This window comes from [Clostridium] ammoniilyticum, assembly GCF_025566905.1.
GTDB lineage: Bacteria > Bacillota_I > Bacilli_A > Erysipelotrichales > Coprobacillaceae > Faecalibacillus > Faecalibacillus intestinalis.
The window spans coordinates 1-57,579 of record NZ_JAOQJR010000003.1 but is presented as its reverse complement, the minus strand read 5'-3'; the positions used below and the strand labels follow the sequence as shown (position 1 = coordinate 57,579).

The window sequence follows — 57,579 nt, the reverse complement described above, 5'->3', positions numbered from 1 at the left end:
ATCTGTTGATAACACTACTAAAAAGGGTTGCTGTTCAGTAGCAACTCCTTGTTTGTGTTCTTCTTTACTTTTTGAGCCTATATAAGCAACGTCTGCTTCATAAAAAAAGCTATCCAGAATTTTTTCACTGTTACTTTGGGACATAAGAATCCTACATTTTCTACAAAGTAATAGCGCTGTTTTATAATTTATTTCTAATTCATTAGCTAATTCAATCGCAGAAAGACCTTTATTGGTCGTAAAAAAGAGATACATTCCTAAAATTAATTTATAAAGATCTAGCTTATTATCTTGAAATATAGTATTAGAAAGTAGGTAATGTTGATGACCACATTCTTTACATTGAAAGACATCACCTCTTTTAATAGAATAGTAATGTGTACATCCACATTTTTCACAGTAAAAGCCAACAGGCCATTTCATTTTGAAAAAGTATTTTACACATTCATCATGATTATTTGCATATTTTCTAGTTAAAGTAATTAAAGAATCTTTCTTTTGTTTTTGATTTCTAGCCATAGTATCCACCTCTTTAAGACAAGTATATAATATTTTAAAGAAGTGATAGATTATACTCCTTGGTTTAAAGTGAGAATAACGGTGTTATATCAAAAGATGTGTCAGATGGTTAATTAAGTTAATTTTTAAAATATTATTTTTTATATTTTCAATAAAATCATCTCTTGAACGGATACTACTAAAATATTTTGCACTTTCTTGAGTATGATTATTATCAAGAATTTCTATCAGTATTTTGATTGTTCTATTCTATAGATCCTTTGTGGATAATTGTTAGGATCTAGATTTCTGATAATTTGTATATAAAATCCTCTAATATTTGATAGTTAATAATATTAGAGGATAAATAATTTTATTTTTTTATTAAAATTCTAATTGATTTTTTGAAAAGAATTTACAATGAACATTATATTTAAATTGTAACCAAAATTTTTTTTCAATATGATTACATATTTTTTGTTGTTCTAATGATAAAATTATTTTTAATAAATCTTCTTTTATTATATTTTTTTGATTATTTGACATTTTTTCAATATTAAGATTTTCTACTAATTTTATAAAATTAAAAATGTTATTTATATTATTTTCTATATTACCTAGACAAAAGCTATTCTTTAATTTATCCATATATTTTTTTATTGATAGAAAGTTATCATAATTTGGAATTTCAAAGTAAATTTTCTTTTCATCTAAATAATCTATTATATCTCTCCATGTTTTTAATATATCTAACATATTATCAATTAGGTGAATGGTGTCTAAAAAATCATCTTTTACAATTAATTTTTTATCATCAGTATTGTTTATTGTTATTTTTGCAGAGTTAAAATAATTTTTTAAGTAGATAATTGTTTCTGTTTTATTTAATATTTCGTCTTGAGCATCAAGTATATCTGAAATACAATAAAAATTAAAATTTTTAGAAGTGATTTTTTCTTGGTTAAGAAATATAACAATTTGATTTAGTTTATCAATTGTTCGTTTAAAATATTGCTTATAAATTTCATTTGCACATTTGTTGATTGATTCGACATCAACATGGCAACCGATTTCATTTAAATTTATTATTGTGTTTTTTAATAGGAGAGTTATTTGTTTTCCATATGGATAATAAATAAAATTATAAAAAATACACCTGTTAGAATAGTGCTCTACGAAATATTTTAGATAGTGATTACTTTTTGACTTTAAATACATTGTATATTTTTCTTCTCTTTCAATAGCTAGTAATACTTTTTTTGCATAATCAACATTATTAACTACATTCAAGCATTCATATATGTATGAATAATAGTTATATAGTTTTAACGAATTACTTTCTAGTTCTCTTAGTATTTGTTGATGGTATTTTTCTTCAATGGAAAAATCTTTATTATATATTTCATATATAATTAATTGGTATAGATCTTGAATTTCGTACTCATCAATATCATGTAATATACAGTTATATAGGTTATTATATTTAATAATTTTTTTATAGTCTTTTATATTATTTAATAAATATAATGAATTAAAAGAATCATTAAAAAAAACCTTGAGCAGAGCAATTCTAAATAAAATTTCAATCCAATTTACCGATGAATACTTTCCTTCAAAATATGTATTAGTGATAAATAATGTTTTATTTACTGTATTAAGTAAATTCTCCATTGTTTTCAATAGTTTCTTAATTTTTCTAGGATTATTAGAATAATATTGAAATTTATTTATTGAGTTTCTTACTTCGCTTTTTTCATTATCATCTAAATTATATTCCAATGAGTATAAAATATTACTATTTGTTTTTTTTATCGTGTTAATGATCTCATCTCTTGTTGTATTGATATTTAAAGTATTGATTAGATCTGAACTAAAGAAAATCGAAGAATATTCATCAACAATTTCTTCAAATAGGACATTGGATAAGTTTATACTATAATCAATATATTTATCAAAAAAATCATCATTTTTATCGAATGAATTTAATTGGCCGAAATTCATAGTAAATATGGTCAAACATTTTTCTAAATTTATGCTTTCATATATTATTTTTAAAATATTAATCTTACTTTTTTCATCTATTATTCTGTCGAGGTCATCAATAAATATAAAAATTTTTTTATTTTCAAGTTTTTTTAATTCCGCGTTCATTTTCATTTTTGCAGTAGCAAAATCAGTATCATTTTTTTCAATAATATTTAAAAGATTGGAAATAAATTTATAATCGGTATTTTCAACCATTAGACTTATAGTTTTAAAATATTTATGAATAACACCATTATTTTTGGTATATATTTTATTTTTCTTCATTATTTCTTCTATTTGATTAGACATATTTCTAAGCATTTGGTTTAAATCACATTCTACACCACATTGTATATTCACTATTTCATTGCCTTCAATGGATAGTTGTTTTTTTAAAGCATTAACAAAACTTGTTTTCCCAGATCCCCATAATCCTGATATTACAATAGAATTATTTTCGTCATAATTATCTAGTAATTCTTTTTTTACTATATTTAATTGTTTTTTTCTTGTTTTAAATAAATTTTCTTTGCAGTCTATAGGACTATCATTTTTTAATGATACTTCATCTTCTGTTTTATTGGATATGTGGTTTATTAAATCTTTTATAATAGTCAAAAAGATAGTTAATTCATAAATACTAATGAATTTTAAAAAAGTAATTTTTCGTAAAAGACATATAAAAACTAATTCTGCCTTAATGACATAAATAAATAGGGTTAATATATGAACAAAAACTTCTTTTTTGGTTTTTGAATATATAAATAATTCAATTAGTAAATAAGTAATCAAAAGAGATATTACTAATAAACAAATAATCGTTGGAGCAAAATTATTAGTAAATTTAATTGTGTATTTAAAAAGACTTACTATATATCCAAATATAAATAGAGAGAATATTTGACATGTTTCGTTTAAAATATATGATATCAATTTTTGATTTATTTTTTTTTTAATTATCAAAAAGATTAAAAAAGCGAAAAAACATGTTGAAAGTAGATAAAAAATATTTTGTAATATAAACTTAATAAGTTCTTTTTTCATGACGTATACCATCCTTAAAAAAATAAATTGTTGTTATTATTATATGATATTATTTTCTATTTTCTATAGTTGATATTGAAGAAAACATATTTAAAAATTTTATATTTGTTAGTTAAAGATTGAGGCGGAATTATTTTAACAATTTTAATTGATCTAAATCACCCGGATCAAGATAAGTGACGAAATAGTCGCAAAAATTTCCAATTTTTCATTATTAATTATTAAAATATGATTTTTAATTTCAAAAATAAAATCATCTCTTAAGTATGAATTTGTAAAATAGTAAGGATACTCGCAAATATTTATATTTTTTAAAATTTCAATGAATATTCTTGCTTGAATTCTTAACTTTATATATTTTTTGAAAATTACTATAATCATGATTTCTTCATCTTTAAAGTATATGATTGTTTTTCATGTAAAAATTTCATCTTATATATATTATAGCAAGTTCAAAATAACAATTTTTGTTTATTTAGCTATGAATTTTTTTAAATAAAGTACTGTTTAATAGTGTATTTTGTGATGTGAAAATGTGTTTTATGCTATAAAAATTTATATTTGGTAAAGGTATATATATTATATAGGTAGAAAAGCAAATAATGATAACAATAAGGAGGTATGAAAAATGAAAAAGATAATACTATTTGCTAATATTTTGATTTTTTTATTATTCATAAGTGCCTGTAATAACAAAAAAGAATGTGTTGATAAGTGTTCTTTATATTATATTTCCTTGATTAATAAAAATTAATTGGTGGTGTATATTATGTTTGAGAGTTTGATACATGTTTCTCAAGTAACTAAAAATGATTGTGGAATAGCATGTATTGATATGATATTGAAATATTATGGATATGACGAAAATTATACCGATATAAGAAAATCATTATATATTACAGATAAAGGCTTATCTATTCAAAATATGGTTAATTATTTTCATAAGAGAAATATAAAAACAAAGTTATATAAAGTTAATACTAATAAGATAAAAATATATAATTTTATAAATATTAATGCACCTATAATAGGATTATTAAATGATAAAGATAGCTATCATTATGTTGTTATTTATAAAGTAAGACATGGCAAAATAAAATATTCTGATCCATGTGAAAAAAATATAAAAAACGAAAAAAATATAGATTTTTTTAACAAATTAGATTTGTTAATATTTCCAGTTATAAAAAAAAGAAAACATATGACTCTTAAAAATAATTTTATTTTTTCTAATATATATAATGAACGTAAAAATATTGTAAGAATATCTTTAGTTATTTTTTTAGCTTCGGCGATAGGAATTTTGTTGTCTTCACAGTTCGGATTATTTATAGATGCATTAACAAATGCCAAACAAAATATTTTTTTTAATCAAATGGTTATCTTGTTAATATTATTTATAATTTTGAACGTATTTAATTGCTATTTAAATGGAATTGAAAATATGATGTGTTTGAGAACTATTAAGAGAATTGAAAATAATATTTCAAAAAAGTTAGTTGAACAGATATTATATCAAGAAGTATATGATTTGAATCAATATAGTGTAGGTGAAATTACAAGCAGAGTGAATGATTGTGTCACAGTTTCAATGACAATAGCTCAGTTTTTTCTAACAATTTTGCCAGATATTTGTATCTGTGCTTTGGGAATTGTAATTTTATTTTATATAAATTGTAAATTGTCAATATTATTTATTGTTTCATTGTTTTTTTGTGGTTTGTTGATGATTATTACTTATAAAAAAGTATATGAATTAGAACATAATAATGCAATGTTATATTCTGATTATTATAGTCAGTTAATTGATATTATACGGGGGTTTTTAACCATAAAATCATTACGATCTGAGGAATATTTTAAATGCAAAACATTTAAGTTATTTGATGATTATACAAATGGAAGTTTACGCAAAGAAACATATATTACAAAAATATCCATTCTTCAAACATTGTTTGTAACTTATGCAAATTTATTTATATTATTTTTGGGAATTATAATGGTAGAAAAAAATATATTATCTTTAGGCAATTTAGTAATATTTTCGTCAATAACAGGGTTAATTGAAAATATTTTCACAAGAAGTATTAATTTTCAGTTTGATTTAGAAAATTTTATAGTATCGTACAATAGATTGACGCAATTATTTATTCAAAGAAAAAAAGATAAGACAAATAACGATAGAAATGAAATTGAAAATATAACACTAAAAAATGTGAATATTTCATATGGTGAAAGAAAAGTATTAGAAAATATTAGTTTGAAAATAGAAGATAAATATACCATTATTAATGGTAAAAGTGGAACAGGAAAAACCAGTTTTGCAAAAGTTTTAAGTGGATTAGAAAATCATTATGTTGGAAAAATAGCAGTAAATAACAGTAATCCAGATAAATATTTTAATTCGATAGTATATATATCTAATAATAGCGATATCTTTGAAGGAACAATTAGAGATAATTTGTGTAATGGGAAAATAATATTGGATAGTTACCTTAAGAAAGTGTGTAAAGACTTCTGTGTCGATAAAATTATTAAACAAAAAAACATTGGGTTAGATTATAAAATTGTTTCTAATCAAACTAATTTGTCTACAGGAGAAAAACAGCGAATTGCTTTGGCTAGAGCAGTTTTATCTAATCCAGCTGTATTAATATTAGATGAGGCTCTTTCAAATATTGATATAGAAAATAAAAGAATAATTTTAAATAATATAAAAAATTATGATTTTAAATTAATAATTATATCTCATGAAAAATACACATTTCCTGATTGTAAATATTTATTATTCGAGAATAATACTGTCAAGGAGGTGAAAAAATCAAATGAAAGTAGAATCGTTAAACAGTAGTTTTTTGAAATGTTTGGAATATATATTAAAGAAATATAGATATAAATGTAGTATTCAAAATAATAGATACATTTTTAATAAATTAGTTCAGATGGAAAGTCCTTATTCTATTTTAGATGAGCTTAATATTAAATACCAAAAGGTAAATTGTTTAAGTTCGGGATATAACATCAAAATTGAAAATAATATTGCAAAGGTGATTTGTATAGATAATGATGATTTAATTGATGGGACAAATGGTTGTAGCGATGAAGTAATAAAAGATAAAAGTGATACTTTTATAATAATTGAAAGTATACCAAATGATTGTATAAAATTACTTTCAAAAAAAAACTACATAATATATTCTATAAAGCAATTTCAATATGATCTAATTAATTTGCTAAAAATTTTTATAATTGCTCTCATTAATGATATATCTATATTTATTATTGGTGCTATGTTTGAAAATATAATCGATAATTTAATTCCTTATCGTAATATAAGAATGATATTTATATCTATATTAATTGCTTTTTCTTTTTGTATATTATTTTTAATAAATACAGATATAAAAAAGCGTTTATTTAATAAAAGGGCAAAACGCAGCAATGAGAGTTGTTATAAGATTATAAATCTTATAACAACTGTATTGATAATAATTCCAATATATTTTTATAACTTAGAAATGTTTAAATATATGCTTTTTTCAGTAAGTGTAATATTAATTTGTGATTATGTTTTATTTCTATTAAATTGTAATATAAAAAGTAATTTTTACAAATTTTTCTATATTTTGTTAGTTACTTTTTCTATATTGATGATGGTTTTTACGAATATAGCAATTTATATAAACAATGGTATTAATAGAGGAAGTATTCTTTCAAATTTATTGATCTATTCTTATATAATATATACTGCTGTTGACGCATATGATTTATTTGAAATAGTTATTATTAATTTAAAAAAATTATATAAAGATTTTTATATTAAACAATTAAATGAATTAAAAGAATCATCAATTATTAATGAAATCAATGACATATTTATACAGGACAATAATAAGAAAAAAATTTATTTAAAAAAAGGAGCTTTGAACGTAATACATAGCTTTCAAACATCAAATAAGAAGAATGCATTTGAACTTTTTAGATACTTAAAAAGATACTCTAATTTAGAAATATTTTTTAATAAAATAAATTGTTTGAATATAAAAAAAGTATCTATAAATGAAAAATGTGTAGTAATAGGAAATAATTATTTTGATAAATCCTTAGAAGTTTATGACTATTTAATCGAACAAAATAATATTGATGAAAAAAGTCTAGAAATTATTTTAAAAGAAATAAATTTATACGAGTGTTCAAAAAAAAATCTAATTAAAGGAAAAGAATATTTCACAGATTTTGAAGCGCTACTTTTGTTAATTTCTTATTATATAATTACAAATAAAAAAGTGATTATTTTTGATAATATTTTGTCAAAATTCGATTCACATACACTATATTTAATAGATAAGGTTTTAAAAAATCAAGAAATATATGGAATTTCTTTTGAGTGTAATTGTTTAAATGATTATTTTCCTAGTACATTGTTATAATTAGAAGGAGAATATATCTATGAAATTATTTAAGAAGATAAAATATGGAAAAAAATTGATTTTTTCAATGTTGTTATTAGCAGGAAGTATATGCTTATGTATTAATGTTGTTATAAATACTGTGAGTAATGAAAATTTATATATTCATATAAATGAAAATGAGTTTTTTGAATTAATAAACTATAAACAACAACGTATAGTATATTTTTATAAAAATGAATGTTCACCATGTAATAAATTTAAAGATACTTTAAATGAGGTAATAAAAGAAGAAAATTATGAGATATATGCATTTAACATAGATGTCAGTAAAAAGAATATTCTAGATTTTTTAGAAGAATATAAAATAGTATCAACACCAACGATTGTAGTTTATAAAAATGGTGTTGAAGAAAGAAGAATTGAAAATTTGGTCGGTATTTCAAAGTTAAAAGCTTTTTTGAATAAACAATAATAATTATTTTACTTCAGTGTGGGAGGTAACTATTATGGAAAAATATCTATTACTTATATTGAAGCAAGAAAAAGATAGTGCAAAAAACATCATTGCATCAATTTCAATAGTATTGGTAGTATGTATGATTTTTCTTAATATATTGTATAATCCATTTTTAACGATCAAGCCTAAAAACTTTTTTGATATCTTTATTATTCCTTCAATAGTCTTACTTATATTAGTTATTTCTACCATGATAATAACGTATTCTTTTAATTTTTATCTTAAACAAAATTCTAAGGAATTAGGGCTAATACGCTTAATGGGATATGATTTAAAAAAAACTATAAAATATTATAGCATAAAGATAGGAATATTGTATTTTATAGCATTTGCTTTTTCAATTTTACTTTTAGTAATATTTATACCTATCATTCAATTTATTTTATATAGATTATGTTCTATAAAAGGAGATGTATTTTATTATTCTTGGCAAGCGTTTATTGAAACGGTAATTATTATTATATTAATTTTGTATATAGTTATATTTTATCAAATAATGTATATTAATCAAACTAGTGTGGCAGGGCTTCTAAAAAAGGATAATATTATATCATCAAGAAAAATAAGTAAATTTTTAGGTTTTTCTCTACCGAATATTATATATGTAGATTTGTTTTTTATAGGAATTATTATTATTGCAATGTTAGATTTTTCAGGAGGGCTTTCTATTATATCATTTTTTGGGGTTACGGGTACATATGGTTTATCAAAAAGATGTATACCTATGTATTTAAAAAATATTGCAAAAAAAAATAATAATAAAGATTATTATATAATAAATAGCGAAGTTTCATTATTCATGCAACAAACTAGTACATTGCTGGTATTTTCTATTTTAATACACATTGTTTTACCAATTTTAATAGGTGTGATGAATGGAGAAAACATTCTAGTATTTTATATTTATAATATGGCATACGTTTTATTAAATAGTATTATTTGTCTTTGTATTTATAAACTGTTTTCTTCATCTTTAATAGAGAAAAAATATTATTATAAAAAATTATATAGGTTAGGATGGACCAGAGAAAAAATTAAACAAGTAATATATAAATCTATAGTATTATATTATTTAATATTATTTATCATTAGTATTTTATACATTGGAGCTGTAGCATTTTCTATGAGGCGAATAGATGATGTACTGCTTATAATTTTTTTGATTATTTTTGAATGCTGCATACCATTCGTAATTCTAATAGATAAAAGTTTTAAATTAGTAAGTAAAATTGAGGTATAGAAAATGGATAGAATAGTAATTGCAAATGATCTTACAAAAATATTTAACAAATATAAAACAAATCAATTAATTGCTATTAATAAAATAAGCATAGAAATTAAGGAAGGGGATTTTATATGTATAATGGGAAAATCAGGATCTGGGAAAACAACATTACTAAATATATTATCTACCATTGATGATTATGATTCTGGAAATTTGAAAATTTTAGGTTATGACATTAATAATATTTCAGAAAAAGAAAAAGCAAAATTGAGAGAAACGATAATAGGATATATATTTCAAGATTATAATTTATTGGATTCTCTCACTATAGAAGATAATATTTGTTTTTCTAGTATTGTTAACAAGGACGTAGCGGATAGAAAGAGTTTATATGATATATTAAAAAAATTGCACATAATGGATATAAGGGACAAATATCCATATGAGTGTTCTGGTGGTCAACGACAAAGAGCTGCAATAGCAAGGGCTTTGTTACAAAAACCGAAAATATTATTTGCTGATGAACCAACAGGTAATTTAGATAGCAAAAATACAATACAACTCATGAAACAATTAATTAGTTTGAATAAAAAAGGAATCACAATCGTGATGGTGACACATGATTGCAAAATAGCATCGTATTCAAATAATGTATATTTTATTAACGATGGGAAAATAGTAAAAAAATTAGAAAAAAATAATAATGTTAATAATGAATTTTATAAGAATATAGTAGATTATAATTTTAGATATATGGAGGCTAATTATGAAAAATAAAAAAGGAATTATATTATCAGTATTGTTATTACTTTTATTAGTTTGTGGTATTGATTTCTATAAAAATAAAACTGATTCATTTTCAAATTTTGATCATATTACACCAAGGCAAATATTGATGCAAAATAAACAAAATTATTTTGTCTATTTTTACAAAAAAGATTGTCCTTATTGTAAAAAAATTGAAAAAGATATTATTAAGTTTTCTAGCAATAAAAAAAATAAAGTTTACTTTGTAGATGTATCACAACATAAAAAGGATATAATTCAGTATGATTGGGTTGATTTCCATACAAATAACGATATTGAAATAGGAAAATTGACGAAATCTGGAAAAGTAAAGTATTACAAAGAATTTTCAAAGAATTATTTTAAAAATAATAAAATAAAGAATAAATTTGATAAAACAGTAAAGGTTAAAATAATAACTGCTGATAAGGAATATAAAAAACAAAATAAAAATGCTAAAAGTGGTTATGTTTATGCAAGTATTCAAACACCTGAAATAGACTATTCTTCTCTACAAATTGGTAGACAACCGGTTATTGCAGGGGTACCAACGTTATTAGAAATTAGAAATAAAGAGTTTTATAATTATTATTTTGATTCTCCTGAAATTAAAGCATTTTTGAAAAATAGCGTTAATTAAAATATAATTAATCTTATTACATTATTAATAAGATTAATTATTCCCTTAAATCTTCCATAGACATAAAAGAGATGAGGAGGATAAAAATATGAAAGATACAGAAATTTTATTGAATAGTGTTTTTGAAGAAGTAGAACTAGATAATATTGATGAAATTGAAGCGGGGAAACTTGCTTCTTGGCAATGTTCATGGCTATCTTATTGTTGTATACATGGATTGATAATTGGATCATCTGCATCAGGATGGTGGCCTGGTATGAATCCAGATACATCTGGTTGTGATGCATATAATAAGTGTTGTAAATGAAAATTGTTTGAAAATAAAATTTTCTTCTTAAAACAGTATCATTGCTTATTACTATTTATAATATAAATTCTTTTATTGTTTATGGAAGATCTAAAGGAGATAAAATTATGATTGATAAATATTATAGTGTTGATTATTTGCATCGTCTATATAATATGTATGATGATAAGTGTGTAAAAGAATATATAGACCAAAGAATAGAATGTATTTATAACATAACAAATAATGATGTTTTTCTCAAAAGTAACTATATAGATGATGAACATGTTGATTTAAATAAACTTAATAATGATGGATTAATAAGTTGTGTAATATTAACTTATAACGAAGAAAGGTGTATAAGGCGCTGTTTAGTATCAGTAATTGATATATTTGATGAAATTATTGTAATGGATACAGGTTCTATAGATAATACAATAGACATTATAGAAAGTTTTAAAAATTCAAAAATAAAACTTTATAAAGAAACATGGCATGATGACTTTTCTAGTATAAGAAATTTGGCTGCTAGCAAGGCAAAGTTTCAATGGGTATTCTTTTTAGATGCAGATGAGTTTATTATGGATATTTCATATAAAAAATTACATACATATATATGTGGATTAAATAATTTTGATGAAAGAGATAATATTGTTCTTTGTCCAACGATTATAGATGATGGCATAAATTATGTCCACAGAGATATTCCCAGAATTTTCTATAATAGCCAAAATTGTTATTATTATGGATTAATTCATGAAGAAATTAGGACTCGAAAAGGCACACCTTTATTTTTCCATACGAATATAAATATTCTTCATGATGGTTATAGAGCTGATATTTTAATAAAAAAAGATAAAAAGAATAGAAATCTAAATTTATTAAAAAAAATGATAAGTTTAGAGCCATCTAATATTAGATGGAGATATTTTTACTTAAAGGAGGGATTTAATAATCTATCTTTAAAAGAAATAGAAGAGGTTGTTAATACTTTTTTAGTAAAAAATGAAATATGTGATTTGATATATGAAAATGTAGATATAAATAATTATACATTTTTTATAATTGAACTACTTTGTAGAAAGTATATACAAAATAATAAATATTTGGAGGCTAAGAAATGTACAAAAATTATGGAATCAATAATTCCACAAAATAGTGATAGCATTTACTTTGATGTTTTATGTAGTTATTTAGAATCTAAAGAAAAAATTATCAATTTATTAAATGAATTAGTCTATTATAGAAAAAGTCACTTTTCTACACAAGATAATATGTTTACAACGGAAGGTTATCACATAGATTTATTAATAGGAATTTTGTTGTTTGAAAAAGGTGAATTTAAAAAAGCATATCAATACTTTCAATTTCTATTAGAAAAATTCAATGATAAGGAAACAGTATTTTTAATAAACAAGTTCTTAAGTGCCAAAGAAAAATAAAAAAATATTAAGTTTTTTATGAAGTGACGAATATATTAAAATTAAAGGAAAGGATAAGTATATTGTTTGTTTTTTAAGCAATATATATTTAAAAATATGAATAGTATATTGATAATTGGAGCACATCCAGATGATATTGAATTAGGATGTGTTGGAACGGCTTTAAAACTAAAAAGTATGGGTAAGAAAGTATATTGTTTAATTTTAACAAAAGGTGAAAATTGGGAGAAGAAAACTTACAAAGAAAGAATTTTTGAACAAAATAAATCATTTGAAATAGAATCTTTTGATGGTGTCTATATTGGAAAATATAGAGATGAATGCATAAAATGGGAAACGGAAGCGATAGATTATGTTTCTAACATCATAAAAGAAAATAGTATCGATACCATTTTTTCTCAATACTATCTAGATTCGCATCAAGATCATATAGCAGTATCTCATATTGCTAGATCAGCAAGTATGTATTGTAAAAATTTGATTTATTATGAATCATTGACAAGTTTACAATTTTATCCTAATTTTTATGTGGATATTTCTTTATATGAAAGACAAAAAGAAAAAATGCTAAAATCATTTACTTCTCAATTAGAAAAATATGAGAAAAGAAATCAAAATTTAATAGAATATATACATTCTAAAGATAAATTAAATGGTATAAAACAACATTTGGATTTTGCAGAGGGATTTATAGTAGAAAAATATTTATTAGAAGAATTATAAATTTGATAAATTATAGGAGAGAAAATTATGAAAAAAATATATAAAACAAATTATAAATCAAATATTAATAATAGAAGTTTAAAACAAGATGCTTTTTTTCATCCAATACCTGTATTTGATTTGAATATAGATGAATTTAATAGATGCATAATTTTAAAGTTAAATACAAAGCAGGATATTATTTTTTTTAAAGATATTAAAAATACTTATATAGGTTTATCCTATGGACTTCAGCCATTAGGAGTAACTCAAAATATAGAATATTATATAGATTTACATATTGTCACTATTGACAACGAGGAATACGTATTAGAATTTTTAAGTTACTCTTGTTTAAAAAAGTTAGTCTTAGATTTGACTAAATATAACATTAATATTAATGATCCAATGAATATAGTCCCTGTAATAAATGACAGTATTGATCCTATAAAAAGAAAACAAATAATAGAGCTATTAAAAAATAGAATTAGTGAATTTGAAAATGATGAAAAATTAGTTGAAAAAAATAGAAGAAAAAATAAATATGAAAGACGATTCTAAAATAATAATATCTTTGAAATTAAAAAATATAGTTTAATGTTTAATTGTTTAGGAGATGTACGCATATGACCAGATTGAAAAATTACGATAAAAAAAGGCATTTGAAAATGTGTTTGTTTGGATGTTTAGCAGGAATATTTATTGTGTTTATAACTATTATTAATTCAACACCTATGTTACAAAAGTATTCAAAAATAGGAATATTTACATTAGAAAATAGATCATATTTTGAAATATATTTTATATATATAATCGAAATATTGTTATTTTTTAGTGGACTAGCCAATGGATTATTTTGGATTATAGAAATTACAAAAGAAATACCAGTACAATATAAAATAGTATGTTATTTCCTTACTGCATTTTTTTCTATAATTGTATCAATAATAGGAATATTGACATTGCTACCATTCATAGTATACGATATATATAGCATAAATGTAAAATAATAAATATAGAATTATTAAACATAATATTTTTAGGTACTCAAGAGGCTATGCTATGGTTCTTTGAGTACCTAATTTTATTATAAGAAAATATTAATCGTAAGGTAAATGCCAGATAAAAAGTAAGCGCCAAATAAAGTAGAGGATGGAAATATAATAAATCTTCATTGATAATTATAGTAGTTTTAGAAAATTAAAATTACTATATTATTATTAAGTATCTTTAGATACTCAAAAGACTGCATATAGTAATTTGAGTATCTAATTTCAGCAAATAAAGAAAAATGGTGGATTAGATTATTTTATAGTTATAAATAAAACAAATAATATGACAAACATAAATGACGTTACTTTTGTTACATTTGATACAAATCTGTATAATTTTTCACAGGAATGTGATGTGTTATATCCTAAAAAAATATGATAATTTAATGTGTAGATAGAGATAGGTATATTAATTTTAAGAAATGAATATTAAAATAAATAGTATATATTTGTAATAAGCATAGAAAAGAAATAAAATTTTTAGGATTAAGATTTCAATAGTAGCATTTGTGTTGTAAAATAAAAAATAATTACTTACTTTTTTGCAAAGTAAGAAAAGAGGTATAGAAAACTAATGAGTTTAGTTTAATCTATAACCTCTTTTTTTATTTTCCAATAATTTTGTATTTTTTTTAGTTCATCATTACTAATTTTTAAAATATCATTTTTAATACTTTCAATAAATTTATCCCTTGAACGAATACTGCTAAAATATTGAGCACTACCTTGAATGTGCTGATCATCTAAAATTTCTATTAGCATTTTTGAATGTTCAACCCTATAAATCTTATTTGGGTAGTTATTATGGTCGCAATTTCTCATATCTTTAAAGTACATAGTTGATTCCATGATAAAATTTCACCTCATGAGATATATTATAGCAAGATTCAAATATAAAACTAGACTTGACATATTAATTATTTTATTTTGAAAAAAATTTAAAGAGTATGATAAATGTTTTATAAAAAATGAGACATGATAATATAGCAATTAAATGTTATATATTTCTATATTTAAAGCAAATAATGGAATATTTGTATCTTATGATAAATTATTGCATTTTATGTAATAAATATAGCTATTATTTATAAAATTTAATATTCTATAATTGGAGAAGGGAATGATAATATGCAAGGTATTTTTTTAAACTGGTTATATTCAATTTATCAAATAATTATTCCATTGTTTTTTAGTATTATTTTACAATATCTAATTTGTAAAAGTTCTTTAAAATATGGATGGATTATACCAACTTTATCTGTTTTATTTTTTGTTTATAAAGTTTTTAAGATATTATATCCTTCTATGGCTATGAATTTGTATAAACTTAATCCTAATATCATTGTTCTACATATTGGAATATTGATTATTTATAGTACATTTTTCTTAACAACATTTTGTATTTATCTTATGAGCAAGAAAGAAGGGAAAAATCATGAAAAGAATTACTAAAATTATTGCAATTATTTTAACCGTATTATCAATAAACTGTACATCTGTATTTGCTATTGAAACATCTGTTTCAAGGTATGAAATAAAACAAAAACTTTTAGAAGTAGGTGTAAATGAAAATAAAATAGATTCGTTGGTTACAAAAATACAAGATGGTGAAAAACTCGATTGTATGAAAGAAAAGTATAATAATATAAAACCAACAGTTAAATCATGGACTGATACGGGAGGATATGAAAAATATGTATATCCTGATGGATCGGTAAAGACATTGAGCGTTACACCAGCAATTGTTACTGGAAGTATAATTGATGGAACTCGTACAAGTGGGTCAAATTGGTATGAATGGAAAAATGCTAGAGTAATTGCATCTTGGGGAGTAGTTACAGCTAGTTTTTACGCAAATATATTTGGAGCTACTGGACAAGGTAAAATTAATAAAGTTTGGGGTAAAGGTGTAACTGTTGTTGGCGGAACATTTAGTGGTCTTGATTTAAAAACAGTAAGAGCAGAGACTACTAATAGTACACCGGCACAAGCAAGATTATATTTTATTGGAAAATGTACAGGTGATTTTGGACAATCAACATTCTATTTAAGACTTTATGTTCCGTATAATTCTGCCCCATATGCTAAATTTTCAATGCCTAATTAGTGATGGGAAAGACGTATTATTACTTATTTAGTGAGGACAATAGGAAGTAATTATTAGTTAAAATATTCTTATAGTAGAACAAGAAGGACTATATTATTTAAATTATTAGTTTTTGTCTTTAAAATTACTAAAAATAGCGGGTATAGTTATCTCGCTATTTTTTATAAAAATTTGACGTAGGTTCTATAAAATATATTTCGATTTACATAGGTTTTAAATATTATAGAAAAAAACATTAATTTAATAAGTTGTATTTTATAGAAAACAAGGATAAGATATAAGAAAATTGTTATTAATACATAAAAATGATAATATTAAGCATAGATAATTGAATATTATCATTAATACAGGAGGGCGAAGAATATGGATTTTTATACACTAACACCAGCTACTTTTGAAGAAATGTGTTTTGAATATGCAAAACAAATCTATAATAAAGATGATTATATTTTATTCCATACTCGTTATACACATGATGGCGGAAAAGATATTGAAACGAAGTTTTTTGATGAAATACATGAATATAAAATTTGGGCAGAATGTAAGCATCATAGAAGAAATATTGGTTTAGAAGAAATAGGTAAAAATGTTGTACTTGTTATAGCGCATAATATTAATAAAATAATATTTTTTTCTTCAAGTCTGATTCGAGATTCGGCAAAAAAAGAAATTATCCATATTAGTAGAAGACTAAATTTTGAGGTTCAATTTCTTGATGATACACTTTTAAAAAATGAATTAATAAAATATCCTGAATTAGTAAATAAATATTTTCCAAGTTATAAAATAAATCAGAAAGAAATACAAGATAAACTATCGATAAAAATAAAATTAAATGAAATAGGTATTTGTGATCCTGAATATAAAAATACTTTTTATTTGAGAGATTCAGATATGTTTTATACAAATGTTTTTATAAGTAATACAACCAATCATTATTTTTCAAACATTAAGATTGATTGGTTGGATGATGACGATAATATAGAAATTTTAAATACATACAAAGATGAATGGATATCTGAAGAAATAAAACCATTTTCTGATTATTTAATAACTTTTTTATGTCATGTAAAGAAACTGCATGGTAAAGAAATCGAAATGCCAAATATTATTTTAAGCTATGATTACGATGATAAAACATATTACAATGATAATCAATTACCAATATTAAGTCTAAAAAGATATAATTGGCATCCACTGCAGGGAAGTAAATACATAGAATTTATATGTAACGATTTTGCTAATGCTATTGTGAAAAATAAAACAGGGTTATTTCAATATATTGAAATAGAAGGAAAAACAGGATGTGGGAAATCGCGAATTATCAATGAAATGAAACCTAGAGCTCTAGAAAATGATTATCTTTTTTTATCGTATGATAGTTATAACTATCAAGATTTAGACATAATTCGAAGAATCATTTGTGATATAGCGGGTATTTCATATAAACAAAGAAATATATTTTATACGCAAGAGCAATTAGAAAAATTAATAATTTCTCCAAAAATTACAGAAAATGCAGCAAAAATAATATCTAATTTTATCTTCAAAAATGATAAGAGTAATGATTTTATTAATATTATTAATTATATTAGTCAATATACTGCTATTTTAATTAAAGAAAGATCGAAAAACAAACCAATTATTATTTCAATAGATAACATTCAAAATAGTAATTCAGTATTTTTAAATTTGCTTATAAATCTAATTGAAGATTTTGAAAGTAATAATATTCATGTTATATTAATAACTTCTCTTAATACCGAAAAAATATCAAATGAAAACATAGAAATAATAGATAACTATAAAAAAGTAATTAATCATAATCGAAATTCAAAACCTAATCAATATTTGTTTTTTAATCCTAAATGGTTTGAAAAAGATGTTATAACATTTTGGATGGAATCTTTAAAAAGATTTGATGCAAATGATTTATTGGTAAAACAATTAGTACATAAATTTGGAGATAATCCTTTAGAAGTCACAATGGTGTCTGATTATTTAAAACAAAACTTAATTTTAGCACAACATAGTAATGAAGAGTGGTATGTATACAACAAGGATAAATTTTCTAATATATTAAATGAATTCTTCTCAGGATTTAGATTAATATTTAAAAACAAAATTAATGCAATCTTCGAGCAACATAAAGAATTTTTATCTTCTTTAAAAGAAATAATATCAACATTAGTTTTATTTAATAATTCCATTGATACATATTCATTATTTAGAATAGTTGATTCAAGCGAAGCAATTGATATTTTGAAAGAAAATTCGATTATAAAAATTGAGGATAATATATATTCATTTTATCACGATTCAATATATTTATTTTTTAAAAAAGAAGGTATATATACATATAAAGTAATAGATAGAATAATTGATTTTATGAAAAATAATGAATTTGAACAAAAAAAATTAGTAAGTTACAATATTTACTATTGTCAAAATAAGATTTATGAATACTCAAAACTTGCAAAAGAAATACTAATTGATTATATAAATGATTTTAGTTACATACAAGCGATTGAATTTGGAAAAAATTTGTATAATAACAAATCTTTAAAAACAAAGAATATCAAATTGTATTTACAATGTGCACACTTATATGCGTTTGCATGTTCATCTTTAGGAAAAAAAGATGAAAGTTGTAATATATTCTATGAATTGTCTAAATTATATATAACTAATCAAGCAATTATTGATATTGAAGAGATATGTGATTTTTTCAGGGACGCTATTAATTCTCAATTACAATCTAATAGATTTGATGAAGCTTTGGAAATTATAAAGATTTATAAAACAATAAACCCTAAATCAAAAATTCACGATTTTCTACTTTATAATAGAGAAGCAGTAACTTATTTATCAATAAATAAGATTGATAAGGCAAAAGATATATTTGAAAAATCATTACGTGTAGCAGAAACGATAGAAAATAATTCAAAATTTTGGACAAGTACAACATATAGTGATATAGCATTAATGTACTTTTATAGTAAATTTAAAGAAGAAAATAAAAAAAAGACAATAGAATATTTAAAAATGGCAATTTCAGATTATTATCAAAGTATTGATGAAACTGTCTATCGTAAACACGAAATAACATGGCATGAAGCATTTGTAGATATTTTAGAAGAACAGTATGATAAAGCAATTAAAAGGCTATCAAGAGAATTTGAAGAAAACCATAGTTGTCTTTCGATATATGAAAAATTTCGCATTAAGAATCTTATAGCTTTATGTCAAATGTATAAAGGTGACTACAAGAAAGCTATTAATGAACTAAAAAATATACAAGCAGAATGTGAAGTTAATCAACATTCTGCAGCAGTTGCTAAGTTAAATAATAATATAGGAGTAGCATATATGTTATTAAATGAAAATGTGATGGCATACGAATACATTAAAACTGCTTATTTACAGATACAAAGTGCAAACATATATTTAAAAATGTATCCTATAGTATCTAATTATTTGATTATAATAAAAATGTTAGGTAAATCAACAGAGGATGTTTTAACTAATTTGAGTATGATACACGATCCTTTTTTTATTAAATATTGTAAGAAAGTGTGTAAAAAAAATACGGATATTGGACAATCATGGACAATGTGGAACTTTAAGGGAATGGATTATATCTATTAAATTTCATTAATAGGTATAATATTTCCATTCCAGTCAATGATTAAATCTCTTTTAAATGGTCGTTCATTAAACCAAAGTTTATTATTAATTATTAAATTAAAATTATCTACAAAGTAAATTATAGGCATTGAAGTTTCAACAATGGAATAATCTAATAAATTATATAATTGTATTGGAGATTGAGATGTGTTACGCAAATCAATTTTAGAAACAATATGTATATTTAATGCTTTTTCCAAAACTTTTAAATAAACCTCATCGTATCTTGTATTTGAAAAATTAAATACTTTGTAATATCGAGAAGAAATGTTTTCTTTATATTCTGAATACATTTCTTCTAATTCTTTTAGAGCTATATCATTCATATTAAATGAAGCCCATTTTTTAAAAAATAGTGATCGTGCTTTGATATAAGAAACATATCTTATATCACCTGATGTTCCACCACCATGATAAGCAATAGATTTATTTGAAACGTAATTATTTTTTGAGGAAATTTTTAATGATAAATCTAAATCACAATGCGAATTATAGAGTGTTTCATCAAAACCACCAATAGAATTGAACAGTTTTTTAGAAATAAGCATTGATCCTGAGGTAACAATATTAAATTTTCTATCTTTTGATATATATTTACTAGGACGATTATTTTGATATTTTGGTTTGATAGAATCAACTTCATATAGTAGCATACCAAAATACTCAATACCATTGTTTGATTGTTTTAATATTTTTGAAGATATTGCGCCAAAATCAGGGTGTTTTTTTGCAGTTAATTCCATTTCTATTAACCACATGCTATCCACAATAATGTCTGAATCTATAAAAATTAGGTATTCTCCGTTTGAATTGCTTGAACCGATGTTACAGGCTGCAGAATATCCAACATTTTTGTCATTGTTAATAATATTTAAATTGTCTATATTTTTAATATTATTAAAATGATTTCTATTTAGTTTTTGAAATTCATTGTCGTTGACAATTATGATTTCATAGTCTTTTCTATTCTTTAAGGCTATACTAAGTGCATTAAGACAAGCTTGTAATTGATTTAAGTTTTTATAAAATGTAATTATTATTGAATATTTTAAAAAATTTGATGAACTGTTCTTAAATATTAATTGCTTTTCTTTAGCCTCCTCTCTACCGAGTAGTCTTTTATTTTTGAAATAGATTTTTTGATTTTTATCAAGCCATGTTCCAGAAAAAGAATGGATACCCATGCTTTTTTTAGTTATATTAATACTTCCAGAATTAAAATCAATAGGACAAAAATATTCAGTGGGGTAAATTTCTATATTATTAAACTTTTGATAAACATTTTTATTTTTTAAACCAAGTTTTAAAAGATAATTTGATATTATTTCTACATTTGTTATTTGAGAATAGCTCTTATCACTTTGAATAAAGTGTTGTGTATTATAATAATTTATTAAATGTAATAAATTAGGATTGCTTTTTTTTGAAAACATCATAGCAGTTTGAACTTTTCCAATACTTTCAAACCCTAAAGTAAGATCTGCAGTTAATAAATTTTCAAAATTTTTAAAAACTTCATAATCTGTATCAAAATAGATACCTCCATAGTTATATAATGCATATAGTCTTACATAATCAGATACAAATGCATATTGTTTAGCTTCATAGGCTTCTTTTGTATAGTCACATATATTCACATCAAAATTATTTTCATTCCATACTATTATTTGATAATTTGGAAAATGTTCTTGCCAACTTTTAATACAAGCTATTGTATAATCTTCCATTTTTTTATTACCAAACCAACAATAATGAATTATTTTTTTCATATTCAATTCCTCCTACTATTGATAATATTCAATTATCATTACTAGAATAGAGGAGCTTGTTTATAAAAAATAACAGTGATAGAATTATAAGATGAAATATAGAAGGTGATAAAAATGGATAGAAATAATAATGTAATAAGAACTAAACCTATAGGTATAACATCAGATGATAAATTTCCTGTTTCCTATCAAAGTGCAAATACTTTCTTTCATTTTGTAAATAAGTTTAATTATTTAAATGAAATGATAAGTGATAAAAAGATTTATCCTAGATATTGTAAAGAAAGTCTAGAATACTTAGATTTAGATATAAAAAATATTAGTGTTGCGATGAAATGTTTTTGTAATATTCCTTTACATATGGTTCAAGCGCACAAGAAAGAATATGGTACATATTGCATAGGTTTAACAAAAGAATGGGGAATAAGAAACAACCTACAACCCGTGATTTATTATAATCAAGAGTCTTCTTTTTATAATTCAATAAGAAAGTCATATAATGCTGCTATGCAATATTCATCTGATGATGATGTATTAGCAGATATAGGCGAAATGACAAATTATGTTTTTAAATATATGAAACCTGTAATTGGAAGGGATTTGAAAACAAAAAGAATAAAAGATTTTACAGACGAAAAAGAATGGCGATATGTACCTGAAATCAATGGATTAGATTTTGGAGAAATTATTGTAGAAGAAAACGTAATTAATCACCAAAATATCATAGAATCATATAATAAAATAATTAAAGATAAAGGATATTATTTACAGTTTGATTATGAAGATATTAAATATATTTTTGTAAATAATGATAGTCAAAGAAAAAATATGATAAAGAGAATAAAAAAATTAGATTGTACACAAGAGGAAAAGGATTTATTAATAACAAAAATATGTATTTGGAAAGAAATGGAGGGTGATTTTTGATGGCAAATTTTATTAAAAATTTTAAAAATCAAAATTATAATGATGGTTTTCTACCACAATCTGTATTGGAAGAGTTATCTAAAAAATGGAATGGGAATTTGGAATATGTTTATAAAGAAAATGGGACATATATGTTAGAAGCAACAAATGGAAAGATTGAATTAGGATTTAAAAATTTTGAAATTGAGAATCTAGATGAAATTAAAGATAAATGTCAAAAAGAAAAATTAACAATGGAGGATTTGATAGATTATTCTTATAACTCTCAAAAGCCATTAACTTTAAAACCTCTAAAAAATTTTCAACAGTTTATCAATAATGAAAGAATCGATAATAATGAATTTATAATTTCTAAAGATATTATAGCAGATCCTATACCTGAAAAATTGGTGATTTTTCCAGAAAAAATGAATAAAAGTATTAAATTAAAAATAGGTAATGGAGAAGAATCATACGTTTATACATTTATTCAAAAACCTATTGATAGTTTAACAAAAAAAAGATTTGTAACTTCACCCAATTCAAAGCTCCTCATTGATTACGAAATAGATAATGAACGTATTAAATTCAATATAGAAATAAATAAACTACAAAATACTACAATTAAGGAATATCTTGAAACATTAATTTTTATGCAATCGATATTTAATAATGGAATGTATATTAATGATACATATATTAAAGGCTCGAAAGGTAAAGACGAAAAATATGAAAAGCGAGAAAAATTAATCGATTTATGGAATAAGGTTTATCAAATAGAAAAAATACTGGGCTTAAGATTTACAATTACTAATGACTTATTGGATAAGAAAGATTTAGATAATATACTTTTGTTATATAAATCGTTTATAGAAAATAAAGCATTAAGGATTAATAAAAAAATAAATACATTATCTTTTTCGTATGAGAACATACCAGAATGGTTTATCAAAGATGTAAAAGAAAATAAAGAAAGAAATTTATGTTTAGAATATTCTGAAAAATACAGTTTTAATTTATTAGGGGAAAAAATAGATGTACTAAAATTAAAAAGTTATTTTAATTTGTTTGTTGATGAAGTTGAAAACTCTGAAGAAACAAAAAAAATTCATTTGATTTTAAAAGAAAACGATGAAAATAAAACATATGAAAGTGTACAATTATTTAAAAATGAACATGATCTTGAAAAATTTTTTAGCAATAAGGATCATCTAACTGAGTTACAAAACGCTAAATGTTCAATTCCTATCTATTATTAATTTATAGAGAAGTTTGACACACCAAATTATTAAATTATAAAAATATCTTTATTTTGTGTATTTTCCTTCAATATAATTTTAGTTATATTGAAGGGAGAAACAAATATGAAAAAAGAAGAATTGGAAAAATATTTAGAAACTTATTATGAAGACTGTTTATTGCGAAAAAGATTAAGTGATAAAACGCTAAGGGCATATAAAATTGATTTAAAACAATATATTAATTTTATAGATGATTCAACAGAAGATACAAAAACAATAAAGGATTATATTCACTTTTTAAATAAAAAATATACTAAATGTAAAACTATAAAAAGAAAGATAGCAAGTGTTAAAGCGTTTTATTCTTACTTAGAATATATAGAAATAGTAGAATATTCACCATTTCAAAAAATAAGGACAAAAATAAAAGAACCAAAAGTGTTGCCTAAAACAATACATAAGGAGTATATTAGTAAAATTATCCAGTATTTGCTAGATGAGGTAGACAATTCAAAAACAAATTTTCAAAAGAAAATATCTTTTAGAAATATTACTATTATATGTTTATTATTTTCAACAGGAGTAAGAATATCTGAATTATGCAATATAAAATTAAAAGATATTAATTTACAAGAAAAATCATTAAAAATAGTTGGTAAAGGATCAAAAGAAAGAATTTTGTATGTAGGAAATACAGATGTTGTTGAACTTTGTAAAACTTATATACAACTTTATAGAGAAAATATAGATTGTGAATATCTTTTTTTGAATAAGTTTGACCAACCCTTGTCCGAACAGACCGTGAGAATATTATTAAATAAGTTAGAGAAAGAATTATCTTTACAAACTCATGTAACACCACACATGTTTAGACACACTTTTGCTACAACATTATTAGAAAAAGGAGTTGATATTAGATATATACAAAGTATTTTAGGACATAGCTCAATTTCAACAACACAAATTTATACACATGTTACATATTTCAAGCAAAAAGAAATAATGACAGAAAAAAATCCTATAAATGGTTTTATAATAAAAAATAAAACTAATTAGATAGATATTAATTTTTATGTATGGAAAAGTAGATATATTTATAAAATAAATTTAAGTACAAAAAGAGTTGAAAAAATTTTTAATTGTACTGAATTAATAAATTATTGTAAAAAAATAAATAGAAATATTAACGAATTAAATGGTATAGCACATATAAAAGATAATCTTTTTTTAATATTAGGAAAAAAATTGCCAAGAATTTTTTTAGTTCGACTAACGTAATTTTTTAGTATAAAGGACTATTTTAAATATAGAAATTTAAAATAGATAAATTGAAATGAATTTTGTTATTTGGAAAATGTAAGCAAATGACAAGATTCATTTTTTTATAAATATATTCTATAAAATTATTTAAAGATATAGTGGCATTACATACTTATAACTTATTTAATTATGTTTTCTATGATAAAAAAATGCATTCTATGATGAATAAGTCACAGTTTTTGTAGATATTTTTTAAAATGTATAGTACAAGGTGACAAGACACTGTCAGAATACAAATATGAGTATGACGGACAGGACAATATTATTTCAGAAACAATTAATGGTGTCGTTAACAGCTATGACTATAATGAATCGGATGAATTGAAAGCTTCAACAAAAACGATTGACGGAAAAACAGTCATAACTGAATACAGCTATGATCTTTTTGGAAACAAAGTAGAGTCATCAAGTGATGGAACAAATAAAATCTATCGTTACAATGACAAAAATCAGTTGACAAATATTAAATCAAAAGATGGACTTACCGATATCTATTATGATAAAAATGGAAATGTAAGAGATATCTACTATGCAGGTGGATACAAAGAATATTATCAATATGATGAATTTGGTCAATTGACTACTTTAAAAACAAACAGAGACAGAACTTACAATTATGAATATGATGGTGAAGGTGATCGAATTCATGATGAAAAGATCATCATAGGTATAGTAAAAATATTATAGAAATTTATTATTTAACAGAGGGTAAGAAATATGAAATTAAATTTGACGATGGTACTAACATAGGGGGTTGTCGCTTATCTATAAAAAATGATTATGTAATAGTGCGACTTGATAATTTTTGGAAATATCCTGTGAAAGGTAAAGGGTATATATATAATCTATCTACATTATTGGAAAATAATGGATATAAATTAATATAATCTTGTTGGAGGTGAAGAAATTATATAAAAGTAATCTATTAAATTAAATAATGATTATTTTAAATAAAATAATTTTTTATTAAAAGAAATTTTAAAAGAATAAAACTGAATATAGACAATAAGACATTGGTAAAATTTTTCCAATGTCTTATTGTTAAGTTAGAGAGGAAATACAAATTGAAAAAAGAAGTTGTAAAATTAAAGAGTGCGGAAAAATTATATAGAGAATTTGATAATACGTGTACAAGCAGAGCAATGATAAAGGAGACGGGCATATGTGCAAATCTTATATACATAATAGAAGTTATTTTTATTGTTTTAGTGATATTTATATATTACTTTTATAAATTTTATAAGTTAGGATTTAAATTTAATGCTAAAACTTTTGAAATGATAAGTATTCATGATGGTAAATCATTTTTATGTTATATAGGAACGTTACTGTTTTTTATGTTTATTACAGTGGTTACTTTGTTTATTGGGGAAAATGTTTTGACAAACAAGGTTATGGATACTTTTGGAATTGAAAAAAAATATAAAAAGATTTTCAATAAAACTAGTGAGGTTGATACTGATAAATCAATTAAGAAAAAATGGTACAAAAATGCAATCTATAAGATTATTAGTAAAATACAAGTTCCTAGCGTTAATGAAACAATTAAAGAATATTTAGAAGAAGAAAAGGAAAAATTCATAAAAAAACAATTACAAGGCTATTCTAAAGAACAATTAATGACAATATATAAATTTATGGAGAATTCTATACGAAACGTATCTTTAGAAATAGCAAATACATCAAATATAAATATATATATTTCTTTTTTAACCGTTTTTTTAACTGTTTTTTTAACAAATTTATTATCTTTTGATAACATTGAGAATATGAAAGATATAATTATTGTTCTAGTTTTTACTTTAATTGTGATAGTAAGTTCATATTTTCTTTATAAATTCCTTATTTATTTATATAAAAAATATGAAACAAATCTTTTATTGGGATATTTAAAAAAAGAAGAAAAGCAAATGAAACAATTTATAGAAGTATTAAAGGATGTAATTATTAATTACGATTATTATTTTAATGATAAAGAAAACGTTAGTGAAGTAGGAAGACAACTCAGTTTAGATATAGGAAAACAACCCTTTTCTTTAAAAAGTGTGAAAAACGATATAAATAAATTAAGGACAAGATTTTTACATAGATCAAAAAAATAAGTAAAAATTAAACTATTTATGAATAGTTTAGTTGAGAATAATTACTTGCTTTTCTAACATAGAATAAAAAAATAGAGGTGATATTATATGGATAATCAAAGTATTATACAATATGCAAAAAGTAGGCATATTGAATATTGTGTTCATTTTACAAATATATTAAACTTAAAGAGTATTATTAATTATGGACTTTTACCAAAAAGCATTTTAAAGGAAAAATCAATGAATTTTCAAGAAAATGATGTATATAGATATGACGGATTTGAAAACGCAACTTCTTTATCTATTACTTCACCAAATTATAAAATGTTTTATTCACTAAGAAATCAATACGCATCTACAAGATGGGTTGTTTTAGTAATTGATGCATATTCTGTTTTGTCAAAAAAATGTGCATTTAATTATACAAATGCAGCAAATTATTCATTAAGTAGGATACCGATTGAAGAAAGAATGACATTTGATTCTTTTAAAAAAATGTTTTCCGAAAATAACCCTGATCGTACCCGTGAACAATTGAGATTAGCAGATAATGAGACAACTGATCCGCAAGCTGAAATTTTATTATTTGAAAAAATATCATATAAATCTATCAAATATGTAATTTTTAATTCAATAGACGTATATAATGAATATAAAGATTTTTTAAATGAATTTGGAATTCTAGGTGGGGTTGATATAGGATACTTTTCACCTAGAAGAGATTATTCTTATTGGTTAAAATAAAAAAAGGAGATGACATAGTATTGTGGCTAGTAGACCAATATTTCATACTTTACCTTATTATCCGTTTTATGAAGAGATAGACGTAGATTTTGTCTATTTTTCAGGATTTTCTAAAATTCAAAAACAAAAAAGCTTGAATAGTTTACAATCCAACTATATTTTAAAATTTAAAACCAGAAAAGTTATAGATATTTCAACAAAAAGTACTTCAGATTTAGGAGTTAAACTTAGTGCTTTTAATTTAAAAGTAAAATATAAGAATAATCTCTTTCCCGTTGAATGTCTTTTTCAAGGAAGTAAGACATTCAAAAGTGGTGGACCGTATAGAGATTTGCTGTCAAAAAATCCAAAAGATGCGAAAAGAGACAAAAGATTGAAAGAAAGTGGAGAATTGATACATTTCAATTACTTTAATATGATTTTTCCCTTAGAACCGAAAGATTATTTTTACAATTGGCTTTATATCAATTCTTTATATAGAAATCCTGGATTGGCCAAAAGAATCTTAGAATTTGATAGTTTTTCCGATATTGAATTTAATCCTAAAAGATCAGTTAATTGTCAAGCAAGAGCTGTAGCAATTTTTGTAGGACTTAGTAAATCAAAAAAATTAGAAGAAGCAATGAAGTCAAAGGAATCATTTTTTAAAGTAGTGTATGGAGAAAAACACCATAACAAAGTTGAGCAACTAAATATTTTCAAAATGTAAAGAAAATAGTAAATTTAAAAAAGCACAAAATTTCACGGTTATTAGTTATCGGATTATTCTGTGCTTTTTTAAATTCAAATTATTTGTAGATGATCTTTGTAAGAATATAAATATTTATATTTATTAAGGAGGTTAAGATAAAATGAAAAGCTATCTTTACTTTTCGGATTCTTTATCAATATTATTATATTTTTAATAGATTGCTGTATCTAGTTATAATTTTTTTAATTAATTATATATTTAATATAGTACATTAGCTCTGTAACAAATAGAGCAGAAAACATACCTAAATTAAGAATTTTATTTTTAGAAATTATTAGAACTAAAGAAAAAATAATAATAAGAAGATATTTGTAGTAAATATTATAATTTTTCAAATGTAAAGTATTTTCTTCACAGGGCTTTATAATAAAAAGTAATATAATTAGGATAGGTGAAGCGATTTTTAATAAATTATGATAAAAGATTTCTTTACTTAGTATATTTGTTAGTGAGTATATAATAACCATTAAAGAGGTACATCCATATATTGTTTTACAATGAAAACCTCCCAATGTAATTCTCAATATACAAAAAGTAGGTATAAAATATAATCCAAATCCACAATTTTGAAATAAAATAGACAAAACGATTAAAATTAATATGGTAAATAAATTATAAATCAAAACTTCTAGTCCGTATTTTAAAATATCTTGATCATATGCTTTTGAATCAAATTGTGAACATAACTTATTGACAATATTTTTAAAGTTCATATCATAGCTCCTTTTTTTTATCCTCATTATTAATTATAGACATTATTTTATTTTTTGATAATTCATCAAGATCAGTAATATCGATAATCATTCTTTGGTTTCGCCCACATAAAAAATCTAATGTTACTTTATAATAATTGGCAAGTGATATTAAATTACTTACGCTTGGTTCTCTTTTTGCCAATTCATAAGCAGAAATTGTTGTTCTATCTATGCCTGTCATTTCTTCAGCTAATATTTGTGTAACATTTTTCTTATCTCGTAAATATTTTAAATTTTTACCAATTATTTCTTTGTACATATTTATCACCTAATAAAAAGATATACAAATTTTTGCGACTCTAGGTCGCAATGTTACAATTTGCCACATTTTTTGTTTTTTATGATAAAATATTGCATAATATGATAAAAATGTATAAATATCATTAAATTATATTTAGATTATAGTAAGGAGGAGATAATTATGAAAGAACGTAGTAAAAATAGGGTAAAAAAAGCTGTATCGAAAAAAGCATGTGATTTTCTTAATTCACTTGCATATACATCTTGTTCATCATATTCTTTTGTAGGACCATATGAGCCAAAAAAACCAGAAAAATTAAAAAAACAAACTAATATTTAATATATCAAATATGATATAATGAAAAAAAGAATTAAGTTACTTAATGACTTAATTCTTTGCTTTTTTGGAGGTTTTTATAATGAATATTGTTTTAGTTGATAATGATATTGAATTTTCTAATAAATTAAAAGTAGATGTTAAGTCGTATTTTAAACAGCTAGATGAAAGTATTGATTTTATTATTTTAAATGATTCATTTGATACAATAAAGGACATTGATCAAATTGACCTCATTTTTTTAGATGTTGATTTGAACTTTGAAATGAATGGGATTGATATAGGAGCTTATTTGAAATCTAAGTTTCCTAAAATAATTATTGTATTTGTATCCATGCATGAGGATTTTGTTTTTCCCGCATTATCTATTGGTTTTTTTCAATTTATAAGAAAAACAAAATATGATTTTGATATTATAAAAGTATTGAGACAAATAGAGGCTTATTTAAAAGAAAATTTAAAAAAGATATGTATTAAAATGGATGGAAGAAGCCATATTGTTAGATTGAGTGATATAAAATATATTATGTCAATAGGTCATGATCTATATATTAGTACATATAAGAAGGAATATTTGATATATTCATCTTTAAAAAAATTTATGGATCAAATATCTTTTAATGAATTAGTTCAAATTGAAAGAAGTCTAGTAGTTAATCTTAATTTTATAAAAAGAATGAATAAAACAAGTGTTATAACATTAAATGATGAAGAATATTTTGTTGGTCGAAAATATCAAGATGAGCTAGTAAGAAAATATGAGGAGTTTCTTTTAAGATGATTTTTTTTGATATTATTATGACATTGATTGAAGATTTCATCCTTACTTATTTTGATTTTAAAATATTAAATATTATTAATAACAAGTTAATTATTTTTTTAACACTTATCTGTACATTAGTTACTTTTGTATTTAATAATTTGCTATTAAATAATTATTGGTTAATGATTATTTTGATTGTAATTTTTACTTTCATATCCTCTTTTTATGATAAAAAAAGAAATTTAATATATTTTATTGTACCAGCAATATTGATAATAATTCTACTTTTTTCTAATACAGTGTCTATTATTTTTGTTTCCGCAATATTTTTCATAAATCCAATGCAAATTTCTTCTAATAATATTTACATTATTTTCTTATCTCTTTTATCAAGAATTGTATTTTTAGCTTTATCTTATTTATTTAGCTATTATGATAATAAATATAGATTGAATAAAAACAGATTATTAGTAGGTAATTATTGGTGGTCGTTTTGTTTATTTGTTTTATCTTTTTTAGGAGTGTATACATTATTATTTGAAATGATTTTTTATCATATGGTAAATTCTGCTAATATGTATAAATTATTATTTCAATTAATTGTCATGTGTTGTTCATTTTTTATATTTTATTTTAATATTCAAAAAGAATATCAAAACAATCTCATTCTGAATGAAGAATTGGTAAAAAGTAAGTATGCGGCAGAAACCTATGAAAAGATTAATAAGCTTTCTTATCAAATGCTACAAGAAAAACATATGATGTGTTATATTTTGATGTCTTTTAAGCATTATTTAGATACGAATAATTATGATGCAATTGAAAGACTGATAGAAACACAATTAAATAAATTTGATTTTTATAAATTTTCTAATTTTACAGGTATCAAATTATTTGATAAAGAAATTGTTAAATACTTTATTTCATTAGAAAATGATGGCTTTTCAATAAAGAAAGTTATGACGATAAATAATACAAGAATTTTAGAAAATGAAAATTTTGTTAAAGAGATAAAGGCAATCCTAAAACAAATTACTGAGTTTTGTTTAGATAATAAAACTTTTGAATTTTATCTATATGAGGTCAATGAATTTGTAGTTTTAAAGATTTTGACATTATGCACAGATAAAGTATTTAAATTTAATGATAGCTATGATGAAAGTGTTGTGGAAAAAAGAAAACTTCAAATAAAAAATGATAATATAGAGATTAAAGTACTTTTTAAAATAAATTAATGAATTTTCTATTTTATTTTCTCAAAATTATATTTTATAAAGAAAAATTAGATATGAATTTTGAATGTGGGTTTAATTTAAAAACTGTTTAGTACATATTGTATATATAAGTAATTCACTTTTTTACTTTAAGTGAGTTGCTTTTTTTTTTGGTTAAATTAGAGCAATACCTTCTATAATTATTAGTCTTACTTTCTTTTTATTTTCCTCCATTAGTCGAAGGAGGAAAAATAGGAATGCAAACAATAATTGTAAATTTGAAATCATTATATCCAGAATACTATACGGAGGATATGCTTATTGAAGTTGCGACAGATATATTAGAAATCATTGACAAGTATGAACATATTGAATCAGCATATGATAGAAAATTAAGATATCATAAAGTATACTATTCTCTAGAAAGAAGTCCATATGTTGAAATACATAGGGAGGATTTTAATAGGAAAGATACAGTATATTTAGATAATATGGTTCATGATGATCTTTTGAAATTAATTATAGAAGGGATTAACAATTTGACCATAGTACAACGTAAAAGAATATATAAAAGATTTGTAGAAGGAAAATCACTACAGGTAATAGCAAAAGAGGAAAATTGTACAAAACAATCAGTATTCAAGTCAATATCTAAAGCATTAGATAAACTAAGAATAATATTAGAAAAAAATGGATATGATGTAACAGATTAAAATCTATAGAGTAATTGTGATTATTAATAATATAATCACAATTACTCTTTTTTATATGTTAATTATAGAAAATAAAAAAGTTATTTTTTTTGAGGTGACAAATGTTGCTTTTTTCTCCTTATAGATGAAAAGAAGATTTCTTTGAAATATAAGGAGACTTTTTTAGAGTACATTGAAAACAGAATAGTAATATCGGTAACGTTACTTATATTTAAGCCCAATCATGAATACGCCATGACCAATATGTATTGAGAGCGAATAATATTTGATGGTAATCATAGGTGCTGCTATGAGGCGATGATAATATAAGAATATAATGATACGCATAGTGTTCGCATGAGTAATTAAATTTGCCGCACGCAAAACACTATTGAAGGTTAGAATCCTTTGAGAACATATAACGCCTTGAAGATTATGTGGGACTCGTGGAATTGCATAGCAAAGCAATCTACTGATATTACAATTAACTAAAAGCAACTTTACTGTTGCTTTTAGTCATACATAAAAAGAAGGTGATGAAGTTGATAGAAAACATAGTAAGAGGAGAAATATATATAGCTGATTTGGATCCGTGTATAGGCAGTGAACAAGGTGGTATCAGACCTGTTGTGATTATTCAAAATAATACTGGCAATAGATTTAGTACAACTACTATTGTTGCACCGATTACAACAAAATTAGGCAAAGCATATTTACCAACACATTTGGTTATAAATAAAAGAACAGGAATTTATAAAAAATCTATGATATTACTTGAACAAATAAGAATTATTGATAAAAGTCGGCTGTTAGAAAAACTAAGTATTTTAGAAGATCAAGAAATTGATTTAATGGATAGGTCTTTACGGATAAGTGTTGGTTTAAATTAATGTACGATTAATAAATTTGCACATTTGTATGTGAATAAACATCTTAATAAACTAAAGGAGAAGTCAGAAAGTGAATAGAATAAATGATTGGGATAAACAGATATTAACAGCACAGGATATTGCAAGAATTTTTAAATGCGGTAAGAATTTAGCTTATAAAATTATTGAAAGTGATGACATGAATGCTGTTAGGATTGGCTCAACAATACGAGTATCTATGAAATCTTTTAATGAATGGATTGATAATAAAGGTTTTCTTTTAAATAAGGAAGAAACATTTGATAATCAAGTTTATACATTGGAAGAAATAAAAGATATCTTAAAAATTGGAAGAAATTCTTCTTATAATCTATTAAATGAAAATTACTTTAAGATCATTAAACTAGGAAAAATTGTAAGAATATCTAAAAAATCATTTGATAACTGGCTTAATAAATAGAATTAGGAGGAACAAATGTGGAAATAACAAAAAGAAAGTACATTACTACGATTACTTATGACAAAATATGTAATGGAGTAAAAAAGATATGTAGAGAAAGCTTTTTTGATAAGAAATATGTCGATATTAGAGTAAATGAAATCAATAATCGTGAATATGATAAAGAATATAAGATTGATCAAGATACATTGTTTATAGATTTCATTGATATTTATTTAAAGAAAGTTTCTTTAAAAATTGACACTTATGAAAAGTATGAATCATATGTAAGTTTAACATACAGGTATATTATGGATTATTTTGAAAATACTTGTATTAAAGATATAACACCAATATTTATTGAAAATTTAAGTAAACAAGTTGATAATCAAATTTCAAAATTTGGTAATAAAGAAAAAGTAGTATCAAAAGCGGTAAAAAAAGATATTACAAACTTTTTAAATAAATTATTTAATTATTCAATGATGCTTAATTTATACGAAATAAATCCTATGAAAAATTATAAAATTCAAAGTCAGTCTGAAGAGTTCTCACTTGAATGGAGCTTAGATACACTATGTAATGTTTTTGAATTGAGTAAAGGAACTAGGTTTCATATGTTTTTGCACTGCTTTTTTGGAACCGATTTAAAAATTAATGAAATTTTAGCATTAAAATGGGATGACTTACATATAAGTGAAAACGATTTAATAAATAATAATTGTTATGCAGACGTAAATAAGAAAATTAATAGAAAGAGTACATCTTATATTAACGATAATAAAAAAATGATTTTAAAAGTGTTTGATAAAAAAATAGGTAATGAAGGGCGAACAAGGTTGGTTATTTATAAAATAACAAATAGTAAAAAAATTCATATTCCTATTAATGTAGCTAAGTTACTGATTAAGTGGAAAGAAACAGAAAAGCGAAAAAAGAGTTGCTATTGTAATTTTGTTGATAATAATTTGGTTTTTTCATTAAAAAATGGTAAAGCTTGTGAAGATAGAATTATTAATAAGGAATTTGACACATTGAAATATTTAAATGATTTACCAAATATAAAATTTATGAAATTAAAATTGTTTTCTAAAGAGAAAATTTTATATAATGAGGAAACTATGACGATAAGAGAATTATATTACAATACTCTGTTTTTTGATTATTCAAAATGGTTTGAAGTAGGTTATATGAAAGAAGGAGGAATTTATCGTAGTAATTCAATTTCAGCAGGAACAAATTATCGCAATATTAATCTTAAAGATATACAAGTTCCAAAGAAAAAAGAAATAAATATATTAAAGATTATTTCATTACTGAAGAACAATCCTGATTTTTCAAAAGAGTTGACAAGTATACTCAAGTAGTAAAGCTGTCATTTTTTAATCGCATGTTGGTAAAATATAATAGTTTCCATAAAATGGAGGGTGTAGGAGGAAATAAACATGGCATCAATTACAAACAAACATGGAAAATATTATGTTGTTTATAGATTTGATTCATTCGAAGGAAAAAAGAAACAAAAATGGGAATCTTGTGAAAGCTATGAAGATGCAGTATTTAAAAAGAAAAAGATTGAAGACGAAGTTAATAATCAAACTTTTGTGGCTCCAAATAATCAAACTATAAGAGAATTTTTAGAAGTTTTTGTTGAATTATATGGAACAAAACGTTGGGGATTTAATAATTATAAGGCAAATATTGGTCTGTTAAATAATTATGTTTATCCAATTATAGGAAATAAAAAAATACAAACATTTACAGCTTTAAATGTTGATCAGTATATTAATAAACTGACCAAAACAAAAAATGTAAATTATGGTGTAAGAAAAAATGCTCCTCAATATGTTACATCTCACACGATTAAATCAATAATAAAATTATTAAGATGTGCATGGAGGCAAGCAATCAGATGGGAAGTTGTTAAGAAAAATGTTTTTACAGATTCTAATATTCCGTATTATGAATCAAAAGAAAGTGAAATATGGACAGCATGCGAAATTCAACATGCTTTAGAAATATGCGAAGATCAAATTTTATATTTGTGTATTAATTTGGCCTTTTCATGTTCATTAAGAATATCAGAAATATTAGGCCTAACTTGGAATAATATTCATATTGAGGATGAAGATTTTGAAAAAGATAATACAAGATTAGTTGTTGATAAACAATATGTTCGTATTGATAAATCAATGATAGGTATTTTGACTAAAGATGAAATATATAAACAATTTGATTCACAGGTAAAAAGAGATTGTAAAACAGTAATGGTATTAAAATCGTTGAAAATGAATGGTAAATCTAGAACTGTTTGGATACCTCGAACAGTTGCTTTTATGTTAAAAGAATGGAAAAATAAACAACAAGAGATAAAAAATGAATTTGGTAATTTATATGAAGATAATAATCTTGTTATTTGTTTTGAAAATGGAAGACCTATTGAAAAATCAAACATTGAAAGAAGGTTTAAGAAATTTATAGAAATAAATGGTCTTCGAAAAGTAGTTTTTCATTCTTTGCGACACTCAAGTGCTACTTATAAACTTAAATTGAGTAAAGGAGATATAAAAGCAACACAAGGTGATACTGGTCATAAATCTGCGGAGATGATTACAAAAAGATATGCACATATTTTAGATGAAGATAGAAAAGTGAATGCTACAAAGTTTGAAGATGAATTCTACGCTTCTAAAGAAAATGAGGAAAAAGATGATGCATCAGAATTGTTGGATATACTAAAAAATAATGATGCATTAAGAGAACAATTGAAAAAAATGTTATCTTTATAAATGGACTACAGGTCCATTTTTTTCATTGAATTTAAGGCTAAATTACTATAAAATTATTAAAAACAAGGTTTTTCCTAACAATGGCTGTCATAAGTGAGTTCGAATCTAACCGAGGATGAATTAGAAAACATAGTAAAATCAAGGCTTTTGAAGGAATATTTCAAACGAGAAAATTTGATGTTTTCTAACAGATTTCTAACAAAGACATAAAAAAATAGCAAAAAATAGATAAAATTAGAAAAATTATAAGATACCAAGAAATCTTCAAAAGTGTTGGTGTATATAGACTTTAAGGGATTGGAGAAAAAAATTAAACTAAAAAAATTGGTGGTTGTTAGCCTCCGGAACGTAAGATCATGAGTTCGAATCTCATTAGTACCGCCATTTTTAAAACAATAGATTATTCAATAAGCAATTATTGCTTATTGAATATTTTTTTATGATACAATAATATAAATGGAAAGAGGAATTGCGTATGGAATATAAAATAGGTGAAGTATCTAAAATATTGAATATTTCAAAAGAAATGATTCGTTATTATGAAAAACAAGGTATTTTAAAACCATCAAGGAAAGAAGATAATAATTATCGTACATATTCAGTCATGGATGTTTTTTTATTAATGGAAATTATTCGCTATCAATCAATTCATTTTGGAATCAAAGATATCTCTGAATTATTAAATGAACATTATTTAGAAAACTATGCACAACATTTGTATCAATATTATCAAGAAATAGATCAAGATATTATTAAAAAAATTTTATTGAAAGAACGTGTTAAAGAATTAGCAGAAAGAATCGAAACATGTAAATTTAATTTAGGAAAATATTGGGTCAAAAATGTTCCTGCATATCAACTTGTGTTTCTAACTAATGGAAAAGGTGATGACTATGATAAATTACAAATATCTATTGAAAATAGAAATTTGCTTTTTTCCAAGGAAAGAATGGTTTATGTGGAATCTATGGTTTTATTTGAAAAAGAGAAAGAAACTTGGTGGTATGGAATGGAAGAGAGATACATAGAATCACTTCAGCTTTCTTTTAAAGATGAAAAGTATTTAAAGAAGCAATTATGTCTATGTACAATGATTGATATGGGTGAAATAGGTTGTTTTAATAGAAATCAATTAGAAAATATATTAAATGAAATCAAAGATGAATATCAAATAGTAGGAACTCCTAGAGGAATTATTGTAGGTAGGGGTTATGAAGGAGAAAATTTTCAAAGGATTATGGAAATACAGATACCAATTGCTTTAAAACATTGAAATCATTTCAATGTTTTTTTGTGTTTTTTAAGCTATTTTACTTATTTGTGTATTATTTCACAAGTGCTTGACCTTGTAATGCTTTCAAGGCGTATACTATAAGTGGTTACAAGGAGGAAAAAGGAATGATAACAAAATTATTTACACCTATGAAAGTAGGAAACTGTACAATACCAAACAGATTGGTCGTACCAGCAATGGTTACAAATTATTGTGATGAAGATGGCTTTTTAACAGATAGATATATGGCCTATATCGAAGAAAAAGCAAAAGGTGGATGGGGTATGATTATTACTGAAGATTATAGTGTTACACCTCATGGAAAGGGATATCAATATATTCCAGGATTTTATAAAGATGAACATGTTGCTTTAAATAAAGAATTAACACGTCGTGTACATGAACATGGTTCTAAGATCTTCTGTCAAATGTATCATCCAGGAAGACAAAGTTCACATGCGGTTAATGGTAATGTTCAACCATTAGCACCTTCAGGAACAAAAGATCCTATTTGTATGGATTTAGCAAGAGAAATGACTGTTGAAGAAATTCATACACTTGTCGAAGATTTTGGTCAAGCAGCAAGAAGATGTAAAGAATCTGGTTTTGATGGAATTGAATTACATTGTGCTCATGGTTATTTATTAGCTGAATTTTTATCATCTTATGTCAATAAAAGAGTAGATCAATATGGTGGATGTTTTGATAATAGAGTAAGAATTGTTGATGAAATTATTGCTGCTATGAGAAAAGAAGTAGGAGATTTTCCAATTCAAGTACGTATTTCAGCTAATGAATATGTTCAAGGAGGACGTACAGAAGCTGAAACATATCAACTTGCAAGACATTTAGAAGAAGTTGGTTTTGATGCAATTCATGTTTCAAATGGAGTTTATGCTGCAGCACCAATTGATCAAATTATTGCACCAATGTTTACTAAACATGCATTAAATATGGAAGCTGCTGCTAATGTTAAAAAGGTCGTTAAAATTCCTGTTATTTTAGCTAATCGTATTAATGAACCGGGAATGGCTGATATTTTACTAGAAATGGATAAATGTGATTTTGTAGGAATGGCTAGAGGTTCTTTAGCAGATCCTTATTTACCAGTAAAAGCTAAAGAAGGAAAATTTGATCAAATTAATTATTGTATTGGATGCCTTCAAGGATGTGAAGGTCCATTATTAACAGGAGGATGTGTCACTTGTTTAGTTAATCCAAGAGTAGGGCGTGAATATGAAACAGATTTAACAAAAACGACTCAACCTAAAAAAGTAATGGTCATTGGTGGAGGACCAGCAGGTTTAGTAGCTGCTCGAACAGCAGCCATTAAAGGTCATGATGTTTCTTTATATGAAGCAAGTAGTCATTTAGGTGGTCAATTTAGATCAGCTGCATATCCAATTGGAAAAGGTGAATTATCTACTACAACTTCTTCTTATCGTGCTAATTTAGAAGCTCTTAATGTCCCTGTACATTTAAATAGTGAAGTAAGTGAAGAAATGATTCAAGAAATTAAACCAGATGCTATTATTCTTGCAACAGGGGCTAAACCAATGGTTCCACCAATTAAAGGTATTGATGGTAAAAATGTATTTACTGCAGAAGATATGCTACTTGGTAAATATGATATTTCTAACGGTCCTATTGTTGTTTGTGGTGGAGGAGAAGTTGGTGGTGAAACTGCTCACTATCTAGCTGAAAAAAATCATGATGTGACATTGTTAGAAATGCAACCTGATATTTTAAATGATATGATGATCATGACAAAAGTATGTCTATTAGAAATGATCCAAAAAGCAGGTATTAAAGTAAAAACACAATTTAAAGTTAAAGAAATTACAGAAACTGCTGTTATTGGAGAAGATGCAAGTGGAAATACAGTTTCGATTCCAGCTGTACAAGTTATCTCTGCTTTTGGTTATAAATCATATAATCTATTAGAAGAAATTGCTAAAAAATATTGTAAGGAAGTCTATGTCATTGGTGGTGCTAAACAAGCAGGTGGCGCTATTCCAGCAACTAAAGAAGGTTTAGAAGTTGGCTTAAAATTATAATAGATATTAAAGGGGCTGTTACGAAATTAAACAATTAATTTCATACAGCCTTTTCTTTTGTAGAATAAAAATATAATAAAATTATTCTACTATAAGAAGCAATTGTTTCTAATTACAATAATTCCTCAAACGTTATCGTTGAGAAATTAATTAGTAGGAAATAAATATCATTGGTAAAATATCAATATCCTATTTCTAGTTAGAAATTATAACAAAAAAGGATGTTATGATTTTAAATTATGTCGTAACATCCCCTTTTTTTGGATTATTTAGCTAATGATTATCGAGAAATAATGTTATATAATAGTATACGGATAATATTCACATTATTTTAAATATATGATTAAATAAGAATAACTGAAAGGGGATAATCATGAAACAATTTAAAATTAATATTAATGATTTATTTGAAAAAAGTGAAGTTGAAACAATGATGGATGATGTTGAAAAATCAGCTATCAGTTATGAAATGAATAATATCAATCAAAAAGTATTAAACGAAATCAGTACGTATGCAAATAATAGAGAACGTATCCAAAACTTAACAGATGAATTTACAGAAATTATGTATCATGATCGTATTTCAAATAATGATGTTGAAAGAATTGATTATATTTTTGATCAACTTGTTCATCATATAGGACTTGATGCACCTGCTTTAGCGGCATATACGAATACGATCTTTAATACAATTAATGAATATAAAGAAGAATATATTCAAGAGTTTATAAGGCTTAATCCACAATTAAATGAAGAAATGATTTCTGTGGAATTAGACACATATAAAGATGCTGCTTATGAGTTAAATAAAATATTTGTAGAAACAGTAGGAACTATAAAAAAATGTGATATTGATGCAATAAATGAAGCTGTTGATTTATTCTTTGATCAAGATGAACCAACAGATTTGATTCAAATATTTGTTGCTAATACGATTCAAATATTAAACCAACCAGATTTATTAGTAGATGTTTTAGGATTGTCTGTACTTATTAATGAAATTATTATTAATCATCAATTAGATGATTTTAATCCAAATTTATGGAAAATGAATCATCATCGTTTCTTTAGTATAGATTATAGAGATTATTTAGATGAAGATGAAAATCAAGATGCTTACAATTAAATGTAAGCATCCTTTTTATTGGACTATCATCCATTGAAAGAAGGAAAAAAAGATAAAATAATAATAGAAATGAAACAAATATGAGACAAATTATCATTAAACATATAATACAATTAAATCAAGAAAATTCCTTACATCAATATAAAAAAAGAGATACTAGAATACTTAAAAGTCAGCGATTAAAAGAAGTAGTAGAGATCAGTCAAAGTATGCTTAAAGGAGACTAAGAAGGATTAAGAAAAAATCGAATGATCTGTGTAGAGAGTTTTAAGATAGCAGCCATCTTTACGCATACAGACATTAAAGAAGAAGACTTACTAGGAGGAGATGAAATCAATATGTGTGTAGCAATGGATCAATTATTTCAAAGAATGAGAAACGAGGGAGAAAGTATTGGAATTGAAAAAGGTAGATAAGAAGAAAAACAAAGTACTTTAAAAGAACTGCTTAAAGTGAAACTAGGAACTTTATCAAGTCCTTTAGAAAAACAACTCACAGAAACATCGCTAGAAAAATTGAATGAACTTACATTAAATATCTTTAATATTAATAGTGAAGAAGATGTTTTAAATTTAATGAATTAAAAGATGAGCTATAAAGAATCTATTCTTGTCAATCAAGAAATTCTTTATAGCTTTTTGTATATATTTTATTAGATAAGATAAACTATAAATGAAAATATTTGACAGTTAAGTTAGCTTATGCTAACATAATATCGTGAGTTAGTTGTAGCTAACTAAAGGAGGAAAAAAATGAAAGTCGTATATGCATCAAGAACAGGTAATGTTGAAAGTATTATTTCTAAATTAGGAATTGAAGATGCTTTAAAAATTGAAGATGGAAGTGAAACCGTAGAAGAAGATTATATCTTATTTACTTATACTGATGGTTTCGGAGATGTTCCTTACGAAGTAGATGAATTCTTACAAAGTCAAAGTGAACATCTAAAAGGTGTTGTTGTAAGTGGTGATACTGGATATGGAGAAGCTTATTGTAAAGCAGGAGATGTCATTGCTGAACAATATAATGTACCATGCTTATATAAAGTAGAAAATGATGGTAGTGACGAAGATATCGAAGCTATCAAAAAAGTGATTGCTTAATTATGCCATTGTCTGCTCACGAATTTGAAAGAAGATTAATCTTTTATGCTTCACCAACACTTACAAAACTTAAAGTTGCATGTATTTATAATTTAAATGATCTTGATGATTTAGAAGAATGTATCCAATATTATAATGAACTTTTAAATAAAAAAGATATTTATTTAAAAGTACTTAAAATAAAAGGGCGTTCTATGATTTATGTTTATCAAAAAGAAAAGTTAAATAAATTATGTGCATGTAAACAAATCCAAAATATCTTTAAAAAATATAATTATAATTGTACATCTTTAGATACTCTTATCCTAGATTTACAAAAACGCCTCAATGATTATGATTTTCCTCATGAAATCGGTTTGTTTTTAGGATATCCTATGACAGATGTTTTAGGTTTTATTGAAGGGAAAGAATATTTAAGTGTTGGTTATTGGAAAGTTTATAGTCATGTTAAAAATTGTCAGCATACATTTGATAAATATCATAAATGTACACATGAATTATGTAAAAGATTTAATCAAGGAGAAAACGTTGAGCAAATATGCAGATATGTCTAATTGGTAAAGATTTCTTTACCAATTTTTATTATACTAATGCAAATGGTACTAAAAAATGGTATGATAAATGTGTATTTTAAGGAGGAAATAGAATGGGATTTAGAGAAGACTTTTTATGGGGTGGAGCAGTTGCTGCCCATCAATGTGAAGGTGCCTGGCAAGAAGGTGGAAAAGGAATTAGCTGTAGTGATGTAGAAACAGCAGGAGATAACGTTACAGGTGCACCAAGACGTTTAACAGATGGTGTTATTGAAGGTGAAGATTATCCTAACCATGTAGGTGTTGATTTTTATCATCATTATAAAGAAGATGTTGCTTTGTTTGCAGAAATGGGATTTAAAGCATTTAGAACTTCTATTGCATGGACTCGTATTTTCCCTAGAGGAGATGAAAAAGAACCAAATGAAGAAGGTTTAAAATTCTATGATGATTTATTTGATGAATGTCATAAATATGGTATTGAACCAGTTATTACATTATCACACTTTGAATTACCTTGGGCATTAGCTAAAGAATATGGTGGATTTAGAAATCGTCAAGCCATCGATATGTTCGTTAAATTTGCAAAAGTATGTTTTGAAAGATATCAACATAAAGTTAAATATTGGATGACTTTCAATGAAATCAATAACCAAGCTGATGTGACACAACATAACTTAATTCAAGAAGGTGCTGTTTTACTTCAAGAAGGTGACGATGCAGAATACTTAATGTATTTATCAGCACATCATGAATTAGTAGCTTCAGCGTTAGCTGTAAAAGCTGCACATGAAATCAATCCTGATTTACAAGTAGGATGTATGATTGGTATGAATGGTGTTTATCCAGCTTCACCAAAACCAGAAGATGTGATGAATGCTTTAGGTGCAATGCATCAAAAATATTGGTATGTAGAAGTACATGCTAGAGGTCATTATCCTCGTCATATCTTAAAGAAATTTGAAAGAAAAGGATATGATTTCATTACTGAAGAAGATAAGAAAATCTTAGCTGAAGGTAAAGTGGATTATATTGGATTCTCATATTACATGTCATTTGCGACAAAATATCAAGGACGTAATGAAAAAACATTTGATTATGTACCTGAAGATTTCGTAAGAAATACATACTTAAAAGCATCAGATTGGGGATGGCAAATTGACCCACTTGGATTACGTTGGTGTCTAAACTGGTTCAATGACCGTTTTGAACTTCCAATGATGATTGTTGAAAATGGATTTGGTGCTTACGATAAAAAAGAAGCAGATGGTACAGTTGATGATCAATACCGTATCGATTACTTAAAAGAACATATCCAAGCAATGAAAGATGCTGTTGAATATGATGGTGTTGATTTACTTGGATATACAATGTGGTCTCCAATTGATATCGTTTCAGCTTCAACTGGTGAATATGATAAACGTTATGGATTTATCTATGTTAACTATAATAATAATCATGAAGGTGATTTTTCTAGAAGTAAAAAGAAATCATTTGATTGGTATAAACATGTTATTGAAACAAACGGAGAAGAATTATAAGAATGGGGATGTCCTCATTCTTTTTTTATGATATAATTATCCTATGGAGGGATAAGAATAGTATGAAAAAGTTAATGAAGTTAATGTGCGTATTTGCACTTGTATTTGTTGCTGGATGCGGTGCTTCTTCATCAACAGATGAACAAAAAGAAGTTGTAACAAACTTTTTTGATTATGTAAAGGAATGCGACATTACAAAACTTAAAAAGGTAGCGAGTGAAGATGTTTTATCAGGAATGGATCTTGAAAAAATGGAAAAAGAATTAAGCCAATATACTGAAGAAGAATATGGTAAAGTTTTTGTTGATGAAACAAATAAATTCAAAAAAGCTATTTTCAAAGATTTATTTACAGATATCAAAATTAAAGATATCAAAGCAGACGGGGATAAAACAACAGTTAAAGTGACAGGAAAACAAAAAGATTACTCACAAGTATCTTTTGATCAAAGTGAATTAAACACAACTGCACAACAATATGTAGAAGAACATCAAGATGAACTTGCTAAAGTCTATAAAGAAGAAGGTTTATCAGCATATCAAATTAAAGTATATGATGGTATTGCTCCTATTCTTTATCAAAGCATGACAGATACATATAAAAGCGCACCTACTGAAAAATTAACAGCAACATTTACTTTAGAAAAGAAAAATGACAAATGGATCATTACAGGTATTGATGAATAAAAGATAAGCAATCATAAGATTGCTTATTTTGTTTTATGGTAATATTTGTTATAATGAATTTTGGAAAGTGAGGTCGTTATGAGTCGTTCTAATTCAATTGTTAAACAAGCATCAATTTTAGCACTTGCAGGAATTTTAGTTAGAATCATTGGGCTTTTATATCGTAGTCCTTTAACTGCGATGATTTTAGACGAAGGAAATGGGTATTATTCAACAGCTTATAATATTTATGCGTTAGTTTTACTTATTTCATCGTATAGTATTCCTACAGCTATTTCTAAATTAATATCAGAGAAGATTGCTTTAAAAGAATATAAAAATGTTAAAAGAATATTAAAATGTGTATTTATCTATGTTTGTGCCATTGCTGGAAGTGCAGCAATTTTATTATTTATCTTGGCACCATTCATTGTGGATGTTAATGCTGTTCCTGCACTAAGGGTCCTATGTCCAACAATTTTTTTATCGGGATTATTAGGAGTATTTAGAGGATATTTTCAAGCACATAAGACAACGATTTATACATCTGTTTCACAAATCATTGAACAAATCTTTAATGCAGTTGTTGCATTGCTAGCTGCCTATATTTTTATTCAACCATATCTTGGTGTAGATGCAACAAAAGTAGGATCATATGGTGCTGCTGGTTCTGCACTTGGAACAGGGGCTGGTGTTTTAGTTGGTTTGATCTACATGATTTTTATGTATTTAAAAAAGAAAAATACTTTTGTAGAAGAAAAAGATGAAGAAGCGAGTGAACGAGTAGATTCGTATCAAGAAATTTTTAGAATGATCATGCATATTATTGCACCCATCATTCTAGCAACTTGTGTATATAATTTAGTCACTACGATCGATATGTATATTTTCTATTTTGCTCAATCATTTCATCATATTGATAAAATTACTTATATTTCAAATTATGGCGTTTATGCAGGAAAATATATTGTTTTACAAAATGTGCCAGTTGCTCTAGCTTCAGCGATGTCTACAGCTTCTATTCCTTCTATTTCATCTGCTTGGGCACTTGGAAATGTTAAAGAAGCAAAAACACATATTACATCTGGTTTGTCAGTAACAATGTTGATTTTAATTCCAGCGGCAGTAGGAATGGCAGTATTATCTTATCCAATCATGGGTGTTTTATTTCCTCAAAAAGCGACAATTATGACAGCTACATTATTACTTGCTTTAGGATCTCCAGCGATTATCTTTTATGGTTTATCAACACTTACAAATGGGATCTTACAAGCTTTAGGAGAAGTGAATGTTCCATTAAGAAATGCAGCATTTTCACTTGTCTGTCACATCATCATTATTGCTTTATTATTGTTTATTACACCTTTAGGGGTTTATGTTTTAGTGTTTGGTAACTGTACATATGCGCTTCAAGTATGTTATTTAAATCAAAAAGCTTTACGTCAAAAAATAGGCTATAAACAAGAAATAAAAAGAACTTATGTGATTCCTTTATTAGCTTCATTGGTTATGGGAGCAATTGTTTTAGGTATTTATTATGGTTTATTTACACTTACTCATAGAGTCTTTTTACCTCTTATTTTATCTGTTGTTGTAGGCGTATTTGTTTATTTTGTAATGATTATGTATATTTATTGGGAACATCCAGCTTATTTGTTTGAAATTCCTTATATGAAAACACTTTATTATAAAATTAAGAGAATAATGAAGAAATAAACGATTTTTGAAATACAAAATCGTTTTTTAAATCCAATTTTTTGATGTATTTTTTGAAATATGACAAACTTATTGTTTTAATTTATGTTAAAATAATAAGCAATGGGGGTTATAATATGCATTATAAAACAGTAAAAGGAATTTTATCTAATGATAATACAATGAATTTATATAGGGGATGTCAACATGGCTGTATTTATTGTGATTCAAGAAGCAAGTGTTATCATTTTGAACATGACTTTGAAGATATAGAAGTTAAAGAAAATGCGCTATCTTTATTAGAAAATGGTTTAAAACATAAAAGAAAGAAATGTATGATTCAAATGGGATCTATGTGTGATCCATATATGCCTTTAGAAAAAGAATTAAAGCATGTACAAAAAGCTTTAGAACTTATTGAACAATATCATTTTGGAGTAACACTTATTACGAAGTCAGACTTAATTTTAAGAGACCTGGAACTTTTAAAGAAAATTAACCAACAAACAAAATGTGTTGTTCAAATGACGCTTACAACATTTGATGAAAATTTATGTCAAAAGTTAGAACCAGGTGTCTGTACAACTCAAAGAAGAATAGAAGTATTAAAAGAACTCCATAAAAATGGGATTCCCACAATTGTTTGGTTAACACCAATCTTGCCTTTTATTAATGATAGCCAAGAAAATATTTTAAAGATTTTAGAAGAATGTCATGAAGCAGGAGTTAAAGGAATTATTTGTTTTGGTATGGGAGTTACTTTAAGAGAGGGAAGCAGAGAATATTATTATAAGCAACTAGATCGTTTATTCCCTGGTATGAAAGAAAAGTATCAAATGACGTATAATGATCAATATACGCTTAATAGCCCACATAATAGGGATTTAATGAATTTATTCTTTAAAAAATGCCAAGAATATCAAATGATGTGTAATTACTTAGAAATATTTGAATATTTACAAGAATTTGAAGAAAAAACACCAATAAAAAAGAAAGATATTCATGACTTTGAACAACTTTCTTTATTCTAAAAAGATGGAAAACCATCTTTTTATTTTACGATTTTTTGATAAACTTCATCTAAATCAACATCTTGACTATGATCATTAAATTCAATAACAAGTTCTTTTTCATCATATCGAGGTAAAATATGAACGTGGAAATGATGAACGGTTTGACCTGCCACTTCATTTGTATTTGTTAAAATATTCAATCCCTTAGCGTTTAGTTTTTCAACAATTTGTTTAGCTAATTTTTGAGTGACTTGCATTACATGAGCCAATGTTTGTGCGTCAACTTCAAGAATATTTTCAAAATGTTTTTTAGGAATAACAAGGGTATGTCCATAAGTTGCTTGTGATAAATCTAAAAAAGCAATACATACATCATCTTCATAAATGATTTTTCCAGGAATTTCTTTATTAATAATTTTACAAAAAATACAGTTACTCATTTTCTTTTCCTCCATAGCTCTATTTTAAAACAAAAAAAGAATAAGGTCGAGACCTTATTCAAAATAATCTTTAGAAGATTTTTTTATTTTCTTTTTGATTGATGGTTCATAAACATCAAAGTTATACTTTCTTAAATAAGAAGTTTCACATTTTGTAGAAAAATTAGAAATAGAAGTTAAACTTTCTTTAATTTCATCTTTTAAATTTGATTTATCTGTATTATAAACCCAAACAATTGCATATTTAGATTCAGATGTTTTAATTGCTTTTGCATAAATACCATCTTTTGTAAATTTATCTAATTTTTTAATGATTTTAGAATCAACGCTACTTGATTCTTTTGTAACTAAACCAGCATCTGTTCCACTATTTTCATTAAAATAATTTGTGAAAGATTCTTCGCTTGTACAATCTTTAATAATTTTTAAAGCTTGTGATTCAGTATCAACTGTAAAATATTTAAGATATTTTACTTTATATTCTTTAACTAAACTTTTGAAATTATCTTCAACATATTTTTCTTGAAGAAGTTGAATTTTTGCATTAGGTTCTAAAATTTGTTTTACAAAATCGTCTTCACTTTCATAGCCAGCATCTTTAGCGTAAGTTTCTAGATCACTTGTACTAGCATATTGAAGGTATTGTTGTTTTAATTCTTCAACTTTAGAATTAATAGCGTCTTCATCAGTGATTTCTTGATCAGCTACATAATTGATAGCACTGTTTAAAGTCATATTTAACCCATCATTATCTAAGAAATATTCATAAAGATCATCTTTAGTAATTGTTACATCACCTGTTTTAACAACTGCTGAATCACCATCTTTTACATGGGTTACATAGGAATCATCTTTTTTGTTAAAGCTTTTATAAAGACCATAACCACAACCACCAATAAGACAAATACATACGATAATAACTAATAATCTATATTGGTAAAGCTTATCTTTTAATGAACTCATTAGGCTTCACCTCTTTCTGTTTTTCTTTCTTCTAAGGCTTTATTAACAACTTCTTGAACGATTTTCTTAATGTCTTTATCTTTATAATTGATTTTATAAGAATTATAGACAACATATTGTAAATAATCATCATAAGCTAATAAAGGAGAATCAATATCAGTTTTCTTTAATTCTTTCTTTAAAGTTTTTTTATCAGTACTTGTTACTTTTACAAAATAATATCCGTCATCACCAGTAATAACATCAGAAACTTGTCCTTCACTTAATGCTTCAATAGCATTAAAGACATCTTTACCATAACTATTTGCAATACCAGAAGTATCTTTACTATCAACGATACCTAATGATCCTTTTTTACTTGAAGTAGAATCATCAGAGTAATCTTGAGCAATATCTCCAAATGATTTATCCGTATTACTGATTAATTCTTTAACTTCGTTTAATTTAGAAGTTTCATTATCTGTAGGTGAACTTGTATCAGATACAGAAATTTTAATTAAACTTACATATTTTGGAGCACATTGTTGATAGTAATCATTAAAGACATCATCAAAATGATCATCAATATAATCTAATAAGAAATTAGCATATTGAATTTGTTTGATCATTCTTTGACGATACTCAGATAAATTCTTATATCCTGCAGATGTTAAAGCTTGATTTAATGAATCTTTATAATTATCACCATAATTAGATTTATATGCTGATTTAATTTGTTTAATAATTGTAGCAGCATCTTCTTTCATATCATCGTTGACAGGGAATTTTTGATCAACTAAATTTTGTAATACAGCATTAAAGACTGTTGAATTATTACTTGAATTATCAATAATATCTTTATATAAATTATCAGCAAAGATATTTTTTGTTTTATTTCCTTTTTCTAAAGATGCAACAACATATTTTGAATCAACTTTTTTTGCTGATGAAGTTGTACATCCAGTCAAAAGGCAGCTACTTACAAGTAATAAGGCAGCACATTTTTTTAATTTCATAATTTTCCTCCTTCTTGTAGACTTAAAAAGTATACTATTTTTTCCCACTTATTTCAATATTATGGGCAAAAACACACGGTCAAACATATTTATTACATAATTTATACTAAAAGGATATAAGGGAGGGGTTTATATGAAGTGTGAAAATTCTTTTACGCTTGTTTTAGTACTTTTTATTTTATTAGTGATTATTTGTAATATGTTATAAAAAAATGCTTAGCAAATTGCTAAGCATTTTTAGGTTGAGGATTATGTTGACGATAAACACGATAACTGATTTTAATAGTAACAAGAATAGGCATTGCGATGATCATTCCCCATGCACCAAACAAAGTTGAACCAGTTAAAATACCAAATAATACCCACATAATCGATAAATCGATTTTTGATGAATATATTTTTGGTTGAATGACATAAGGAACAACATTTGATTGAATAAAAATCAGTACAAATAAAATAATAAGTTTTGTTGCCCCCATCGTAATTGAAGTGACGATTCCAAGTAAATTAGCAACAATTGGACCTACATAAGGGATTACCGAACTGATAGCTGAGAAAATACCAAGTAAGATCCAGTTTGGATGACCAATAACCAAATAGACAAAAGCTGTTGTAAGACCTTGAATAAGAGCACTTAAAGCAAAAGCTTCAATATATTCAATTAAAGAAATATTGATTTCCTTTAAATAAACAGGTAAGTTTTCATCAAATTTTCCTGCAAAATGATTAATTGCAATTCTTATACTATCAAATTTTATAGACATATAGATTGCAAGGATTGAATAAATCAAGCCGTTTCCAATTTTTACAATAACAGAATTTAAAACATCAAACGTTGTATTAATAACTGTCATATCTTGTAAAAGCTTCGCTGCTTCTGTTTGAATATAAGTTGTTATTTCAGAAATATTGAAGCCTAAATGACTTTGTACAAAGCGCGAAATAAAAATCAAACCGTCTTCAAAAGCAGGATAGAGGTCTGTTACGCTATTAATTACAAGAGGAATTGCTAGTGATAAAATAAGTATTAAACAAGCAATGATTCCTACATAAACAATAATTAAAGATAATCCACGATTTTTTACATATTTTTGTACCCATTCAATAAGCGGATTTAAAACATAAGCGATTGCAAATGCTACAAAGAATGGTTTTATAATCTTCCAAAAAATACTAAAAGCGCCACCCCATACTTCTTTTGTAATATCTAATAAAAGAACGATCAAAAATAAAATAAGTAAGTTTAACAGGGTTTGTGTAATTTTTTTAGATGATATGACTTGAAATAAAGATTTCAGAAATTTCACATTATCACTCCTTTTGTTTAAATAATATACCATATTTTGGATATAATATAAATTGTTAATACAAAAGATTATCACATTGATTGTTTTTTTTTTGACATTTTAGTAAAATGTTGTGGGTAGAAAGGGGCTTGATTTATGTCAACTTTAAAAATAGAAAATTTACATGTTTGTATTGATGATAAAGAAATACTTAAAGGAATTGATTTAACAATCAATACAGGAGAAATACATGCATTAATGGGACCTAATGGTAATGGTAAATCAACATTGCTATCAGCTATCATGGGAAATCCTAAATACCAAGTAACAGAGGGAAGTATTTACTTGGATGGACAAAATGTTTTAGAAATGTCAGTCGATGAAAGATCGAAAGCAGGAATCTTTTTAGGAATGCAATATCCTCAAGAAATTCCAGGAGTTGTCACTTCTGATTTTTTAAGAGCTGCGCTCAATGCTCATCAAGAAAAACCAGTATCTTTATTTAAATTTATTAAAGAATTAGATAAAAATATTGCTGATTTAAAAATGGACGAAAATTTAGCACACCGTTATTTAAATGAAGGTTTCTCTGGTGGAGAAAAGAAAAGAAATGAAATCTTGCAAATGAAATTATTAAAACCAAAATTTGCATTATTGGATGAAATTGATTCTGGTTTAGATGTTGATGCTTTAAAAATTGTTTCTGAGGCTATCAATGATATGAAATCAGATTCATTTGGTTGTGTGATGGTTTCACACTATGAAAGATTATTTGAACTTGTACCACCTAGTCATGTTCATATATTAGTAGATGGAAAAATTGTATTAAGTGGAGGACAAGAATTAATAGATCGTATTGATAAAGAAGGTTATCGTTGGGTTAAAGAACTAGGTTTTGATTTTGAAACTGAAGAAGATAAACAACCTATTGTTTTAGGTAGTTGCGGAAATAAGGTTAAAGCTAAATAATGAGTCGATTAGTAGATATTGATAATTATCTTGTTTTAGAAAATGGAACAATCAAAGAAACATCTTTTAAACAAGATATTCAAATTCAAAATCAAACTTTAATGATTAATGAAGATGCAAAAGTACAAATTATTTATAAGACAACAGAAGAAGGAACTTATCAATTTAATATTGAAATTAAAGATCGTTTACATGTAGATCTTGTAGAAATGTATGAAGCATCAAAGTCTTGTTCTTATACAAAAAATATAAAAATCAATGAATCAAGTGAAGTTTTAAGATATGTTGAAAAAAATAGTCATCAAAATATTCAACTTGATTTAGATGAAAATGTTGATGTTTATAAGTATGCAAGAGTGTCTTGCGCTTATGTAGAATTAACAGATTATACAACTTTATCAAAAATAAAATATCGTTTACTTGAAGAGGAAGCAAGTGCTAAACTTCGTTTAGCTTCTTTAAGCAAAGAAAAAGAAAATAAACATTATGAAATGACTTTAGAACATTTAGCACCACATACATATGGTGATATGGATAACTATGGTATTGTTAAATCAAAAGCAAGTTTAATTATTGATGGTGTGGGACGTATTTATAAAGGTATGTCTGGATCAGATACACATCAAACAAATAAAATTATTGTTTTTGATGAAGGGTGCAAAGCACAAGCTAATCCGTATTTATATATTGATGAATATGATGTTAAAGCAAGCCATGGAGCAAGTGTTGGAAAGATTGATGAAGATCATCTTTATTATTTAATGTCTAGAGGTCTTTCTAAACAAGATGCCATGCATCTAGTCACTTATGGTTATTTCTTACCTGTTTTAGAATTTATCAGTGTAGAATCTTTAAAAGAAAGATTTTCAGATGTTTTGAAAGAAAAGGTGGGACTATAATGTTAGATGTTTTAAAAATTAGAGATGATTTTCCAATGCTTAAAAAGACGATGCATGGAAAACCTCTTATTTATTTAGATAATGGGGCAACAACTTTAAAACCTCAATGTGTGATTGATAGTGTTTGTGATTATTTAACAAATTATTCTGGAAATGCACATCGTGGAGATTATGACTTGTCACATGAAGTAGATACAAAATTTGAACATGTAAGAAGTATTGTTGCTGATTTTATTCATTGTAAACCAGAGGAAGTTGTTTATACTTATGGTTCTTCAGATAGTTTGAATATGGTAGCTTTTGGTTATGGGATGACACATTTAAAAGAAGGAGATGAAGTATTGATTACTCTTGCTGAACATGCAAGCAATACGCTTCCTTGGTTTGAAGTAGCTAAACATACAGGAGCTATCATTAAATACATTGATCTGGACGAAGAAGGAAAAGTGACTTTAGAAAATGTCAGAAAAGCAGTGACTGAACATACAAAAATTATTTCACTTGCGCAAATTACAAATGTTTTAGGATATTTAGCACCAATTAAAGAAATTTGTAATTTTGCTCATGAACACGATATTATTGTTTGTGTTGATGGGGCTCAAAGTGCACCTCATCATGCTGTTGATGTTCAAGATTTAGATGTTGATTTCTTTGCTTTTTCAGGACATAAAATGTGTGGACCTACAGGAGTAGGTGTATTATATGGAAAATATCATTTATTGGAAGAAATGACACCAACACGTTTTGGTGGAGGAAGTAATGCAAGATACAATAGCTGTGGTTTAGTAAAGCTTAAAAATGCACCAACAAAATTTGAAACGGGAACACCTAATATTGAAGGGGTCATTGGTCTTGGTAGTGCTATTGAATATTTACAAAATATTGGTATGAAAAATATTGAAGAACATGAAGCAATGCTTAGAAAATATGCCGTTGAAAAGATGAAAGAATTAGATAACATTGAAATTTACAATGAAAATGGTGTTGGAGCAATTGCTTTCAATATTAAAAATGTTTTTTCTCAAGATGGAGCATCTTTATTTAATACGTATGGAATTGCCATTCGTGCTGGTCAACACTGTGCAAAAATATTAGATGAATATTTACATGTTTCACAAACATTAAGAGCTTCATTCTATTTCTACAATACAAAAGAAGAAATAGATCAGTTTATTGAAGTATGTAAGAAAGGGGATGACTTTTTAGATGCCTTCTTTGGATAATATGATGCTTCGTCAAATTATTATGGATCATTATGAAAATCCACGTAATCATGAATTAGTTGAAGACGATAGCTATAAAAAAGTCAATATGGATAGTGAAACTTGTATTGATGATATTGATATACAAGCAAAAATAGAAAATGGAGTGATTGAAGATATTCGCTTTGATGGAGAAGCGTGTGCGATTTGTACATCAAGTACTTCCATTATGACAGAATTATTAATTGGTAAAACAATTGATGAAGCAAGGGTTATTATTGAAAATTATATGAATATGATTTTTGAAAAAGATTATGATCCTGAAATATTAGAAGAAGCGATTGCTTTTTATAACACTCATAAACAGGCCAATAGAATTAAATGTGCAACTCTTGGATGGAAAGGAATTACACAATTAATTGATGAAAGTGAAAAGGAGGAAACTCATGGAAAATGATGAAACTATGATTCCTGATAAAGATGTGTCTGTTTTTAAAACACCTAAAGGAATTAATGAAGATATCGTTAGAGAAATCTCTGCTATTAAAGGTGAACCTGAATGGATGTTGGAATATCGTTTAAAAGCACTTGATTGTTTTTTGAAAAAGCCAATGCCTACATGGGGTGTCGATTTAAGCAGAGTAGATTTTGATGAGTATACGTATTATATTAGACCTTCTGATAAACAAACAAATAAATGGGAAGAAGTCCCTGAAACGATTAAAGATACTTTTGATAAGCTAGGAATTCCTGAAGCAGAACAAAAATATTTATCAGGGGTAACAACTCAATATGAATCAGAAGTGGTTTATCATAATATGTTGAAAGAAGTTCAAGAAAAAGGTGTTATTTTCTTAGATATTGACAGTGGTTTAAGAGAATACCCAGAATTATTTAAAAAGTATTTTGATACAGTTATTCCTTATAATGATAATAAGTTTTCAGCTTTAAATGGAGCTGTTTGGTCTGGGGGATCATTTATTTATGTACCACCAGGAGTAAAACTAGAAAAACCTTTACAATCTTATTTTAGAATCAATTCTGAACAAATGGGACAATTTGAAAGAACATTGATTATTGTTGATAAAGGTTCTGATATTCATTATGTAGAAGGATGTACAGCACCAAATTATTCAAAAGATTCATTACATACAGGAGTTGTTGAAATTGTTGTTTTAGAAGGGGCTAAATGCCGTTATACAACAATTCAAAACTGGTCTAATAATATCTTAAACTTAGTGACACAAAGAGCGAAGGTTTATAAAAATGGACAAATGGAATGGGTCGATGGAAATATTGGTTCTGCTGTTACAATGAAATATCCAACTTGTGTTTTAATGGAAGAAGGAGCGAAAGGTTCTTGTATTACAATTGCTGTTGCTGGAGAAAATCAAATTATGGATTCTGGAGCTAAAATGATTCATTTAGCACCAAATACTTCAAGTAGTATTGTTTCTAAGTCAATTGCTAAAAACGGTGGTAAAACAAACTATCGTGGGTTAGTACAACATAATCCAAAGGCAATCAACGCTAAAAGTAAAGTTGAATGTGATACATTAATCTTAGATCAAATTTCAACAAGTGATACAGTGCCAACAAACTATGCTAGAAATAATGATTCTTTAATTGAACATGAAGCAACTGTTTCTAAAATTTCAGATGAACAACTTTTCTATTTAATGTCTAGAGGTCTTTCTAAAAAAGATGCGACAGAAATGATTGTTATGGGATTTATTGAACCATTTTCAAGAGAATTACCAATGGAATATGCTGTTGAGTTAAATCAATTGATTAAAATGGACTTTGGTGAAAATGGAATTGGATAAAAAACAATTGCGTAAACAATTGATACAAATGAGATTGGCTTTTGATGATTATCAAAAACAATCTCATTTCATTATAGAAAAGTTAAAAAAAGATCCACGTTTCATTAAAAGTAAAAAAATAGGAATCTATTTATCTTATAAACATGAAGTAGATACTTGGAAATTAATTGAAGAATTTAAAACTCAAAAAGAATTTTATGTTCCCATAGTTCGCGGTAAAGAAATGTATTTTACTTTATATCAAGATAAAATGATAAAAAATAAATATGGTATTGATGAACCGATAGATAAACAAGAAATTAATAAAGAATTTCTTGATTTAATGATTGTTCCACTTGTAGGTTATGATGCAAATTGTTATCGTTTGGGCTATGGTGGAGGTTATTATGATCGATATCTTAAAGATTTTAATGCACCAACAATAGGACTGGCTTATTCATTTCAATATATTGAGCATTATCAATCTGAAGATTTTGATATTCCATTAGATGATATTATAACTGATAAAAAATATGAAAAAAATGTAAAAAACTGTTGACGTAAAGGTATAGAGATGTTATTATAAGTGGGCACTAGTCAAGGAGGCTTAGCTCAGTTGGGAGAGCATCTGCCTTACAAGCAGAGGGTCAGCGGTTCGAGCCCGTTAGCCTCCACCAT

General features: G+C 25.1%; 57 protein-coding genes, 1 tRNA gene and 1 pseudogene. 49 read left to right on the top strand and 10 right to left on the bottom strand.

What is annotated here, in order from left to right; all coding sequences use genetic code 11:
• Nucleotides 1-519: transposase (locus tag OCV55_RS03850; RefSeq protein ID WP_267309807.1), on the bottom strand; the 519-nt coding region annotated here is incomplete at its 3' end.
• Between the two features lie 363 nt (nt 520-882).
• Entirely contained in the window at nt 883-3,567 is a 2,685-nt protein-coding gene (locus OCV55_RS03845; protein ID WP_267309806.1) for a KAP family NTPase, read from the bottom strand.
• Nucleotides 3,568-4,195: 628 nt separating this feature from the next.
• Between OCV55_RS03845 and OCV55_RS03840 the strand changes: the two genes are divergently transcribed.
• The 12 genes from OCV55_RS03840 to OCV55_RS03785 all read left to right on the top strand — a co-directional run bounded on the left by OCV55_RS03840 (nt 4,196) and on the right by OCV55_RS03785 (nt 14,587).
• On the top strand, nt 4,196-4,321 hold the full coding sequence (locus OCV55_RS03840; protein WP_267309805.1) for a hypothetical protein: 126 nt from the start codon (nt 4,196-4,198) through the stop codon (nt 4,319-4,321).
• Nucleotides 4,322-4,336: 15 nt separating this feature from the next.
• Entirely contained in the window at nt 4,337-6,418 is a 2,082-nt protein-coding gene (locus OCV55_RS03835; protein ID WP_147579853.1) for an ABC transporter transmembrane domain-containing protein, read from the top strand.
• Nucleotides 6,393-7,997 (top strand): hypothetical protein, encoded by a 1,605-nt coding sequence (locus tag OCV55_RS03830; RefSeq protein WP_147579852.1) that lies wholly within the window; start codon nt 6,393-6,395, stop codon nt 7,995-7,997. Before OCV55_RS03835 ends, OCV55_RS03830 begins: the two co-directional genes overlap by 26 nt.
• Before the next feature lie 19 nt (nt 7,998-8,016).
• Complete coding sequence (locus OCV55_RS03825; RefSeq protein ID WP_118662153.1) at nt 8,017-8,451, top strand: thioredoxin family protein; 435 nt, start codon at nt 8,017-8,019, stop codon at nt 8,449-8,451.
• Between the two features lie 34 nt (nt 8,452-8,485).
• Nucleotides 8,486-9,736, top strand: coding sequence for an FtsX-like permease family protein (locus tag OCV55_RS03820; protein WP_147579851.1), 1,251 nt, complete (start codon nt 8,486-8,488; stop codon nt 9,734-9,736).
• A 3-nt stretch (nt 9,737-9,739) separates the two neighbouring features.
• Nucleotides 9,740-10,498 (top strand): ABC transporter ATP-binding protein, encoded by a 759-nt coding sequence (locus OCV55_RS03815; protein WP_118662155.1) that lies wholly within the window; start codon nt 9,740-9,742, stop codon nt 10,496-10,498.
• The gene (locus OCV55_RS03810; RefSeq protein ID WP_118662156.1) at nt 10,488-11,147 is read left to right on the top strand and encodes a thioredoxin domain-containing protein; all 660 of its coding nucleotides are present in this window, start codon (nt 10,488-10,490) and stop codon (nt 11,145-11,147) included. Before OCV55_RS03815 ends, OCV55_RS03810 begins: the two co-directional genes overlap by 11 nt.
• A gap of 88 nt (nt 11,148-11,235) precedes the next feature.
• The gene (locus OCV55_RS03805; protein ID WP_118662157.1) at nt 11,236-11,454 is read left to right on the top strand and encodes a hypothetical protein; all 219 of its coding nucleotides are present in this window, start codon (nt 11,236-11,238) and stop codon (nt 11,452-11,454) included.
• A 107-nt stretch (nt 11,455-11,561) separates the two neighbouring features.
• Nucleotides 11,562-12,875: a glycosyltransferase family 2 protein gene (locus OCV55_RS03800; RefSeq protein WP_147579850.1), complete on the top strand. Its 1,314-nt coding sequence runs from the start codon at nt 11,562-11,564 to the stop codon at nt 12,873-12,875.
• A gap of 66 nt (nt 12,876-12,941) precedes the next feature.
• Nucleotides 12,942-13,598 carry a PIG-L deacetylase family protein gene (locus tag OCV55_RS03795; protein WP_147579849.1) on the top strand — a complete coding sequence of 219 codons (657 nt, stop codon included), beginning with the start codon at nt 12,942-12,944 and terminating at the stop codon, nt 13,596-13,598.
• A gap of 27 nt (nt 13,599-13,625) precedes the next feature.
• Nucleotides 13,626-14,138, top strand: coding sequence for a hypothetical protein (locus OCV55_RS03790; protein ID WP_147579848.1), 513 nt, complete (start codon nt 13,626-13,628; stop codon nt 14,136-14,138).
• Nucleotides 14,139-14,203: 65 nt separating this feature from the next.
• Entirely contained in the window at nt 14,204-14,587 is a 384-nt protein-coding gene (locus OCV55_RS03785; RefSeq protein WP_267309804.1) for a hypothetical protein, read from the top strand.
• A gap of 627 nt (nt 14,588-15,214) precedes the next feature.
• Here the strand turns inward: OCV55_RS03785 and OCV55_RS03780 are convergent.
• Nucleotides 15,215-15,478 (bottom strand): hypothetical protein, encoded by a 264-nt coding sequence (locus tag OCV55_RS03780; protein WP_147579847.1) that lies wholly within the window; start codon nt 15,476-15,478, stop codon nt 15,215-15,217.
• A 586-nt stretch (nt 15,479-16,064) separates the two neighbouring features.
• On the opposite strand from OCV55_RS03780, the gene OCV55_RS03775 reads away from it, so the two are divergent.
• A complete protein-coding gene (locus OCV55_RS03775) occupies nt 16,065-16,736 on the top strand; it encodes a DUF5626 family protein (RefSeq protein ID WP_147579846.1) in 672 nt (223 codons plus the stop codon).
• Between the two features lie 363 nt (nt 16,737-17,099).
• Nucleotides 17,100-20,384 carry a restriction endonuclease gene (locus OCV55_RS03770; RefSeq protein WP_147579845.1) on the top strand — a complete coding sequence of 1,095 codons (3,285 nt, stop codon included), beginning with the start codon at nt 17,100-17,102 and terminating at the stop codon, nt 20,382-20,384.
• Here the strand turns inward: OCV55_RS03770 and OCV55_RS03765 are convergent.
• Nucleotides 20,381-22,192, bottom strand: coding sequence for a glycosyltransferase (locus OCV55_RS03765; RefSeq protein WP_147579844.1), 1,812 nt, complete (start codon nt 22,190-22,192; stop codon nt 20,381-20,383). The genes OCV55_RS03770 and OCV55_RS03765 overlap by 4 nt on opposite strands.
• Before the next feature lie 114 nt (nt 22,193-22,306).
• On the opposite strand from OCV55_RS03765, the gene OCV55_RS03760 reads away from it, so the two are divergent.
• From OCV55_RS03760 to OCV55_RS03730, 8 genes are all read left to right on the top strand, one after another.
• Nucleotides 22,307-23,119, top strand: coding sequence for an abortive infection system antitoxin AbiGi family protein (locus tag OCV55_RS03760; RefSeq protein ID WP_117576160.1), 813 nt, complete (start codon nt 22,307-22,309; stop codon nt 23,117-23,119).
• A complete protein-coding gene (locus OCV55_RS03755) occupies nt 23,119-24,357 on the top strand; it encodes an abortive infection system toxin AbiGii family protein (RefSeq protein WP_147579843.1) in 1,239 nt (412 codons plus the stop codon). Before OCV55_RS03760 ends, OCV55_RS03755 begins: the two co-directional genes overlap by 1 nt.
• Before the next feature lie 105 nt (nt 24,358-24,462).
• Nucleotides 24,463-25,395, top strand: coding sequence for a tyrosine-type recombinase/integrase (locus OCV55_RS03750; RefSeq protein ID WP_147579842.1), 933 nt, complete (start codon nt 24,463-24,465; stop codon nt 25,393-25,395).
• The gene (locus OCV55_RS14065) at nt 25,396-25,617 is read left to right on the top strand and encodes a glutaminyl-peptide cyclotransferase (protein WP_147579956.1); all 222 of its coding nucleotides are present in this window, start codon (nt 25,396-25,398) and stop codon (nt 25,615-25,617) included.
• A gap of 363 nt (nt 25,618-25,980) precedes the next feature.
• Entirely contained in the window at nt 25,981-26,346 is a 366-nt protein-coding gene (locus tag OCV55_RS03745) for an RHS repeat domain-containing protein (RefSeq protein WP_267309803.1), read from the top strand.
• A gap of 377 nt (nt 26,347-26,723) precedes the next feature.
• Entirely contained in the window at nt 26,724-27,761 is a 1,038-nt protein-coding gene (locus tag OCV55_RS03740; RefSeq protein ID WP_147579840.1) for a hypothetical protein, read from the top strand.
• Nucleotides 27,762-27,848: 87 nt separating this feature from the next.
• Nucleotides 27,849-28,487: a DarT ssDNA thymidine ADP-ribosyltransferase family protein gene (locus tag OCV55_RS03735; protein ID WP_147579839.1), complete on the top strand. Its 639-nt coding sequence runs from the start codon at nt 27,849-27,851 to the stop codon at nt 28,485-28,487.
• Between the two features lie 22 nt (nt 28,488-28,509).
• Nucleotides 28,510-29,196, top strand: coding sequence for a DarT1-associated NADAR antitoxin family protein (locus OCV55_RS03730; protein WP_147579838.1), 687 nt, complete (start codon nt 28,510-28,512; stop codon nt 29,194-29,196).
• Nucleotides 29,197-29,420: 224 nt separating this feature from the next.
• On the opposite strand, the gene OCV55_RS14060 is transcribed toward OCV55_RS03730, so the two are convergent.
• Together OCV55_RS14060 and OCV55_RS03725 are read right to left on the bottom strand one after the other, a co-directional pair.
• Nucleotides 29,421-29,951, bottom strand: a complete 531-nt coding sequence (locus OCV55_RS14060) for an accessory gene regulator B family protein (RefSeq protein WP_394802853.1) — start codon at nt 29,949-29,951, stop codon at nt 29,421-29,423.
• A gap of 1 nt (nt 29,952) precedes the next feature.
• On the bottom strand, nt 29,953-30,252 hold the full coding sequence (locus OCV55_RS03725; RefSeq protein ID WP_147579836.1) for a helix-turn-helix domain-containing protein: 300 nt from the start codon (nt 30,250-30,252) through the stop codon (nt 29,953-29,955).
• A 162-nt stretch (nt 30,253-30,414) separates the two neighbouring features.
• Between OCV55_RS03725 and OCV55_RS03720 the strand changes: the two genes are divergently transcribed.
• The 19 genes and pseudogenes from OCV55_RS03720 to OCV55_RS03630 all read left to right on the top strand — a co-directional run bounded on the left by OCV55_RS03720 (nt 30,415) and on the right by OCV55_RS03630 (nt 48,360).
• Entirely contained in the window at nt 30,415-30,573 is a 159-nt protein-coding gene (locus OCV55_RS03720) for an AgrD family cyclic lactone autoinducer peptide (RefSeq protein WP_117575917.1), read from the top strand.
• 79 nt (nt 30,574-30,652) lie between these two features.
• Nucleotides 30,653-31,351, top strand: coding sequence for a LytR/AlgR family response regulator transcription factor (locus OCV55_RS03715; RefSeq protein WP_147579835.1), 699 nt, complete (start codon nt 30,653-30,655; stop codon nt 31,349-31,351).
• On the top strand, nt 31,348-32,568 hold the full coding sequence (locus tag OCV55_RS03710; protein WP_147579834.1) for a hypothetical protein: 1,221 nt from the start codon (nt 31,348-31,350) through the stop codon (nt 32,566-32,568). The genes OCV55_RS03715 and OCV55_RS03710 overlap by 4 nt, the downstream gene beginning before the upstream one ends.
• A gap of 236 nt (nt 32,569-32,804) precedes the next feature.
• Nucleotides 32,805-33,260 carry an RNA polymerase sigma factor gene (locus OCV55_RS03705; protein WP_147579833.1) on the top strand — a complete coding sequence of 152 codons (456 nt, stop codon included), beginning with the start codon at nt 32,805-32,807 and terminating at the stop codon, nt 33,258-33,260.
• A 521-nt stretch (nt 33,261-33,781) separates the two neighbouring features.
• Nucleotides 33,782-34,129: a type II toxin-antitoxin system PemK/MazF family toxin gene (locus OCV55_RS03700; RefSeq protein ID WP_449670147.1), complete on the top strand. Its 348-nt coding sequence runs from the start codon at nt 33,782-33,784 to the stop codon at nt 34,127-34,129.
• Nucleotides 34,130-34,199: 70 nt separating this feature from the next.
• A complete protein-coding gene (locus tag OCV55_RS03695; protein ID WP_267309802.1) occupies nt 34,200-34,568 on the top strand; it encodes a helix-turn-helix domain-containing protein in 369 nt (122 codons plus the stop codon).
• A gap of 17 nt (nt 34,569-34,585) precedes the next feature.
• On the top strand, nt 34,586-35,914 hold the full coding sequence (locus OCV55_RS03690) for a hypothetical protein (protein WP_147579831.1): 1,329 nt from the start codon (nt 34,586-34,588) through the stop codon (nt 35,912-35,914).
• Nucleotides 35,915-35,992: 78 nt separating this feature from the next.
• On the top strand, nt 35,993-37,336 hold the full coding sequence (locus OCV55_RS03685; RefSeq protein WP_147579830.1) for a site-specific integrase: 1,344 nt from the start codon (nt 35,993-35,995) through the stop codon (nt 37,334-37,336).
• A gap of 475 nt (nt 37,337-37,811) precedes the next feature.
• On the top strand, nt 37,812-38,609 hold the full coding sequence (locus OCV55_RS03680; RefSeq protein WP_032091437.1) for a MerR family transcriptional regulator: 798 nt from the start codon (nt 37,812-37,814) through the stop codon (nt 38,607-38,609).
• A 125-nt stretch (nt 38,610-38,734) separates the two neighbouring features.
• The gene (locus OCV55_RS03675) at nt 38,735-40,666 is read left to right on the top strand and encodes an oxidoreductase (RefSeq protein ID WP_147579829.1); all 1,932 of its coding nucleotides are present in this window, start codon (nt 38,735-38,737) and stop codon (nt 40,664-40,666) included.
• A gap of 373 nt (nt 40,667-41,039) precedes the next feature.
• Nucleotides 41,040-41,792: a hypothetical protein gene (locus tag OCV55_RS03670; RefSeq protein ID WP_147579828.1), complete on the top strand. Its 753-nt coding sequence runs from the start codon at nt 41,040-41,042 to the stop codon at nt 41,790-41,792.
• 248 nt (nt 41,793-42,040) lie between these two features.
• Nucleotides 42,041-42,208, top strand: coding sequence for a hypothetical protein (locus OCV55_RS03665; protein ID WP_267309801.1), 168 nt, complete (start codon nt 42,041-42,043; stop codon nt 42,206-42,208).
• A 12-nt stretch (nt 42,209-42,220) separates the two neighbouring features.
• Nucleotides 42,221-42,376: pseudogene (locus tag OCV55_RS03660) on the top strand (hypothetical protein); the annotation flags it as partial.
• A gap of 168 nt (nt 42,377-42,544) precedes the next feature.
• The gene (nrdI, locus tag OCV55_RS03655) at nt 42,545-42,895 is read left to right on the top strand and encodes a class Ib ribonucleoside-diphosphate reductase assembly flavoprotein NrdI (protein WP_032091433.1); all 351 of its coding nucleotides are present in this window, start codon (nt 42,545-42,547) and stop codon (nt 42,893-42,895) included.
• Nucleotides 42,896-42,897: 2 nt separating this feature from the next.
• The gene (locus OCV55_RS03650; protein WP_147579827.1) at nt 42,898-43,449 is read left to right on the top strand and encodes a DUF3793 family protein; all 552 of its coding nucleotides are present in this window, start codon (nt 42,898-42,900) and stop codon (nt 43,447-43,449) included.
• 92 nt (nt 43,450-43,541) lie between these two features.
• On the top strand, nt 43,542-44,969 hold the full coding sequence (locus OCV55_RS03645) for a 6-phospho-beta-glucosidase (protein WP_032091431.1): 1,428 nt from the start codon (nt 43,542-43,544) through the stop codon (nt 44,967-44,969).
• Nucleotides 44,970-45,031: 62 nt separating this feature from the next.
• Nucleotides 45,032-45,655 carry a hypothetical protein gene (locus OCV55_RS03640; RefSeq protein WP_032091430.1) on the top strand — a complete coding sequence of 208 codons (624 nt, stop codon included), beginning with the start codon at nt 45,032-45,034 and terminating at the stop codon, nt 45,653-45,655.
• A gap of 78 nt (nt 45,656-45,733) precedes the next feature.
• Nucleotides 45,734-47,350, top strand: a complete 1,617-nt coding sequence (locus tag OCV55_RS03635; protein ID WP_147579826.1) for a putative polysaccharide biosynthesis protein — start codon at nt 45,734-45,736, stop codon at nt 47,348-47,350.
• A gap of 116 nt (nt 47,351-47,466) precedes the next feature.
• Nucleotides 47,467-48,360: an SPL family radical SAM protein gene (locus OCV55_RS03630; protein WP_032091428.1), complete on the top strand. Its 894-nt coding sequence runs from the start codon at nt 47,467-47,469 to the stop codon at nt 48,358-48,360.
• Between the two features lie 20 nt (nt 48,361-48,380).
• Here the strand turns inward: OCV55_RS03630 and OCV55_RS03625 are convergent, their stop codons facing one another.
• The 3 genes from OCV55_RS03625 to OCV55_RS03615 are packed head-to-tail and all read right to left on the bottom strand — an operon-like array spanning nt 48,381 to nt 50,740.
• The gene (locus OCV55_RS03625) at nt 48,381-48,782 is read right to left on the bottom strand and encodes an HIT family protein (RefSeq protein WP_107030616.1); all 402 of its coding nucleotides are present in this window, start codon (nt 48,780-48,782) and stop codon (nt 48,381-48,383) included.
• A 54-nt stretch (nt 48,783-48,836) separates the two neighbouring features.
• On the bottom strand, nt 48,837-49,745 hold the full coding sequence (locus OCV55_RS03620) for a peptidylprolyl isomerase PrsA family protein (protein ID WP_119363160.1): 909 nt from the start codon (nt 49,743-49,745) through the stop codon (nt 48,837-48,839).
• Complete coding sequence (locus OCV55_RS03615) at nt 49,745-50,740, bottom strand: peptidylprolyl isomerase (protein ID WP_147579825.1); 996 nt, start codon at nt 50,738-50,740, stop codon at nt 49,745-49,747. The genes OCV55_RS03620 and OCV55_RS03615 overlap by 1 nt, the downstream gene beginning before the upstream one ends.
• A 133-nt stretch (nt 50,741-50,873) precedes the next feature.
• On the opposite strand from OCV55_RS03615, the gene OCV55_RS14055 reads away from it, so the two are divergent.
• Complete coding sequence (locus OCV55_RS14055) at nt 50,874-50,948, top strand: YjcZ family sporulation protein (RefSeq protein WP_081919121.1); 75 nt, start codon at nt 50,874-50,876, stop codon at nt 50,946-50,948.
• Nucleotides 50,949-50,967: 19 nt separating this feature from the next.
• On the opposite strand, the gene OCV55_RS03610 is transcribed toward OCV55_RS14055, so the two are convergent.
• Nucleotides 50,968-52,047 carry an AI-2E family transporter gene (locus OCV55_RS03610; RefSeq protein ID WP_032091425.1) on the bottom strand — a complete coding sequence of 360 codons (1,080 nt, stop codon included), beginning with the start codon at nt 52,045-52,047 and terminating at the stop codon, nt 50,968-50,970.
• Between the two features lie 135 nt (nt 52,048-52,182).
• Here OCV55_RS03610 and sufC point away from each other — a divergent pair, with 135 nt between their 5' ends.
• The 7 genes from sufC (at nt 52,183) to OCV55_RS03575 (ending at nt 57,578) form a co-directional block, all read left to right on the top strand.
• Nucleotides 52,183-52,995, top strand: coding sequence for a Fe-S cluster assembly ATPase SufC (gene sufC / locus OCV55_RS03605; RefSeq protein WP_119363162.1), 813 nt, complete (start codon nt 52,183-52,185; stop codon nt 52,993-52,995).
• A complete protein-coding gene (locus OCV55_RS03600; RefSeq protein ID WP_032091423.1) occupies nt 52,995-53,894 on the top strand; it encodes a SufB/SufD family protein in 900 nt (299 codons plus the stop codon). Before sufC ends, OCV55_RS03600 begins: the two co-directional genes overlap by 1 nt.
• A complete protein-coding gene (locus OCV55_RS03595) occupies nt 53,894-55,117 on the top strand; it encodes an aminotransferase class V-fold PLP-dependent enzyme (protein WP_147579824.1) in 1,224 nt (407 codons plus the stop codon). Before OCV55_RS03600 ends, OCV55_RS03595 begins: the two co-directional genes overlap by 1 nt.
• On the top strand, nt 55,101-55,553 hold the full coding sequence (sufU, locus tag OCV55_RS03590) for a Fe-S cluster assembly sulfur transfer protein SufU (protein ID WP_147579823.1): 453 nt from the start codon (nt 55,101-55,103) through the stop codon (nt 55,551-55,553). The genes OCV55_RS03595 and sufU overlap by 17 nt, the downstream gene beginning before the upstream one ends.
• On the top strand, nt 55,543-56,922 hold the full coding sequence (gene sufB / locus OCV55_RS03585; RefSeq protein WP_022002250.1) for a Fe-S cluster assembly protein SufB: 1,380 nt from the start codon (nt 55,543-55,545) through the stop codon (nt 56,920-56,922). The genes sufU and sufB overlap by 11 nt, the downstream gene beginning before the upstream one ends.
• Nucleotides 56,915-57,460: a 5-formyltetrahydrofolate cyclo-ligase gene (locus tag OCV55_RS03580; protein WP_147579822.1), complete on the top strand. Its 546-nt coding sequence runs from the start codon at nt 56,915-56,917 to the stop codon at nt 57,458-57,460. The genes sufB and OCV55_RS03580 overlap by 8 nt, the downstream gene beginning before the upstream one ends.
• 42 nt (nt 57,461-57,502) lie before the next feature.
• Nucleotides 57,503-57,578 (top strand) — tRNA-Val (locus OCV55_RS03575).
• Nucleotide 57,579 lies beyond the last annotated feature (1 nt).

Bases quoted from the DNA above. Each gene is read 5' to 3' on its own strand.
- OCV55_RS03845 (WP_267309806.1), bottom strand. From the start codon at position 3,567: ATGAAAAAAGAACTTATTAAGTTTATATTACAAAATATTTTTTATCTA.
- OCV55_RS03840 (WP_267309805.1), top strand. From the start codon at position 4,196: ATGAAAAAGATAATACTATTTGCTAATATTTTGATTTTTTTATTATTC.
- OCV55_RS03835 (WP_147579853.1), top strand. From the start codon at position 4,337: ATGTTTGAGAGTTTGATACATGTTTCTCAAGTAACTAAAAATGATTGT.
- OCV55_RS03830 (WP_147579852.1), top strand. From the start codon at position 6,393: ATGAAAGTAGAATCGTTAAACAGTAGTTTTTTGAAATGTTTGGAATAT.
- OCV55_RS03825 (WP_118662153.1), top strand. From the start codon at position 8,017: ATGAAATTATTTAAGAAGATAAAATATGGAAAAAAATTGATTTTTTCA.
- OCV55_RS03820 (WP_147579851.1), top strand. From the start codon at position 8,486: ATGGAAAAATATCTATTACTTATATTGAAGCAAGAAAAAGATAGTGCA.
- OCV55_RS03815 (WP_118662155.1), top strand. From the start codon at position 9,740: ATGGATAGAATAGTAATTGCAAATGATCTTACAAAAATATTTAACAAA.
- OCV55_RS03810 (WP_118662156.1), top strand. From the start codon at position 10,488: ATGAAAAATAAAAAAGGAATTATATTATCAGTATTGTTATTACTTTTA.
- OCV55_RS03805 (WP_118662157.1), top strand. From the start codon at position 11,236: ATGAAAGATACAGAAATTTTATTGAATAGTGTTTTTGAAGAAGTAGAA.
- OCV55_RS03800 (WP_147579850.1), top strand. From the start codon at position 11,562: ATGATTGATAAATATTATAGTGTTGATTATTTGCATCGTCTATATAAT.
- OCV55_RS03790 (WP_147579848.1), top strand. From the start codon at position 13,626: ATGAAAAAAATATATAAAACAAATTATAAATCAAATATTAATAATAGA.
- OCV55_RS03785 (WP_267309804.1), top strand. From the start codon at position 14,204: ATGACCAGATTGAAAAATTACGATAAAAAAAGGCATTTGAAAATGTGT.
- OCV55_RS03780 (WP_147579847.1), bottom strand. From the start codon at position 15,478: ATGGAATCAACTATGTACTTTAAAGATATGAGAAATTGCGACCATAAT.
- OCV55_RS03775 (WP_147579846.1), top strand. From the start codon at position 16,065: ATGAAAAGAATTACTAAAATTATTGCAATTATTTTAACCGTATTATCA.
- OCV55_RS03770 (WP_147579845.1), top strand. From the start codon at position 17,100: ATGGATTTTTATACACTAACACCAGCTACTTTTGAAGAAATGTGTTTT.
- OCV55_RS03765 (WP_147579844.1), bottom strand. From the start codon at position 22,192: ATGAAAAAAATAATTCATTATTGTTGGTTTGGTAATAAAAAAATGGAA.
- OCV55_RS03760 (WP_117576160.1), top strand. From the start codon at position 22,307: ATGGATAGAAATAATAATGTAATAAGAACTAAACCTATAGGTATAACA.
- OCV55_RS03755 (WP_147579843.1), top strand. From the start codon at position 23,119: ATGGCAAATTTTATTAAAAATTTTAAAAATCAAAATTATAATGATGGT.
- OCV55_RS03750 (WP_147579842.1), top strand. From the start codon at position 24,463: ATGAAAAAAGAAGAATTGGAAAAATATTTAGAAACTTATTATGAAGAC.
- OCV55_RS03735 (WP_147579839.1), top strand. From the start codon at position 27,849: ATGGATAATCAAAGTATTATACAATATGCAAAAAGTAGGCATATTGAA.
- OCV55_RS14060 (WP_394802853.1), bottom strand. From the start codon at position 29,951: ATGAACTTTAAAAATATTGTCAATAAGTTATGTTCACAATTTGATTCA.
- OCV55_RS03725 (WP_147579836.1), bottom strand. From the start codon at position 30,252: ATGTACAAAGAAATAATTGGTAAAAATTTAAAATATTTACGAGATAAG.
- OCV55_RS03720 (WP_117575917.1), top strand. From the start codon at position 30,415: ATGAAAGAACGTAGTAAAAATAGGGTAAAAAAAGCTGTATCGAAAAAA.
- OCV55_RS03715 (WP_147579835.1), top strand. From the start codon at position 30,653: ATGAATATTGTTTTAGTTGATAATGATATTGAATTTTCTAATAAATTA.
- OCV55_RS03710 (WP_147579834.1), top strand. From the start codon at position 31,348: ATGATTTTTTTTGATATTATTATGACATTGATTGAAGATTTCATCCTT.
- OCV55_RS03705 (WP_147579833.1), top strand. From the start codon at position 32,805: ATGCAAACAATAATTGTAAATTTGAAATCATTATATCCAGAATACTAT.
- OCV55_RS03685 (WP_147579830.1), top strand. From the start codon at position 35,993: ATGGCATCAATTACAAACAAACATGGAAAATATTATGTTGTTTATAGA.
- OCV55_RS03680 (WP_032091437.1), top strand. From the start codon at position 37,812: ATGGAATATAAAATAGGTGAAGTATCTAAAATATTGAATATTTCAAAA.
- OCV55_RS03675 (WP_147579829.1), top strand. From the start codon at position 38,735: ATGATAACAAAATTATTTACACCTATGAAAGTAGGAAACTGTACAATA.
- OCV55_RS03670 (WP_147579828.1), top strand. From the start codon at position 41,040: ATGAAACAATTTAAAATTAATATTAATGATTTATTTGAAAAAAGTGAA.
- OCV55_RS03665 (WP_267309801.1), top strand. From the start codon at position 42,041: ATGATCTGTGTAGAGAGTTTTAAGATAGCAGCCATCTTTACGCATACA.
- nrdI (WP_032091433.1), top strand. From the start codon at position 42,545: ATGAAAGTCGTATATGCATCAAGAACAGGTAATGTTGAAAGTATTATT.
- OCV55_RS03650 (WP_147579827.1), top strand. From the start codon at position 42,898: ATGCCATTGTCTGCTCACGAATTTGAAAGAAGATTAATCTTTTATGCT.
- OCV55_RS03645 (WP_032091431.1), top strand. From the start codon at position 43,542: ATGGGATTTAGAGAAGACTTTTTATGGGGTGGAGCAGTTGCTGCCCAT.
- OCV55_RS03640 (WP_032091430.1), top strand. From the start codon at position 45,032: ATGAAAAAGTTAATGAAGTTAATGTGCGTATTTGCACTTGTATTTGTT.
- OCV55_RS03635 (WP_147579826.1), top strand. From the start codon at position 45,734: ATGAGTCGTTCTAATTCAATTGTTAAACAAGCATCAATTTTAGCACTT.
- OCV55_RS03630 (WP_032091428.1), top strand. From the start codon at position 47,467: ATGCATTATAAAACAGTAAAAGGAATTTTATCTAATGATAATACAATG.
- OCV55_RS03625 (WP_107030616.1), bottom strand. From the start codon at position 48,782: ATGAGTAACTGTATTTTTTGTAAAATTATTAATAAAGAAATTCCTGGA.
- OCV55_RS03620 (WP_119363160.1), bottom strand. From the start codon at position 49,745: ATGAGTTCATTAAAAGATAAGCTTTACCAATATAGATTATTAGTTATT.
- OCV55_RS03615 (WP_147579825.1), bottom strand. From the start codon at position 50,740: ATGAAATTAAAAAAATGTGCTGCCTTATTACTTGTAAGTAGCTGCCTT.
- sufC (WP_119363162.1), top strand. From the start codon at position 52,183: ATGTCAACTTTAAAAATAGAAAATTTACATGTTTGTATTGATGATAAA.
- OCV55_RS03600 (WP_032091423.1), top strand. From the start codon at position 52,995: ATGAGTCGATTAGTAGATATTGATAATTATCTTGTTTTAGAAAATGGA.
- OCV55_RS03595 (WP_147579824.1), top strand. From the start codon at position 53,894: ATGTTAGATGTTTTAAAAATTAGAGATGATTTTCCAATGCTTAAAAAG.
- sufU (WP_147579823.1), top strand. From the start codon at position 55,101: ATGCCTTCTTTGGATAATATGATGCTTCGTCAAATTATTATGGATCAT.
- sufB (WP_022002250.1), top strand. From the start codon at position 55,543: ATGGAAAATGATGAAACTATGATTCCTGATAAAGATGTGTCTGTTTTT.